This is a genomic window from Nocardioides sp. CCNWLW239 (genome assembly GCF_037137035.1).
Taxonomy (GTDB): Bacteria; Actinomycetota; Actinomycetes; order Propionibacteriales; family Nocardioidaceae; genus Nocardioides.
This window is the reverse complement of the sequence record NZ_JBBBNW010000007.1, coordinates 1-55,714: the sequence shown is the minus strand read 5'-3', so window position 1 is coordinate 55,714 and position 55,714 is coordinate 1. Positions and strand designations below refer to the sequence as shown.

Below are 55,714 nucleotides of genomic sequence, written 5' to 3'. Positions count from 1 at the left end.
CCGCGAGGGCGAGCGCAAGGAGAAGTACAACCCGATGGTGCGCATCGACTCGGTCAACGGCGCCGACCCCGAGGTCGCCAGGCACCGCGTCGAGTTCGACAAGCTCGCTCCGGTCCACCCCGACCAGAGGCTGCGCCTCGAGGGCGGCTCCGACCCGGTCACCGGCCGGGTCATCGACCTGGTCGCGCCGATCGGCAAGGGCCAGCGCGGCCTGATCGCCTCCCCGTCGAAGGCCGGCAAGACCACCGTCCTGCAGGCCATCGCCGCAGCGATCACCGCCAACAACCCGGAGTGCCACCTGATGGTGGTGCTCGTCGACGAGCGCCCGGAGGAGGTCACCGACTTCGAGCGCAGCGTCAAGGGTGAGGTCATCGCCTCGACCTTCGACCGTCAGCCCGCCGACCACACCGTGGTCGCCGAGCTCGCGATCGAGCGGGCCAAGCGTCTGGTCGAGCTCGGCCACGACGTGGTCGTCCTGCTCGACGGTCTGACCCGCCTGGGCAAGGCCTACAACCTCTCCGTCCCGGCGTCGGGCCGGATCCTCGGCGGCGGTGTCGACTCGGCGGCGCTCTACCCGACGAAGCGGTTCTTCGGTGCGGCCCGCAACGTCGAGGACGGCGGCTCGCTGACGATCCTCGCCACGGCCGCGGTCGAGACCGGCTCGAAGACCGACGAGATCATCTTCGAGGCGTTCAAGGACACCGCCAACTCCGAGCTGCGCCTGAACGAGGACTACGCGGAGGCCGGGATCTTCCCTGCCGTCGACGTCAACGCGTCGGGCACCCGCCGCGACGACCTGCTCTTCGCCGGCGGCGAGGGGGACGCGGTGCGCAAGCTGCGCGCCTCCCTGGCCACCCTCGACGGCGCCAAGGCCGCCTCGGTCCTGGTCGAGAAGGTCGCCGGATCCGCGACCAACATGGTGCTGCTCAACGAGGTCGCCAAGAGCTGAGACGACCGGAGTGCGACGAGCGTTCTGGGGCCGCCGGGAATTATTGGCGGCCCCAGGCGTTCACATACACTGAATCCTCGGTGCCGGTTCACGTCCCGCAACCTGCGGCGGCGACCCGGAGCCCACTGTCTTGAGAGGAACCTCATGAAGTCCGACATCCACCCGACGTACGTCGAGACCCAGGTCACCTGCACCTGTGGCAACGCGTTCACCACCCGCAGCACCGTGGCCGAGGGCGCCATCCGCGCCGACGTGTGCTCCAACTGCCACCCGTTCTACACGGGCAAGCAGAAGATCCTCGACACCGGCGGTCGCGTGGCTCGCTTCGAGGCTCGCTTCGGCAAGCGCAACAAGTAGTTGCTTCCCAGCGCCGGCCCCTGCATTCGCAGGTGGCCGGCGCTGGCGTATTTCAGCGGTACACAAGGTTTGAAACACACTCCCGGGCGGAGATGTCCCGCCGGAGCGAAGCGGAGGCGCACATGACGCAGTTTGAAGCAGTCGAAGGGCTCATCGAGGAGCACGAGGGCCTGGAGAAGCGGCTCGCCGAGCCCGAGACCCATGCCGACGCCCGCCTGGCGAAGAAGCTCAACCAGAGGTACGCCGAGCTGAGCTCGATCATCGACGCCTACCGCGCCTGGCAGCAGCTCGGTGACGACATCGAGGCCGCCCGCGAGCTGGCGGGGGAGGACCCCGCGTTCGCCGAGGAGGCCGAGGCGCTGGTCCCGCAGCGCGAGGAGGCCGAGGAGCGGCTGCGTCGCCTGCTCGTGCCCCGCGACCCGACGGACGACAAGGACGCCATCCTCGAGGTGAAGTCGGGGGAGGGCGGCGAGGAGTCGGCGCTGTTCGCCGGCGACCTGCTCCGGATGTATACCCGCTACGCCGAGCGCCAGGGCTGGAAGCTCGAGTTCCTGGACGCCAACGAGTCCGATCTCGGCGGCTACAAGTCGGTCACCGTCGCGGTGAAGGCGAAGGGGACGTCCGAGCCCGGTCGTGCTCCGTATGCACTGCTCAAGTTCGAGGGTGGTGTGCACCGGGTCCAGCGGGTGCCGGTCACCGAGTCGCAGGGCCGCGTCCACACCTCGGCGGCCGGTGTCCTGGTGGTTCCCGAGGCCGAGCCCATCGACGTCGAGATCAACGACAACGACCTCCGCATCGACGTCTACCGCTCGTCGGGCCCCGGCGGCCAGTCGGTCAACACGACCGACTCTGCGGTCCGGATCACCCACGTCCCCACCGGCATCGTCGTCTCCATGCAGAACGAGAAGTCGCAGCTGCAGAACAAGGAGCAGGCCATGCGCGTGCTCCGCTCGCGCCTCCTCCAGGCCGCCCAGGACGCCGCCGACGCGGAGGCCTCCGACGCACGCCGCTCGCAGGTACGCACCGTCGACCGCTCCGAGCGCATCCGGACGTACAACTTCCCGGAGAACCGCATCTCCGACCACCGCACCGGCTACAAGTCCTACAACCTCGACCAGGTCCTGGACGGCGACCTGGAACCGGTGATCGGCAGCGCGGTGGACGCCGACCTGGCAGCCCGCCTGGCCAGCCTGGACTCCTGACCCACCGAGACGTCAGTCCGCGGCGTCCGAGTTCGAACTTTCCCGGGGGAGGGATGCGAAGGGTCGCAGCCGCGGGCGGCTGCGACCCTTCGGGGTGGTCCTCGGACCGATCAGGCGTTGGCCTTCTTCTTGAAGCCCATCACGAAGCCGGCAGCCTCGGCCGACTCCTCGGAGTCGAAGTAGACGGCGGCCTTCGTGCGGCTGTAGTAGGGGCTCGCGGTGGTGTGGTACTTCTTCCCGGCGTTGCCCTTGATCGCGTACGCAGCATCCGAGCTGCTTCCGTCAGCGGCCGGAAGCACGGCGCCGGCGTAGGGAGCCTCGCCGGTCGCGGCGGCCGCCTCGGCGACCGGAGCGGCCCCCGGCTCGGTCTCGACGGGTGCGGCCACGACCTCCTCGGCGGCCGACGCGGTCGGTGCCTCGGTCGTCTCCGTGTCCTCGGCGACGGTCTCGGCAACGGGCTCGGCAACGGGCTCGGTGACCGGCTCGGCGGCCGGCTCCTTGGTCGCATCGGTCTCGGCAGCGGCCGCGATGACGCTCTCGGCCTCAGCGACGACGGCAGCGGTGTCCGCGTCGGTGACGTCGTCCGAGGTGGTCTCCTCGGCAGCGGACTCCTTGTCGGTGGAGACCTCGTCAGAGGCCTCCGCGGTGACGGTGGCAGCAGCGACAGGCGCGCTGGTGGTCTCAGGCGTCGAGCGGTCCGCGTCCGCTCGGTGCGAGGTCTTGGTGTCCTTGCGGACCGGTCGTCCGAAGAAGAACCAGATCAGGACGGCGAGGACGAGGACGAGTGCAAGCAGCAACAGCCACTTCATGGGGTGATGTTTCCTTCCAGGGGGGATCTCGGGTGTGATGGTGGGGCAGCACAGTGCCCGACGAGGGTGCGGCCAATCCCGCGTCCCCCGATCTGACCCGAAGAACTGTCGAAGCGCCCGAACGTTACCCTCAGCCGGGTAGTGCATGACTAACACATTTCAGGAGCAGTTGCCCATGACCGCCCCGCGCATCCTTCTGGCAAGTGCCCGAAAGCAGCTCGCAGAGGCCGGCGTCGACAGTCCGGACGCCGACGCGGCCATCTTGCTGGCCCATGTCCTCGACACCGATCGCAACCGCCTCTTCCTCGTCGACGACGTCGCAGGGGCCGACGAGAAGGCCTACGCGGACCTGCTCGCCCGCCGTGCGGGGCGTGAGCCGTTGCAGCACCTCACCGGGGTGGCGTACTTCCGTCACGTCGAGCTCGCCGTGGGCCCAGGCGTCTTCGTGCCGAGGCCCGAGACCGAGCTGCTCGCCGGCTGGGCGATCGAACGGGCCGCCGCGATCCACACCCCTGTCGTCGTCGATCTGTGCACCGGCTCGGGAGCGATTGCGAAGAGCATCGCCGACGAGGTCCCGGGCGCCGAGGTGCATGCGGTCGAGCTCTCCGAGGACGCCTACCCCTGGGCCGCACGCAACCTGGAAGGCACCGGGGTGGACCTGCGGCAGGGCGACATGGCCGACGCGTTCGCCGACCTGGACGGCAGCGTCGACGTGCTCGTCTGCAACCCGCCCTACATCCCGCTCGAGGCCTGGGAGTCGGTAGCCCGCGAGGCGAGGGACCACGACCCCGACCTCGCCCTCTTCTCCGGGCAGGATGGTCTGGACGCGATCCGCGTCCTGGAACGACGGGCCGCCGAGCTGCTCAGGCCAGGGGGCGTGGTCGGTTTCGAGCATGCCGACGAGCAGGGTCCCGACGGCGCCGACGGTGGCGCACCGGCCGTCTTCGCCGGCACCGGACGATGGCAGGACGTGCGTGATCATCTCGATCTGGCAGGGCGTCCGCGCTTCACGACCGCGCAACTGGCAACATGAGCACTGTGACTGAGCGCTACCCGATCGCGACCGAGGACGAGCAGACCAAGGCGATCGATGCTGCTGTGGCCGCCCTTCAGGCCGGCGAGCTCATCGTTGTGCCGACCGACACGGTCTACGGCATCTCCGCCGACGCGTTCGACAAGGGCGCGGTGGCCGGTCTGCTCGCCGCCAAGGGCCGAGGCCGTTCGATGCCGCCGCCGGTGCTGATCTCCAACGTCGCCACCCTCGACGCCCTCGCGACGCGCATCCCCGAGTGGGCGCGCACCCTCGTCGAGGAGCTGTGGCCCGGTGCGCTGACGATCGTGCTCCACCAGCAGCCGTCGTTGCAGTGGGACCTCGGTGAGGCCCGCCAGACCGTGGCCGTACGCATCCCTGACGACGAGATCCTGCGCCGGATCATCGACCGTGTGGGCCCGCTGGCGACCAGCTCGGCCAACCGCACCACGAAGCCTGCGGCCACCAACGCCGACCAGGCCGAGGAGATGCTCGGCAAGATGGTCAAGGTCATCCTCGACGGGGGCGAGTCGCCCGGCGGCGAGGCCTCGACGATCGTCTCCGCGACCGGCGACGAGCCGAAGGTCCTGCGGGAGGGCGCGATCAGCGTCGAACGGATCAACGAGATCCTCGCCAAGCACGATGTCGCCATCCGGAGACCGGGCGATCCGGATCCCGCTGCCGCCGATACCGATGGGCCCGACACGGACGCCGACGCAGAAGCCTGATGCGCGCCTACGTCCTCCTCTTCCTGGTCGCCGCCGTGGTGACCTACCTGCTCACCGTCGTGGCACGCGAGTTCGCGATGCGCACGGGAGCCGTCGCGAAGGTCCGCGACCGTGACGTACATGCCGTGCCGATCCCCTACATGGGCGGCGTCGCGATGCTGGGCGGACTGATCGCGGCTTACCTGGTCGCTCGCGAGCTGCCGTTCCTGGCCGATGCTCCGGACTTCGTCCTGCAGGACACCGGCGTCGTGATCCTCGCCGGTGCGCTGATCTGCATCGTCGGGGTCGTCGACGACATCTTCGAGCTCGATGCCCTCACCAAACTGGGTGGCCAGGTGCTGGCGACCGCGATCCTGGTGGGCTTCAACCTGCAATACAGCCTGATCACGTTCCCCGACGGCACCCAGTTCTCCATCGACCCCGCCCAGGGTGCGCTGCTCACGGGGCTCGTGGTGATCACCGTGGTCAACGCCGTCAACTTCATCGACGGCCTCGACGGTCTGGCTGCGGGTGTCGTCGGCATCGGCGCGCTGGCCCTGTTCCTGTTCTGCTACCAGTTCACCCGGATCAACGACATCGGCCGCGCCTCGACGGCGGCTCTCCTGACCGTCGCGCTCGCCGGAGCCTGCGTCGGCTTCCTGATCCACAACTGGCATCCCGCCCGGCTGTTCATGGGTGACAGCGGCTCGATGCTGATCGGCCTGATCCTCGCCGCCAGCGCGGTCACCCTCTCGGGCTCCTACAACGCCGGCGGCCTGAACGTGAACGCCTTCGACGCCTCCACGGCGCTCCTGGTGACCTTCCTGCCGCTGCTGCTCCCACTGACCATCCTGGTGGTTCCGCTGGTCGATCTCGTGCTGGCCGTCGTACGCCGCACCCGCGCCGGCCGTTCCCCCTTCGCCGCGGACAAGAAGCACCTCCATCACCGGCTCCTGGAGATCGGTCACTCCCAGCGCCGCGCAGTCCTGATCATGTGGCTGTGGGCCGGTCTGATGTCCTTCGGTTCGGTGTTCGTCACCCTCTACCGCGGCCCGGTCGTCATCATCGGTGTCGCCGTCGCAACCGCGCTGATCGTGCTGCTCACCTTCGTCCTTCCGAAGATCCGCGGTGAGCGCACCGACAAGCTCCTCGAGGTTCCCGAGGAACTCACTCCGCTGGAGGAACAGCCTCGGTAGGGGAGGCTTGATCGATCAATTAGGGCGCCGAAACACGCTTGTGATAGTTTTCACGAGCGTTCGGGATACGCTCCTGAACACGTGAAATGCCCCCAGAGAGAACGGCCGCCGACGATGACGACCGCAACCAGCAAGACCATGGTGCTGCGAGGTTCTGCCGCAGTCTCTGGCGCCGCTGCGCTCGCAGCGCTCGTGGTGGCCTTCTTCGTCGCCGGGACCACCGGCCTGATCGGCGCACTGATCGGCTCGGTCGCCGCCCTGGTCATCCTCGGAGCAGGCACTTGGGCGATGTTCTGGATCGCCGGGAAGTCGCCGGCCCTCTCGCTCCCCGGGTCGTTCGGTGTGTTCACCATCCAGGGGCTGCTGTTGTTCGCCGTCCTGCTGGTGCTCTCGACCCAGGCCGAGGGTGTTGTCGTTCGGTCGGCAGCCCTCTTGATCGTTGTGGTCACCATCGCTTGGACCACGTCGTTTGCGTTCTTGGTACGACGAGAGCGGATCCCGCTCTTCGACCTGCCGGGGGCAGACGCATGACTCGCCAGTAACGCCTGATATCGTCCGGCCCGTCGGGAGGCGGCTGCCGGGATGATACCTGAGCCACAGGGCTCGCCCCCCAGAATCGTAAGTTTCGAAGAAACAGGAGACAGCGTGAAGTCGCTTGCCGCCAGTGTCTTGGCGTCCGCACCGGAGCCCCACATTCCGGGGCCCGCGGACTTCAACCTGCCGCCGATCGTCGGGTCCGGCGACTGGGCCCTGACCAAGGTCTCGCTCCTGGTCATCCTCTCCGCCGTGATCGCGTTCGGCCTGTTCTACGCGATGTCGCGCAAGGCAGCGGTCGTCCCGGGTCGCCTGCAGTTCGTCGGCGAGTACGTCTACGGCTTCGTCCGCAACGGCATCGCGCGCGACACCATCGGCTCGCACGACTTCATGAAGTTCGTGCCGTTCCTGTTCACCATCTTCCTCTTCATCCTGGTGAACAACTTCTACGGGGTCATCCCGTTCATCCAGTTCCCGACGATGTCCCACATCGGCTACACCACGGCGCTCGCGCTGCTCACCTGGCTGATCTACAACATCGTCGGCATCGCCAAGCACGGTTTCTTCGGCTACCTCAAGCACCAGACGGTTCCGTCCGGGATCACCGGTCCGATCCTGATCATGCTGGTGCCGCTGGAGTTCTTCTCCAACATCATCGTCCGGCCGTTCACGCTCGCGCTTCGTCTGTTCGCGACCATGTTCGCCGGCCACCTGCTGCTCGCGCTGTTCTCCATCGGCGGCGCCTACCTGATCCTGCACTACTCGCCGCCTGTCATCGGCGTCACCGCCGGTGTGCTGTCGTTCATCATCGGCATCGCGGTGAGCTTCCTCGACATGCTGGTGATGTTCCTGCAGGCCTACGTCTTCACCCTGCTCTCGGCCATGTACATCGGCCAGGCAATCGCCGACGAGCACTGAGCTCCGAAGCACGCTTTTCCAGACCAACGACGCACAACAACTGACGCATCAGGCGTCAACAACCCCGAAAGGAAAACCCATGGAGATCGCCCTGGGCACCCTCAACATGGTCGGCCTCGGCCTCGCTGCGATCGGCCCGGCCATCGGCGTCGGCCTGATCTTCGCGGCGTACGTCGCCGGCGTTGCCCGCCAGCCGGAGGCTCAGAGCCGCCTGCAGACGATCGCCATCTTCGGCTTCGTTCTGTGTGAGCAGTTCTTCATCATCTCCCTCGCCCTCGCCTTCGTCCTCCAGCCCTGACGCCGGGGAACGACTGAGGTTTCGACATGATCCTTACCCAGGTAATGGCAGCGGAGGATGCGCCTAACCCGCTGATCCCGCACGTTCCGGAGGTCATTCTCGGCTTCATCGTCGTCGCCATCCTCTACGTGGGGATCGCGAAGTTCATCGTCCCGAACTTCGAGAAGGCGTACGCCGATCGAACCGCAGCGATCGAAGGCGGCATCGAGAACGCCCAGGCCAAGCAGGCCGAGGCGGATGCCAAGCTCGCCGAGCTCGAGCAGCAGCTCTCGGAGGCCCGTCACGAGGCGGCCCGCATCCGTGAGGAGGCTCGCGAGCAGGGCGCGGCGATCGTGGCCGAGATGCGTCAGCAGGCTCAGGCCGAGTCGACCCGCATCGTCGAGCACGGCAAGGCACAGATCGAGGCCGAGCGCCAGGCGGCGGTCACCTCGCTTCGCACCGAGGTCGGCTCGCTGGCCACCGGTCTTGCCGGTCGCATCGTCGGGGAGTCCCTCGACGACGACGAGCGCTCCAGCCGTGTGGTCGAGCGGTTCCTCGCCGACCTCGAGGCAGGAGTTCACTGATGGACTTCCGTGGAGCGTCGGCCGACGCAGTTGCCGCCCTGACCGAGGAGCTGAAGACCGCTGTCTCCGCCTCTCCTGAGGCGGCGGCGAAGGCGGCCGACACCCTCTTCGAGGTCTCCCAGACCTTCCGCGCCGAGGCAGCTCTGCGCCGCTTCGTCACCGATGCGTCGGTGCCGAAGGAGGCCAAGACCGGCCTCGTCGCCGAGCTGTTCGGCGGGAAGGTCGACGCGGCGGGCCTCGGCGTGGTCGAGTCGGCGGTCAAGCACCGCTGGACGCACGCCGGTGACCTGAGCGACGCGGTCGAGCGACTGAGCGAGATCGCCGCCGTCCGCAGCGCCGGCGGTGAGGCCAAGCGCCTCGCCGACGAGCTCTTCGCGGTCCAGCAGGCCGTGCAGGAGACGCCCGCGCTTCGCGACGCGCTCTCCGACCCGGCTCGCTCGATCGACGACAAGGTCGCGCTGGTCGACGACCTTCTCGGCGGCAAGGCGCTGGCAGCGACGGTCACCCTGACCAAGCAGGCGCTGGCAGGCACCTACCGCACCGCCACGGCGGCGCTGGGTGAATACCAGAAGGTGGCCGCCGCGGTTGCGGGCGAGAACACCGCGGTCGTCCGCGTGGCAGCCCCGCTCTCGGAGGCGGACAGCACCCGTCTGGCCGCGGCCCTCGCGAAGAAGTACGGCCGCGAGGTCCACCTGAACATCGTGGTCGACCCGGCCATCGTCGGCGGCATCAAGGTCTCGATCGGTGACGACGTCATCGACGGCACCATCTCCAGCCGCCTCGACGGGGCGCAGCGAGCACTCGCCGGCTGATCCGGCATCACGGCCGCGAACTGGCCGTATGACCCCTGTGTGACACAGACTTCGACGTAAGAACGAGAGAGAAGGCAGAGATGACGGAGCTCACCATCCGTCCCGACGAGATCAGGGACGCGCTGGCAAAGTACGTCGCGGACTACAAGCCCGAGGCGGCGAAGACCGAGGAGGTCGGCACTGTCGCGCGGACCGCTGACGGCATCGCCCAGGTCTCGGGCCTGCCCTCGGCCATGGCGAACGAGCTCCTCGAGTTCGAGGACGGGACCCTCGGTCTCGCCCTGAACCTCGAGACCCGCGAGATCGGTGTCGTCGTCCTGGGCGACTTCGACAAGATCGAGGAGGGCCAGTCGGTCCGGCGTACGGGCGAGGTTCTCTCCGTCCCCGTCGGCGACGGCTACCTCGGCCGCGTCGTGGACCCGCTCGGCAACGCGATCGACGGCCTCGGCGACATCGAGACGGTCGGCCGCCGCGCCCTGGAGCTCCAGGCTCCGGGCGTGATGCAGCGCAAGTCGGTTCACGAGCCGCTCGCCACCGGCATCAAGGCGATCGACGCGATGACCCCGATCGGCCGTGGCCAGCGTCAGCTGATCATCGGTGACCGCGCGACCGGTAAGACCACGGTCGCGATCGACACGATCATCAACCAGAAGCAGAACTGGGACTCGGGTGACCCCGACAAGCAGGTCCGCTGCATCTACGTCGCCATCGGCCAGAAGGGCTCGACCATCGCCTCCGTGCGTGGCGCCCTCGAGGAGGCCGGCGCGCTGGAGTACACGACCATCGTGGCCGCTCCCGCCTCCGACTCCGCCGGCTTCAAGTACCTCGCCCCCTACACCGGTTCGGCCATCGGTCAGCACTGGATGTACGAGGGCAAGCACGTCCTGATCGTCTTCGACGACCTGACCAAGCAGGCCGAGGCCTACCGTGCCGTGTCGCTGCTGCTGCGCCGCCCGCCGGGCCGTGAGGCCTACCCGGGTGACGTCTTCTACCTGCACTCCCGTCTGCTGGAGCGCTGCGCGAAGCTGTCCGACGAGATGGGTGCCGGCTCGATGACCGGTCTGCCGATCATCGAGACGAAGGCCAACGACGTCTCGGCGTTCATCCCGACCAACGTCATCTCGATCACCGACGGTCAGATCTTCCTGCAGTCCGACCTGTTCGCGGCCAACCAGCGCCCGGCGATCGACGTCGGTGTCTCGGTCTCCCGCGTCGGTGGCGCGGCGATGACCAAGGCGCTCAAGGGCGTCACCGGCTCGCTCAAGGTCGACCTCGCGCAGTACCGCGCGATGGAGGCCTTCGCGATGTTCGCCTCCGACCTGGACGCGGCCTCGAAGCAGCAGCTGGCCCGCGGTCAGCGCCTGATGGCGCTGCTCAAGCAGCCGGCCTACTCGCCCTACCCGATCGACGAGATGACCGTCTCGCTGTGGCTGGGCACCACCGGCCGCCTGGACATCGTCCCGACCGAGGACGTGCTCAAGTTCGAGCAGGAGTTCCTCGACTACCTGCGCCGTTCGCACGAGGGCATCCTCGCCGCGATCCGCGAGTCGCTGAAGTTCGAGGACTCGACCGAGTCCGCGCTCAGCGGTGCGTACGACAGCTTCCTCGACCAGTTCGAGACCTCGGAGGGCGCCTCGGTCAAGCCGGGTTCCGCCAAGGAAGAGGCCCTCGCTGACGAGGACGTCGAGCAGGAGCAGATCGTCAAGCAGAAGCGGGGCTGACCCATGGCCGTGTCAGTGCGTGAACTCCGCGCGCGGATCAAGTCGACAGAGTCGATGAAGAAGATCACGCGTGCCATGGAGCTCATCGCTGCGTCCAGGATCATCAAGGCGCAGCAGCGGGCCAATGCGGCCGCGCCGTACGCCCGTGAGCTCACCCGCGCCGTCTCGGCGGTGGCGACCTACTCCAACGTGGACCACCCGCTGACCACCGAGCCGGAGGCGCCCACCCGCGCCGCCGTGCTGGTGGTCACCAGCGACCGTGGTCTGGCCGGCTCCTACTCCTCGAGCGTGCTCAAGGAGGCCGAGGGCCTGGTCGAGAAGCTCAAGGCCGAGGGCAAGGAGGTCGACCTCTACGTCACCGGACGTAAGGCGGAGGCCTTCTACAAGTTCCGTGGCCGTTCCGTGGCGCAGGCCTGGACCGGCTTCTCCGACCGTCCGGAGTACGACGCGGCCAAGGAGATCGGCGAGAAGCTGATCGAGGTCTTCGTCGAGGGCACCGAGGCCGAGAAGGCCGCCGCTCCCGGCGTCGACGAGGTCCACGTGGTCTACACGCGGTTCATCACCATGATGACGCAGAAGCCCACGGCCGTACGTCTGCTGCCTCTGGAGGTCGTGGAGGGCACCGAGGCTCCGGCCGAGGGCGATGTCCTGCCGCTCTACGAGTTCGAGCCGTCGGCCGAGGCCGTGCTCGACTCGCTGCTCCCGCAGTACGTCGTGAGCCGGATCTGGTTCGCGCTGCTGCAGGCGGCCGCCTCCGAGCTGGCCCAGCGTCAGAAGGCGATGAAGTCGGCCACCGACAACGCCGACGAGCTCATCAAGAAGTTCACCCGGGTTGCCAACCAGGCTCGCCAGGCCGGCATCACCCAGGAGATCAGCGAGATCGTCGGTGGCGTGAACGCGCTGGCCGACGCCCAGGCTGCGAACGACTGAGAACCCACAGAAAGACTGACTAGAAAATGACCGCACAGGTTGACGAGAAGACCACGACGGGCCGCATCGCCCGCGTGATCGGCCCGGTCGTCGACGTGGAGTTCCCCGTCGACGCCATGCCGGACATCTACAACAAGCTCGAGGTCGAGGTCACCGTCAACGGTGAGACCTCCGTCCTGCCGCTCGAGGTGGCCCAGCACATCGGTGACGGCATGGTCCGCGCGATCTCGCTGAAGCCGACCGACGGCGTCGTCCGCGGTGCCACCGTGACCGACACCGGCGCCCCGATCACCGTGCCGGTGGGTGACGTCACCCTCGGCCACGTGTTCAACGCGACCGGTGACATCCTCGACGTCGACCCGTCGACGGTCGAGGTCAAGGAGCGCTGGGGCATCCACCGCAAGGCTCCGGCCTTCGACCAGCTCGAGTCCAAGACCCAGATGTTCGAGACGGGCATCAAGGTCATCGACCTCCTCACCCCCTACGTGACCGGTGGAAAGATCGGCCTCTTCGGTGGTGCGGGCGTCGGCAAGACCGTCCTCATCCAGGAGATGATCGCCCGAGTCGCCAAGAACCACGGTGGTGTCTCCGTGTTCGCCGGTGTCGGCGAGCGCACCCGTGAGGGCAACGACCTCATCCACGAGATGCAGGAGGCCGGCGTCTACGACAAGGTCGCCCTGACCTTCGGTCAGATGGACGAGCCGCCGGGCACGCGTCTGCGCGTGGCTCTCTCGGCGCTGACGATGGCGGAGTACTTCCGTGACGTCCAGGGCCAGGACGTGCTGCTGTTCATCGACAACATCTTCCGGTTCACCCAGGCGGGCTCGGAGGTCTCCACCCTGCTGGGTCGGATGCCGTCCGCGGTGGGCTACCAGCCCAACCTCGCCGACGAGATGGGTCTGCTGCAGGAGCGGATCACCTCGACGCGTGGTCACTCGATCACCTCGATGCAGGCGATCTACGTGCCGGCCGACGACTACACCGACCCGGCTCCGGCTACCACGTTCGCCCACCTGGACGCGACCACCGAGCTCTCCCGCGAGATCGCGTCGCTGGGTATCTACCCGGCCGTGGACCCGCTGACCTCGACGTCGCGGATCCTGGACCCGCAGTACATCGGTCGGGACCACTACGACTGCGCCGTCCGCGTGAAGCAGATCCTGCAGCGCAACAAGGAGCTCCAGGACATCATCGCGATTCTGGGTGTCGACGAGCTCTCCGAGGAAGACAAGATCATCGTCTCCCGCGCTCGCCGGATCCAGCGGTTCCTCTCGCAGAACACCTACGTTGCCAAGCAGTTCACCGGCATCGAGGGCTCGACGGTTCCGGTCAAGGACACCATCGAGGCGTTCAACAAGATCGCCGATGGTGAGTACGACCACGTCGCCGAGCAGGCGTTCTTCATGTGCGGTGGCCTCGACGACGTCGAGGCGAAGTGGGCCGAGATCCAGAAGAGCCTCTGATGGCGGACGCACTTCAGGTGGAGCTCGTCGCTGCAGACCGTGTGGTCTGGAGCGGCGGGGCCACCATGGTCATCGCCCGAACGGTCGACGGTGATGTCGGTGTCCTGCGCGGTCACGCGCCGGTGCTGTCGGCACTCACCGAAGCGGTCGTGGAGATCACCCCGGAGGAGGGCACCGAGGTCATCGCGACCGTCGACGGTGGCTTCCTCTCGGTGGCCAACGACCGCGTCTCGATCCTGTCCGAGTACGTGCTGCTGGCCAACGAGATCGACCTCGACCAGGCTCAGGTCGACCTCGAGGAAGCCCGTCGCCTGCTCGGCACCAACAACGACGCCGAGAAGCGCATCCGTCACGCCGAGGCACGCATCCGCGCTGTCGAGAAGGCCTCATAGGGGAAGAGGGGCGATACCCGGATGGCATGGTGGGAGCTGCTCTTGGCCGTTGTGGCCGCGTTGCTTCTGCTTGTCCTCGCCTATGGCATCGGGATCGCCGTACGCCGCCGTCTGCTCGAGCGCAACGGCGGCGTCTTCGAACTGAGCCACCGCGTCCGGGACACCAAGCCCGGGCGCGGTTGGATCATCGGTATCGGCCGCTACTCCGGGGATGCGCAGCTGGAGTGGTTCCGGATCTTCTCGCTCTCGCCCAAGCCCAAACGGGTCTGGCGCCGGGTCGAGCTCAGCTACGTCTCCAGCCGTTCCCCTGAGGGGATCGAGGAGCTGGTCCTCTACCCCGAGAGCCTGATCGTGACCTGCGAGGTCAACGGTGAACTGATCGACCTGGCGATGGACCAGCAGACTCTCATCGGCTTCCAGGCCTGGCTCGAGTCCCGCCCGATCCGGTCCAACTGGACCGTCTTCTGAGCCTCTGCGCTCTCCCTCCGACCGGCTCCGGCACAACACCGGGGTCGGTCGGTTCGCTTTCGGGGGATTCCCTGATTGTCCGGAGGCCCGCGGAGGCGGATGGTTGAGGTATGTCCTCAACCGCTCCCACTCCCATGAATCCCACCCCGTCGGCGTCGCCGGCCGGCGACGAGCTTCGATGCACCGACGCCGATCGCGACCGGGTGATCGACGTCCTGAAGTCCGCTTACGCCGACGGCCGGCTCGATCAGGCCGAGTTCGACGTCCGGTTCGACCTGACCATGAGGTCGAAGACGTACGCCGCCCTCGAGCCGATCACCCGCGACCTGGTCGCGCAGCCGGCCCCGGCACCGTCGATGGCGAAGCCCGCCCGTGATCTGCTGCCGCCGCCGACCACCGAGGAGCGGCTGCTGGCCGCTCTCGCCCAGGCCACGACCTGGGTGCCCGTCGTCGTCGGACCCGCGATCCTCTACTACACCGTCGGCAAGCGTTCCGAGTTCGTGAAGCACCACGCTGCCGGTGCGCTCAACCTGCAGCTGACCCTGCTCGCCGTCACGATCGTGACCTTCGGTCTCGGTGGCGCGCTCTACGGGATCGCCTGGGTCCTGGCGACCGCCTTCGCCGTCATCGCGCTCGCCGGCGCCCCGCTGCGCCAGCCGTGGGTGCTGCCGATCTTCGGCCGCGGCGGTCCGTACGAGAAGAAGCGCGACTGATCCGCCGGTGCGGAGCCCGCCCCGGGAGGGCATCGAGGGGCCACTAGCCTGTGCGCGTGACACCTCTTTACCGTGCCCAAGCCGGATCGGTGGTGGCGTTCGCCACCAACGGGCTGTTGTCGGCGACCTTCATCTCCCGCATCCCGGCACTGCGCGAGAGCCTCGACCTGAACAACTCGGCCATAGGCCTGATGCTGTTGGCGATGGGCATCGGCTCGGTCACCGCGCTGCCGCTGGCCGGTGGCCTGGTTATGCGCTGGGGCGCCGCCCGCGTCGTACGCAGCTGCGCGATCCTCTGCACGGCCGCTCTCACCCTGGTGGCGATCTCGGGCAGCTGGCTGGAACAGGTCTGGCTCGTCGGGCTGTTCCTGGTGGCGTACGGCGTCGGCTATGGCATCTGGGACGTCGCCATGAACGTCGAGGGGGCTGCGGTCGAGCGGCTCGGTGGCAAGACGCTGATGCCGCAGCTGCACGCGATGTGGAGCGTCGGCACCGTGCTGGGTGGAGTGCTCGGGATCGCGCTGGTCGGCACGTTGCCGACGGTGTGGCACATCGCCGCGGTCGCCGCCGTCGTGCTGGCGATCTGCTGGTGGGGCACCGCCGGCTTCCTGCCGGCCGAGCCGCCCCGAGAGGGGCACTCACCGCGCCGCGAGCTGCTCGCCGCGTGGCGCTCGCCCCACACGCTGCTGCTGGGGCTGATGGTCCTCGCGTTCGGTGCTGCCGAGGGGAGCGCGAACGACTGGGTCGCCCTGGCGATGATCGACGGGTACGACGTGAGCCAGCGGCTGGGAGTGGCCTGCTACGCGGTGTTCGTCTTCTGCATGAGCCTCGCCCGTTTCGCGGGAGCCAAGATCATCGACCGGGTGGGTCGCCAGCCGGTCCTGATCACCTCCGCAGCGCTCGCCGGCACGGGGATCGTGCTGGCGGTGTTCGCAGGCTCCTTCGGCGTCGCGCTGGTGGGCGTCGTCCTGTGGGGCTTCGGCGCCGCCCTCGGCTTTCCGCTGGGGATCAGCATCGCTGCCGACGACGAGACCCGGGCCGCTGCTCGCGTCTCGGTGGTCTCCACGCTGGCCTACGGTGCCTTCCTGGGCTTCCCGCCGATCCTGGGGGCTGTAGGAGACCAGATCGGCACCCTCAGGTCACTCCTGCTCGTCGCGGTCCTCATGCTGCCCGCGGCAGCGCTGGCGGCGACGGTGGCGCGGCGGCGGGACGTGTAACACGCTGTTCGTAGCACTATCCGGTCGGTCATTTTAGGGCGAGTAGTACTACGAACAGCGTGTTACAGGGGAGCGGCGCGCCCAGTCCGCGCGTTGGAACGAGCCGACTCGGCTACCGCGCGACGGGCTGCCCGCTCTAGTCGAAGAGGGCGCGGATGTCGTCGGCGCCGATGGTGGAGCCCATCGCACCTTCACCGTCGACGACCTTCGCGAAGAGCTCGGCCTTGCGCTCCTTGAGCTCCATGACCTTCTCCTCGATCGTGTCGGTCGAGACGAGGCGGTAGACCATGACGTGCTGGGTCTGACCGATGCGGTGGGCACGGTCGACGGCCTGGGCCTCGGCAGCGGGGTTCCACCACGGGTCGAGCACGAAGACGTAGTCGGCCTCGGTCAGGGTCAGGCCGACACCTCCCGCCTTCAACGAGATCAGGAAGACCGGGGCGTCACCGTCGCGGAAGCTCTCGATCACCGCGCCCCGGTCGCGGGTCGAGCCGTCGAGGTAGGCGGCGTCGATGCCGGCCTCGGCGAGCCGGGTGCGCGCACGGCCGAGGAACGAGGTGAACTGGCTGAACACGAGTGCCTTGTGGCCTTCGGCGGCGAGCTCCTCGATGTGGTCGACGAGCGTCTCGAGCTTGGCCGAGCCCACGTGGTCGTCCTCGGGGTCGACCAGACCGGGGTCGAGCGAGAGCTGGCGCAGCCTGGTCAGCGCGCTGAGGATCGCGACCCGGTTGTCGTTGAAGTCGTCGAGCAGGTGCAGGATCCGCTGCCGCTCCCTGGCCAGGTGGGCGTCGTAGATCTTGCGGTGGGCCGGGTTGAGGTCGACGCCGAGCACCTGCTCCTGCTTGGGCGGCAGGTCGTCGGCGACGAGCTCCTTCGTACGCCGCAGCAGGAACGGGCGCAACCGGGTGCGGAACCGGCGCAGGGCGGCGTCATCACCCGACTTCTCCACGGGCGAGACCACCGTGTCGCGGAACATCCGCGGGCTGGGGTAGAGGCCCGGCGCCGTGATCGAGAGCAGCGCCCACAGCTCCATCAGCCGGTTCTCGAACGGTGTGCCGGTCACCGCGAGGCGCCAGCGGGCGTCGATGCGGCGGGCCGCAGCGTACGTCTTGGACTGGTGGTTCTTGACCTGCTGCGCCTCGTCGAGGACGAGGCCGGCCCAGGGACGCCCGGCGAAGGCGTCCTGCTCGAGACGCAGGATGGCATAGGTCGTGACGACGACGTCGGCATCCTCGCGGGCCTCGGCCACGGAGTCGACCCGCTTGCTCACCGTGTTCACCCGGAGGCCGGGAGTGTGGCGGCGGGCCTCCTGGACCCAGGCCGGTACGACCGAGGTGGGCGCCACCACGAGATACGGCGCGCGCGGGCCCGGCTGCGCGTGCACGGCGTGGGAGATCGTGGCCAGCACCTGGAGCGTCTTGCCCAGACCCATGTCGTCGGCGAGGATCCCGCCGAGACCTTGGTCGTGCAGGAACGCCAGCCAGTGGAAGCCGTCGAGCTGGTAGTGCCGCAGCTCGGTCGCCAGCCCCGTGGGCGAGGGACGCGGGATCTCGCGCAGGTCGCGCAGCGCCTGCGCCCGCTGGACCCACTCGGCAGCCTGCTGGTCGACGACGCCCAGCTCGGCGAGCTCGGCCCAGATGCCGAGGTCGTGCTTGCCGACCGCGAGCCCGTCACCGCTGCGTTCATGGAGCTGTCCGGCGGCCTCGACGACGTTGCGCAGCCGATCCAGCTCCGGGCGGTCGGTGGTGATGTAGGTGCCGCTGGGGAGGATGAGGTGGTCGTCGCCGCGGGTCAGTGCCGAGAGTACGTCGGGCAGCGGGACGGCCTCGCCGCCGATCCGGATCACGACCTGCAGGTCGAGCCAGTCCTGGCCGCCTGCGACGGCGTCGTCGGGCGAGGTGACCTCGAAGGAGATCTCCGGGTCCTCGTCGGTCTCGCGGAAGTCGGGCCGTTCCACCTCGGTGACCTCGACCCCGTCGATCTCGCGCAGCGCGGGAAGGTCGTGGATGGCGAGCGCGAGCGCATCGCCGTCACGCACCTCCTGCTTGCGGAGCAGCTCGGCGGAGACGAGTCCACGAAGCGTTGCCTCCGCCGCAGGGTCGCGGACCAGACCGAGGTCCTCGCGGGAGTCCACCGGGTAGTGACGTACGCCGTAGGCCCATGTCCAGCCGAGCGTGGCATGCGTCGAGCTGCGCCAGGTGACCGTGAGGCTCAGTCGCGGTGCAGGCGGTTCGGGGATGTCGAGCGAGCCGTCGGCGGACCGCAGCGGAACCAGGCGGGCCAAGGGGCCCAGCAGGGCGCTCAGCGTGCCGATCTCGGGTTCGGGGACGACGAGCGGTTCTCGGGCGGTCACCAGCCGGTGTGCGTGCGTCGACAGTGGCCCCGACAGCTCGCCGAGGTGCAGCACCCCGGCATCGAGCACGCCCACGGCGCGGGGTGGGCGCCCGATCGGGAGCACCGTCGGACCGGCGTAGACCCGCTCGCCCTGGGCCAGGCCGAAACGGAGGACGGCTTCGCCGTCCTCGCGCCGCAGCTCGCCGGCGAGCGAGAGCGGCTCGTCGAAGATCACCACGCCACGCACGTTCTCGCCGGGCAGGATGGTCACCCCGCCACGGACCGCGTCGCGGAGCAGGCTGATCGCGTGCTCGCCGAAGTCGGCGAGGCCGAGCGAGGAGCCGCGGGCGTAGAGCAGCCGGTCCGGCCGCAGCTGGCGGGCGAGCTCCTGCAGCGGGAGCAGCTGGCTGCGCGGGAAGTCCTTGCCGGGCTGTGCGTTGGGGATGTTGGCCCAGTCGGCGCCGGTCTTCGCCCAGCGCTCCCGGTTGCCCATCCGCATCGGCCGGAGCTCGACGGTGGGGGAGCCCGCCACCGCCGACCGCGGGCTGTGCACGTCGATCTCGAGCGCCAGCGCGGGCAGGTCGTCCTCGGGCTTGTTGTCCTCGGCGAGCTGGCCCAGCAGCGTACGCAGCTCCGTCTCCCACGACGGGCCGGTCGCCGTCGCCTTCGTGCCGGAGCCGGCGAGGACGAGGCACAGGGCGACCCCGTGCTTGCAGTTGTTGCGCACCGGGCAGGTGCACGAGGTCGTCAGCCTGGTGACGCCGTTCGTGGACTGCAGGTGGAGGGTGACGCGGTAGGGGGCCGGGCTGGTGCCGCTGACCTCAGCGGCCGCTCGCAGCGTGCCGTTGCCGTCCTCGGTGACCCGGGGCTCACTGACCCGGCCATCGGCCGCGTAGCCCTCGCCGCGCTGGATCGTCGGGGGGTCGAAGGTCTCGCGGAGGAGGTCGTTCGTGAGAGCTTCGAGCGAGGGCACCCGATCTATTCTTCCAGCATGAGGGCGGTTCTGCGACTTCGTGGACGCTCGTGGTGAGGCGCCTCTCGTTCGTTGCGGTCGCACTGGTCTAGACCACCAGGGTGTGACGACGCCCGTTCAGTGCATTCATCGGGTTGCATAGCCGGACGCCCCTCGCGGGCGCCGCGCAACCGAATCCGAACCCGCCGCGGGCGATTCCTCGCGTAAAAGAAAAGCCACCTCGATCCGAGCGGGGGGATCCGGACCGAGGTGGCGATGAATACTTTCGGCCAAGTTGCCGGTGAATGCAAGTCGAACCGCTATGGCGGGAATATGACGTGTCGTATATCTGCCATGATGTCCCTCGTTCTTCCCCTGCCAAGAAAGGCATCTCGGATGCTCGATGCGCTCGGTCTCGACAACCTCGAGGAGTCCGTCTACCGCCATCTGGTCGGAGCTCCGTCGGCGAATCTCGAGGAGCTGGCCCAGGCGGCCGAGCTGGACACCTACGCAGTCGCCGCAGTGCTGGCCACGCTGGAAGGGAAAGGTCTGGTCGCCCGGGCCTCGGCGGGCCAGGACCGCTACGTCGCCTCTCCGCCGGCGGTTGCGCTCGGGGCGCTGCTCGTCCAGCGCCAGGACGAGCTGCGCCGCGCGCAGGTCGAGATGACCGAGCTCGCGGGCCTCTATCGCGGCTCGGTCGCTCGTCGTGACGTCGCCGACGTCGTCGACGTCGTGCACGGCACCGAGGCGATCGCCCAGCGGTTCGCCCAGCTGCAGTACTCGGCCAAGAAGTGCATCCAGGCCCTGCAGAAGCCACAGGCCGCCGTCGTCACCCGGGAGGACGCCGACGAGGCCGAGCGGGCCGCGCTCGAGCGCGGGGTCCGCCACGACATCGTGCTCGAGCGCTCCGTCTTCGACACCCCCGGCATCTACGAGACCATCGACTCCGGGCTCGAGATCGGGATCGAGCTGCGGGTCGTGCCGACCGTGCCGCTGCGCGCCTTCATCGTCGACCGCGAGATCGCCCTGATCCCGCTGATGCAGAGTTCGTCGGAATCAGGCGATCGCCAGACCGTCCAGGACGCGTTGCTCCTCCACCCCAGCGGTCTGCTCGACGCGATCCTCGCCCTCTTCGACCTGATCTGGGCCTCGGCGCCCAAGCTGGTCGCCACCCCGGAGGGCACGGTCGCGACGGCGCCCGATCGTCTCGAGCCGCTGGACACCAAGGTGCTCTCGCTGCTGCTCGCCGGCCTGACCGACGCCTCCATCGGTGCGCAGCTCGGGCTGTCGCTGCGTACGGTCCAACGGCGGGTGCGCCAGATGATGGACCGCGCGCAGGTCGACACCCGCCTCCAGCTCGGCTACGAGGCGGGACGCCGCGGCTGGCTGTGACGCGCGCCCTGCGCGTCGCCTAGCCGCGCTCGCCGCCCGGCACCCACAGCACGTCGCCCTGCTCGCGGTTGGCGTGCCGGGCGAGGATGAAGAGCAGGTCGCTGAGGCGGTTGAGGTAGGTCAGCGCGAGCTTGTTCATGGTCTCGCCGTGGACCGCGTACGCAGCCCAGGCCGCCCGCTCGGCACGACGCGCGACGGTGCGGGCCACGTGCAGGTGGGCAGCGGCGACGGTGCCGCCGGAGAGGATGAACGAGCGGAGCTTCTCGAGGGGCTCGTTGTAGGCGTCGCACCACGCCTCGAGCCGGTCGATGTAGGCCTGCTCGACGCGCAGCGGCGGATACTCGGGGTCGGGGACCACCGGGGTCGAGAGGTCGGCACCGACGTCGAAGAGGTCGTTCTGGATCGTCGTCAGGACCTTGACGACGTCCTCGTCGATGCCGCCGTGGGCCAGGGCGACACCGATCGCGGCCCCGGCCTCGTCGGTGGTCGCGTACGCCTCCAGCCGCGGGTCGGTCTTGGCGGTCAGGCTCATGTCGCCGAGCCGGGTCTCACCGGCGTCGCCGGTGCGGGTGTAGATACGCGTCAGGTTGACCATGCGCTGAGCCTATGCGGGCGGGCCACCTCTGCGCGCATGGTCAAATGACAGAAAATTGTGACAAAAGTGACTAATGAGGCGGTTGAGGTGCAACCAATCCGATCAGCCGCGCGTCATAGTGGGCGAGAGGGAGCGTCATCTTCTGTGTAGGGCAACCCACTTCCGGGGATGGAGGCAGGCATGGAGATCGTGATCGACGGGCCGACGCTGGTACTGAGTGGAGACTTCGACGTACGCAGCACCTGGATGGCACGCAGTGTCATCTACGACCACCTCGACTCGGTGGAGGGTGATGTCGTTCTCGATGTCTCCGGCGTGGGCAGTGCCGACGTGACCGCGCTGAAGCTGCTCGCCGTCGCGACCCGGCAGGCGCACTCCGAGGGTCGCCACCTCACCCTGCACGGCTGCACTCCCGCGGTGCGCCGCATGCTGCATCTGTCCAGGCTCTATCGTGTCCTCGAGGTGGAGAACTCCCCGCTCATCGCGTAGTCGGTAAAGAGCGGGGCGATGAGTGACATCTTCCACACCGGAGCCGGTTACTGAGCGGTAACCGAGGGGCTAGCATGCCTCTTATGACGGACACCACGCCTTCCGAGCAGAGCCGCCCGGCGAAGGATCGCTCCTGGCTGATGCGCACGTACGCCGGCCACTCGACCGCCGAGGCGTCCAACCAGCTCTATCGCAACAACCTCGCCAAGGGCCAGACCGGCCTCTCGGTCGCCTTCGACCTGCCCACGCAGACCGGCTACGACCCCGACAGCGTTCTCGCGCGCGGCGAGGTCGGCAAGGTGGGTGTGCCGATCATGCACATGGGGGAGATGCGCAAGCTCTTCGACCAGATCCCCCTCACCGAGTTGAACACCTCGATGACGATCAATGCGACCGCCATGTGGCTGCTCGCGATGTATCAGGTCGCCGCCGAGGAGCAGAACCCCGGGATGGACCCGGCCGAGGTGGCCGCCAAGCTGGCCGGCACCACGCAGAACGACATCATCAAGGAATACCTCTCCCGGGGGACGTACGTCTTCCCTCCGGAGCACTCCCTGCGGCTGATCAGCGACATGATCGCCTACACCGTCCACCAGATCCCGAAGTGGAACCCGATCAACATCTGCAGCTACCACCTGCAGGAGGCCGGGGCAACGCCGGTGCAGGAGATCGCCTACTCGATGTGCACCGCCATCTCGGTGCTCGACGCGGTCAAGGCCTCCGGCCAGGTCTCCGAGGAGGACTTCGGCAAGGTCGTCGGCCGGATCTCGTTCTTCGTCAACGCCGGCGTCCGGTTCGTCGAGGAGATGTGCAAGATGCGCGCCTTCGTCGAGCTGTGGGACGAGATCACCCGCGAGCGCTACGGCGTCGAGGACCCGAAGATGCGCCGGTTCCGCTACGGCGTACAGGTCAACTCCCTCGGCCTGACCGAGGCGCAGCCCGAGAACAACGTCCAGCGCATCGTGCTGGAGATGCTCGCGGTGACGCTGTCCAAGAACGCGCGTGCCCGCGCGGTGCAGCTGCCCGCCTGGAACGAGGCGCTCGGCCTGCCGCGCCCGTGGGACCAGCAGTGGTCGCTGCGCCTGCAGCAGGTGCTGGCCTACGAGTCCGATCTGCTCGAGTACGACGACCTCTTCGACGGCTCACCGGTCGTCGAGGCCAAGGTGGCCGAGCTCGTCGCGGGTGCCAAGGAGGAGATCGACCGGGTCCAGGCCATGGGCGGCGCGATCGCCGCGGTGGACAGCGGCTACATGAAGTCCGAGCTGGTCTCCTCGCACGCGCGCCGCCGTGCCGCCATCGAGTCCGGCGAGGAGATCATCGTCGGGGTCAACAAGTTCACCACGACCGAGCCGAGCCCGCTGACCGCCGACCTGGACGCCGCGATCATGGTGGCCGACCCCCGCGCCGAGGAGGCCGCCAAGGCCTCGCTCGAGGCGTGGAAGGCATCCCGGGACGAGGCCGCGGTCACCGAGGCGCTGGCCGCGCTGGCCGCCGCGGCGAAGACCGACGCCAACCTGATGGAGGCCACCCTCGCCGCCGCCCGTGCGGGCGCGACCACGGGGGAGTGGGCCGGCACCCTGCGCGAGGTCTTCGGCGAGTTCCGGGCACCGACCGGCGTCTCCGGCGCCGTCGGTGCCGCGGAGGCCGGTGCCGAGCTGTCGGCCGTACGCGACCGGGTCAAGGCCACCGGCGAGGAGCTCGGCGTCAAGCTGCGCATGCTCGTCGGTAAGCCTGGTCTGGACGGTCACTCCAACGGCGCCGAGCAGGTCGCCGTCCGGGCCCGTGACGCCGGCTTCGAGGTCATCTACCAGGGCATCCGACTCACCCCGGAGCAGATCGTCGCCGCGGCGGTCGCCGAGGACGTCCACGTGGTCGGGCTGTCCATCCTCTCCGGATCGCACATGTCGCTGGTGCCGTCGGTGGTCGACGGGCTGCGCGAGGCGGGTCTGGGTGACGTACCCGTCATCGTCGGCGGCATCGTGCCCGAGTCCGACGCCAGGACCCTGATCGAGTCGGGGGTCGCGGCGGTCTACACGCCCAAGGACTTCAGTCTCACCGAGATCATGGCCGACATCGTCGAGGTCATCCGCAAGGCCAACGACCTGGCCTGAACCGGCGATCGACACGGCTCCCGAAAAAACTTCGGGAGCCGTGTCGATCCGGGGGCATGGTCATTCGTGGAGTGGGCAGAGGGAGGCGGACAGCGCCTCCCGCCAGTCCACAGGAGAACGAGATGTCCACGATCACCACCACCCAGCAGAGCGCCCTTTCCTCCGGCTCCACCCGCAGGTCGGTCTGGCTCCACGGCCTCGGCGCCACGGCAGCGGCGAGTGTCGTCGTCACCGCCCTGGCCGCGGTCGCCCTCGGGTTCGGGGTGACCTTCGAAGACCCGCACGGCGCGATCCCGATCGCCGGCTTCGCCCAGCTGACCGCCGTCTTCTCGCTCATCGGCGTCGCGATGGCCGCGGGGATGGCCCGTGTCGCCCGCCGCCCGCGACGTACGTTCGTGGTGACCACTGTCGTGCTCACCGTCGCCTCGCTCGTCCCCGACGTCACCTTCGGCTTCGACGCTGCCAGCGCGGTCGTGCTGATGGCTCTGCACCTCGTCGCCGCTGCCATCGTCATCCCCGTCCTGGCTCGTCGCCTGGCCGAGGAGCGATGAGCCGCAGCGGCGGCATCAGGGGGTGCGGCGGGCCGGTTCCAGGAACTAAGGCTCGCCTAACCCTGCTGTTAGCCTTCGGGCGTGGGTAAGAAGAGGAAGCCTCCCAAGACGGAGTGCTGCGTGTCGAAGTCGCGCTGCAAGCGGTGCCCGATCCGCATGCTCAAGGAAGGCACCCTGCCCGAGGGGATGACGGTCAAGAAGCGCCGCCTGGTGACCCTCGACGGCAAGCCGGTCAAGAAGAAGCATCTGGCCGCCTAGGCATCGTGCGTAAAAGGCGCCGCCAAGTTGCGCCCGAGGTGGTAGGAATTGCCTTGCAGTTGTTTACCTACTCGTGCAAGGACGTTACCGATGCCTCACGCCACCCGCCGCTCTGTCCTGTCCGGTGCTGTCACCGGCGCCGCGGCGCTGAGCGCTGCCGGCTACACCGCAGCCCCGGCGTACGCAGCCAAGCCCGACACCGCACGGCTGACCGTGCTCGGCACCACCGACCTGCACGGCAACGTCTTCAACTGGGACTACTACAAGAACGCCGAGTTCTCGAACAGTGCCGGCAACGAGATCGGCGTCGCCAAGGTGAAGACGCTGATCGATGCCGTCCGCGCGGAGCGGCGCGGCGAGCCGATCCTCACCATCGACGCCGGCGACACCATCCAGGGCACGCCGTTGGCCTACTACTACGCCCGGATCGACCCGATCACCCAGGGTGCGGTCCACCCGATGGCGCGGGCGATGAACCTGGTCGGCTACGACGCCGCCGCGCTGGGCAACCACGAGTTCAACTACGGCATCGACACCATCCGGAAGTTCGAGGAGCAGGTGAACTTCCCGATGCTCGGCGCCAACGCCGTCGACCCGTCGACCAAGCTGCCGGTCTTCCCGCCCTACATCATCAAGGACTACGACCTCGGCCGCGGCCGGCGCCTCCGGGTCGGTGTGCTCGGCCTGACCAACCCGGGCATCGCGATCTGGGACAAGGCCATCGTCGAGGGCAAGATGGAGTTCCCGGGACTGGTCGAGCAGGCCAAGATCTACGTGCCCGAGCTCAAGAAGGCCGGCTGCGACCTGGTCATCATCAGCGCCCACTCGGGAGCCGACACCTCCAGCTCCTACGGTGACGAGCTGCCTCCGGAGAACGCCGCCACCCTGGTCGCCGAGCAGGTGCCGGACGTCGACGCGATCCTCGTCGGCCACGCCCACCGGGAGATCACCCAGCGCTACGTCACCAACACCGCGACCGGCAAGCAGGTGCTGCTCACCGAGCCGCTCTACTGGGGCATGCGCGTCTCCGTGATGGATCTGGTCGTACGCCGGGAGAAGGGCCACGGCCGACCGCGCTGGGTCCTGGAGTCGGCGACCTCGCAGACGCTCAACTCCAACACCGTCGACGCGGATCCGGAGGTCTCGGCCGCGGTGCGTGAGCAGCACGACGTCGTGGTCTCCTACGTCAACTCCGTGGTCGGCACCTCCGCCGTGGAGATGCTCGCCGCACGGGCGGTCGTCGAGGACGTACCCATCATCGACTTCGTCAACTTCGTCCAGGCCGACGCGGTCAAGGCGGCCCTGACCGGCTCCGACGCGGAGCTGCCGGTGATCTCCATCGCGGCCCCGTTCAGCCGTGCCGCCGCGTTCCCGGCGGGGGAGGTGACCGTACGCGACGTGGCCGGTCTCTACATCTACGACAACACCCTGATGGCGGTGCGCATCACCGGCGCCCAGCTGCGCGACTACCTCGAGTTCACCGCCCGCTACTTCAAGCAGGTCAGCGGCACCGGCCCGTTCCCGATCGCGGACGTGACCAACGCGCCGACCGACACCGCACCCAACGGCACCCCGGACTACAACTACGACACGATCGCCGGGCTGGACGCGGCGCTCACCTACGACATCGACATCTCGAAGCCGGTGGGCTCGAGGATCACCGACCTCGCCTACGACGGGGTCGCGGTCGCCGAGACGCAGGAGTTCGTGCTAGCGGTCAACAACTACCGTCAGTCCGGCGGCGGAGGCTTCCCACACGTCTCGGCTGCGCCTGTCGTCTACAACCAGCAGGTCGAGATCCGGCAGCTGCTCATCGACTGGGTCACCGCCAACCAGGTCATCGACCCCGCGGCGTTCGCCTCGGTCGACTGGCGCCTGGTCTCGGGCGGCGAGCCGGTCACCATCAGCTCCTGAGCGCCGAGTCGCCTCGGCGATCAGCGTGGGTTGATCCAGTTGAGCAGCTGGCTCATCGAGATCAGCAGGTCGTCGAGGCGACGCTCCATGCTGTCCAGGCGGGCGTTGATGTTGTCCAGCGAGGCGTCGGTGCGCTCCGACCGGCTCTTGATCGCGTGAAACTCTGCCGTGTGCATCTGCTGCATCGTGAGGAGGTCGATCATGATCGCCTCGACGTCGCTCACGGACAGGCGGCCCCCAACGCCATGCCCCGAGTAATTGATGGACATGGTGTGAATCTTGTCACGCTATTTCACGCGAAACGTAAGGAAAGATGTTTCATCGACGTGAACTTGCCTGGACGTGCACCAACTGTTGATCAGAAGAGTCTCTGGGTCGGGTCGTCGAGGCCGCGGAGCGCGTCGTAGTCGACGATCGCGCAGGTGATCCCGCGGTCCTCGGCGAGAACCCGCGCCTGCGGCTTGATCGCCTGAGCGGCGAAGATGCCGCGCACGGGAGCCAGCAGCGGGTCGCGGTTGAGCAGCTCGAGATAGCGGGTCAGCTGCTCGACGCCGTCGATCTCGCCGCGCCGCTTGATCTCGACGGCGACCGACTTGCCGTCGGCGTCGCGGCACATCAGGTCGACGGGGCCGATCGCGGTCGGGTACTCGCGGCGTACGAGGGTCAGGCCCTCGCCCAGTGTCGCCGGGTGGTCGGCGAGGAGCTCCTGGAGGTGCTTCTCGACGCCGTCCTTCTGCAGGCCGGGGTCGACGCCGAGGTCGTGGGAGGACTCGTGGTGGATCTCCTCGATCAGGATGCGCAAGGTGTCATCCGTCTTGGAGGTGACCGTCCACTCGGTACGGCCGTCGTCGGACTTGCCCTCCGAGAGGGTGCAGGGCGGCGACATCCAGTTGAGGGGCTTGTAGGAGCCCCCGTCGGAGTGGACCAGCACCGATCCGTCGGCCTTGAGCATCAGCACCCTGGTGGCCATCGGGAGGTGGGCGGTGAGCCGCCCCGCGTAGTCGACCTGGCAGGTGGCAACGACGAGTCTCACCGGGAGAACGTATCGCATGGCCTCGTGTGAGCAGCGTCACGCCACCAGGGGTTACTCACGGGTAATAAATTTGGCAGTCTTCCGTCGCATGACGGTTTCGACCCAGGGTTCCATCCACGACGTGCTCGTACTGCCCTACCTCAACCATGCGATTCGCATGCTCGAGTCGGGCTACGCCACCGCCACCGACATCGACAACGCCATGCGCTTCGGCTGCGGCTATCCGCAGGGGCCGCTGGCCACCGTCGACGAGATCGGCGCGTCCGCCGTACGCGACACGCTGCTCACCCGCTTCGAGGAGACCGGCGACAACCTGCACAAGCCGGCTGACCTGCTCGTTCAGGTCGCCGACGAGTCCGGCGTGTTCGCCACGGCCGCCGGGGACCACGTGAAGGCTCCGGAGCTGCGCCACACGATCGAGAAGATCGGCGTGGTCGGCACCGGCACGATGGCCTCGGGCATCGTCCAGGTCTTCGCCCAGGCCGGGTACGACGTCGTCTTCGTCGGCCGCTCCCAGGAGAAGCTCGACGGCGTCGTCGCCGGGATCACCACGTCGCTCGACAAGGCCATCGCCAAGGGCCGCTCGGACGAGGAGACCAAGACCGCCGTGCTCGGCCGCCTGACCGGTAGCACGTCGCGTGAGGACCTCGCCGAGGCAGACCTGATCATCGAGGGCATCGCCGAGGACCTCGACATCAAGACCGAGCTCTTCCGTGACCTCGACCGGATCGCGCAGCGTGGAAATGATGGCCGCGGCGCCATCCTGGCCACGACCACCAGCTCGATGCCGATCACGGAGCTGGCCAAGGTCACCTCGCGCCCCGGCGACGTCATCGGGATGCACTTCTTCAACCCCGCGCCGGTCATGAAGCTCGTCGAGGTGGTCACCACCGACCTGACCTCGCCCGAGGTCGACGAGACCGTGCGCGCGCTGTCCGCGGCGGTCAAGAAGGTCCCGGTGTCCTGCGGCGACCGATCCGGCTTCATCGTCAACGCGCTGCTGTTCCCCTACCTCAACGACGCCGTCAAGCTGCACGAGTCCGGCGTCGCGATGGACGAGATCGACGCCGCGATCAAGGAGTCCGCCGGATTCCCGATGGGCCCCTTCGAGCTCCTCGACGTCGTCGGCAACGACGTCTCCCTGGCCATCCAGTCCGAGCTCCGCAACGAGTTCGGCGAGCCCGGCTTCGACCCCGCCGCCCTGCTGGTCCAGAAGGTCCAGGAGGGCAAGCTCGGCCGCAAGACCGGCGAGGGCTTCCACACCTACTGATCCAGCCCCAACCCAGCCCAGCCGAGGCGTCACGTACGTCGGCCGAGGCGTCACCTACGCGAATCGAGTCGGCACTCTGGTGCCGACTCGATTCGCGCGCGTGACGCCTCGGCCTGCGGGGGTGACGGCTCGGTCAGGGGCGGGGGTAGCCGCGGCGTACCGCTCGTTCCAGGACTCCGAGGGTGGCCCGGATCGACTTCTGGTCGATCACCGGGAAGATCGGCTTCCACTCGGGGAGGGCGGTGGACCAGTCGCAGTAGGAGGTGACGCGGGTGTCTCCGGAGTCGAGCTGCTCGAGCTGGTAGCCGAAACGGTGGCCGATCGGCGGCTTGATGGTGCCGTCGATGGTCCACTCGATCGCCTGGTCGGGCTCCAGCCTCGTGATGATCACGGTGACGTCGTACCTGCCCATCGGGTAGTCCCCGAGGGCCTCACGGTCCATGTGGACGACGAACCGGTCGCCGACCTCGGCCACGGGGGACCCCTCCGCGGACTGGAGCATGCCGGAGGCGTCGATGGCGACATGGCCGTCGGGGTCGACGAGAACCGCGAAGATGTCGCCGGGGGAGGCGGCGATGATCCGCTCGGCGTCGATGCGCTCGGCCTGGTTCGGTGCGGCGTCCTGAGTCTGTTCGGTCACGGGAGCTGAATCTAGCGGCGTCCTGGCGTGCCGGGCATCACGCCGTGGCAGGATGCTGGCCATGAGTGAGCGCACGATCGAGACAGTCGGAATCGTCGGCCTGGGCACCATGGGTGCCGGGATCGCCGAGGTGTTCGCCCGCAACGGGTTCACCGTGGTCGGGGTGGAGCGGGACGAGGAGGGTCTCGAGCGCGGCAAGGAGCACCTCGCCCACTCGACGGGTCGCGCGGTCAAGCGCGGAAAGCTCAGCGAGGAGGAGCAGCAGGAGCTGCTCGGACGGATCTCCTTCGCCACCGACGCGACGGCTCTCAAGGACGTCGACATGGTCGTCGAGGCGGTCGTGGAGTCGCTGGAGCTGAAGAAGTCGATCCTCGCCACTCTCGACGAGATCGTCGCTCCCGACACGATCCTCGCGACGAACACCTCGTCGCTGTCGGTGACCGAGATCTCGACCGCGTCCAAGCACCCCGGCCGGGTCGTCGGCGTGCACTTCTTCAACCCGGCGCCGGTGCAGAAGTTCGTCGAGATCGTACGCACCGTGGTGACCGAGCCGGACGTGCTCGACGACGCCCGCGAGGTCGTCGGCAAGCTCGGCAAGTCGCCGGTGGTCTGCGGCGACCGGGCCGGGTTCATCGCCAACGCGCTGCTCTTCGGCTACCTGAACCACGCGGTCTCGATGTTCGAGGGCCACTACGCCACCCGCGAGGACATCGACACCGCGATGCGGCTGGGCTGCGGCTACCCGATGGGTCCGCTGGCGCTGCTCGACCTGATCGGTCTGGACACCTCCTACGAGATCCTCGACACGATGTACCGCCAGGGTCGCGACCGCCTCCACGCCCCCGCGCCGATCCTCAAGCAGATGGTCACCGCCGGGATGCTCGGCCGGAAGTCGGGCCGCGGCTTCTACACCTACGAAGGCGCCGACTCGCCGATCGTGGTCCCGGACGCGCTCACCCCGAGCACCGACGCGACCCACGAGCTGCGCCGAGAGATCACCAAGGTGGGCGTCGTCGGCACCGGGACGATGGCGTCGGGGATCGTCGAGGTCTTCGCCAAGGGCGGCTACGACGTGACGTACGTCGGGCGTAGCCAGGACAAGGTGGACGGCGTCGCCGCGCGCATCACCAAGAGCCTCGACAAGGCCATCGGGCGGGGCAAGCTGGAGGAGTCGGCGAAGCCGGAGATCCTCGGCCGGCTGACCGGCACGACCTCGCTGGACGACCTGGCCGACGTCGACATCGTCGTCGAGGCGATCGCCGAGGACCTCGCCATCAAGACCACGCTCTTCGAGAACCTCGACGACATCTGCAAGCCCGGCGCGATCCTGGCGACGACGACCTCGAGCCTGCCGGTCATCGAGCTGGCGAGGGTCACGAAGCGGCCGGCCGACGTCGTCGGGATGCACTTCTTCAACCCGGCACCGGTGATGAAGCTGGTCGAGGTCGTCTCCACCGTCACCACGTCCGAAGAGGTCTCCGAGACCGTCCGGGCGCTGTGTGCGAAGGTCGGCAAGTCGCCGGTCTCGTGCGGCGACCGGGCCGGCTTCATCGTCAACGCGCTCCTGTTCCCCTACCTCAACGACGCGGTCAAGATGCTCGAGGCCCACTACGCCACCGCCGACGACATCGACACCGCGATGAAGCTCGGCTGCGCGCTCCCGATGGGGCCCTTCGAGCTGCTCGACGTGGTCGGCAACGACGTCTCCCTGGCCATCGAGCGCGAGCTCTACCTCGAGTTCCGCGAGCCGGGCTTCGCGCCCGCGCCGCTGCTCGAGCACCTCGTCACGGCCGGCTACCTCGGCCGCAAGACCGGCAAGGGTTTCCGCGACTACAGCTGAAGCGGAGCCCGAAGCAACCTGCACAGCTGAGCCGCGCCGGCGGCGTCGGTTCGTCTAGGTATGCAGCCGGGTGGCCACATCCCACGTGGAACTCCGCTTGGGATGTGCTGGTTCACCTGCATACCTAGACGAACCGCGCCGCCGACCACCGTGGCAGTACGCTGATTGACGTGGGACTTCTGATCGCACTTCTCATCGTCGTCGCGGTGATCGGGACCGTGGTAGTGACCAACAAGCGTTCGCAGGCGCGAGCGCTGGAAAAGCAGCGCGCTGATCTCGAGCCGGTCAAGCAGCTCGCCTTCGAGGACGTCACCGCCTTCGGTGAGGAGCTGCAGAAGCTCGACCTCGACATGGCCGGCAAGGAGCTCGACGAGGGCGCCAACGCCGACTACCAGCGGGCGCTGGACGAATACGAGACGGCCAAGCGCACCGTCGACAAGATGACCGTGCCCGAGGACGTCAAGAAGATCACGACGATCGTCGAGGACGGTCGCTACGCGATCGCGTGCGTCGAGGCTCGGGTCGCGGGCGAGCCGCTGCCGAAGCGCCGTCCGCCGTGCTTCTTCGACCCTCGCCACGGGCTCTCCGTCGAGGACGTCGCCTGGGCGCCGCCGGGTGGGACCACCCGCGACGTACCCGCCTGCGCGCTCGACGCCGAGCGCGTCAAGGCCGGTGCCGAGCCCGACACCCGCAAGGTGATGGTGGGCAACGAGCGCGTTCCCTACTGGCAGGGTGGTCCGGCCTACCGGCCCTACGCTGCCGGCTACTTCGGCGCCTTCTCGCCGATGGACTGGATGTTCGCCGGGCTGATGTTCAGTGCGTTCGGCGGCTTCGACGCCTTCGGTGAGATCGGCGAGGGCATGGGCGATGCCATCGGCGGCATCGGCGAGGGTATGGGTGACATGTTCGGCGGGATCGGCGACGGCATCGGGGACATGTTCGACGGCTTCGACTTCTGAGTTTGTACGCTTCCCCGGTGCCACCACTTCATACGCTCGAGCTCGGCGACGCCGGAAGTCGTGTCGTCTTCCTGCACGGGCTCTTCGGCCAGGGACGCAACTGGAACACGCTCGGCAAGCAGCTCGCCGACACGCATCGGGTGACGCTGGTCGACCTGCCTCACCACGGTCGCTCGCCGCAGCCGGAGACCTTCGACTACCTCGACGTGACCGCGGCTGTCGCCGAGCTGCTCTCGGCCGACGATCCGGTGACCGTGGTCGGCCATTCCATGGGCGGCAAGGTGGCGATGCTGCTCGCGATCACTCGCCCCGAGCTGGTCGCGAAGCTTGTCGTCGCCGACATGTCGCCCGTGGTCTACGAGCGGGTCGGCGGATTCAGCACGTACGTCGAGGCCATGCAGGGCCTCGACCTCGACCGCATCACCCGGCGCGAGGAGGCGGACGCGGCGATGCGCGAGGCGGTCCCGGACCCGACGGTCCGTGGCTTCCTGCTCCAGAACCTGCGCCGTGATGGCGACGGCTGGCGGTGGGCGATGAACCTGGACGTCCTCGGCCGCGACCTGGAGCGCATCGGCGCCTGGCCCACCGAGGAGCTGAAGGCGTACGAGCCGTACGACGGGCCGGTGCTGTGGGTGGCGGGGGAGCTGTCGAACTACGTCAGCGACGAGTACGCGCCGGCGATGAAGGCGTGGTTCCCGCGCTACCGGAAGGTGACCGTCAAGGGCGCCGGGCACTGGGTCCACTCCGAGAAGCCGGAGACCTTCCTCGCGGCCCTGCGTCAGTTCCTGGGGGACTGAGGATCCCGAGCGCAGGGCCCGGCGAAGACGCCCGCCATCCGGTCGGCGATTGCGTCTCTCGCCCGGGTCGGGAGGACGTCGTCGGGATCGATGAGGAGGCGGACGGCGAGTCCTTGGGTCAGGGCGAACGCCGCCTCGCTCTCGAGAAGGGCGTCCGTCTCGGCGGTGACCTCACCGCACTCCGCGCCGTTTCTCACCGCTTGGGCGATGCGGTCGCGTAGACGCCGGTCGAAGGCCAGCTGGTGCTCGGCCAGGGTCGGGTTGTCGAGCGCGAGCCCGGCGAAGGCGTGGCGGAGGTAGGTCTCGTCCCGTCGTGCCGAGGTCAACGGAAGCAGCTCCAGCAGCCCTGCCCCGAGCATGTGCTCGATGCGGGCATGGTCGCGTTCCGCGACGGCGATGGCCTGGTCCACCCGCCCCTCGATGTCGTGCAGCAGGCGACTGAGGGTATCGGCGAGCAGGGCCTCCTTGGAGTCGTAGTAGTGCTGCACGAGGCCGACGGAGATGCCGGCGGCCTTGGCTGTCCCAGCGACGGTCACGGCGCCGAGCCCGGAGGCGAGCGCGAGGTCGCGGACACCCGCGGTGATCTGGGCGCGACGGCTGTCGTGGTCTGCGGTTCTGGCCATGAGCCCATGATAACAATATGGCCGTATGGTTATTGTTGTCGGCATGACTTCCTCCCGATTTCTTGCCATCGCTGCCGTGGTGGCCGCGATCTCACTGACTGCCGCGCCGACCTCCGCGGCGACCGCCGCGGATGCGGACGATCCCGTCCAGGCGTACGTCGAGCGCTGGCGTGAGGCCAACGGCGTCCCTGGCGCGGCCGTGGCGGTCATCGACGACGACGAGGTCCGGACGTACGTCTCCGGGACGGACGGCGCCGGGCGACCGGTCTCTCGGACGACTCCGTTCCTGGTGGGTTCGGTCGCGAAGACGTTCACCAGCGCCCTGGTCCTGGGACTCGTCGAGGACGGTCGGATCCGGCTGGACGATCCGGTGGACCGCTATCTGGACGGGCCGGCGACGCCTCGGGCGACCGTGCGTCAGCTTCTCACCCATACCGCCGGCTACACGGCAGGTGACGGGCTCGCCGTCTCGGAGCGGTTCGACAACGAGCCGGGTGCGCTGCGCCGGGCGGCCGAGGACCTCGAGCGCAGCGGCGTGCCGGGGGAGTACGCCTACACGAGTGCCGACTACCTCGTCCTGGGCGCGCTGATCGAGGAGGTGACGGGGCGCTCCTTCGCCGCGGTGGCCGAGGAGTCGCTGTTCGAGCCGGCTGGGATGACCGCCACCGCCGCCGACGCGCGCGGCGCGGAGTCGCTCCCGCCCGGACACCGACACTGGTGGGCTTGGACCCGCGCCTACGACCCGGGCTTCGACGAGTCCGGTGCCTCCTACGGGTACGTGGTCTCCACGGCGGAGGACCTGGCGACGTACGCACGGGCCCTCCTGGCCGGGGAGGTGCTGCCGCGCACCCTCGAGGACGAGGCGTGGAGCATCCAGGAGGTCACCGGCCAGGACCGTGGCTACGGTTTCGGCTGGAGCATCGACGGCGGCGACGAGCGCCGTCGCATCCATCACACGGGTGCCACTCCCGGCTACTTCGCCCACGTCTCCCTGCTGCCGGACGACGACCGGGCCGTGGTCGTCCTGGCCAACGCCTACGCGGAGAAGCGTGCCCCGAGCCTCGCGGCGGCGGCCGCCGACATCGACGAGGTGGCCCGCGGCGGTTCGGCGAACGTGGCGGCCGGCGACCCGCTGCTGACCTGGGCGCCCTGGGTGCTGGCGGTGCTGATCCCGGCCGGGCTGGGGCTCGCGCTGCTCGCGCGTCGCGCGCCGGCCTCGACCCGGAGCAGGTGGGCGTGTGCGGTGGTGGCCGGGGCGGCCGCGGTCGGCCTGGCACTCCTTCCGAGCCTGATGGGTGTTTCGCTGGACTTCGCGATCACCTGGGTGCCGGATATGGCGATCGGCGTCGTGGCGGGAAGCGTGAGCCTGGGACTCCTGGCGCTCTCCTGCGCGCTTCCGCCCGCAGTCCCTCACCGGCGACCGGTCAAGGCTCGATGAGCCCCGCTCTGATGGCGTACCGGGTCACCTGGGTCCGATCCCGCAGGCCGAGCTTCGCGAGGATGTTCTCCCGATGCCGCTCGACGGTCTTGTAGGAGATCGTCAGCTCGCGCGCGATCTCGCGGGTGGAGTGGCCCTCGGCGATGAGCTTGAGGACCTCGTCCTCGCGCTCGGTCAGGACGGTGCGGGGCAGGCTCTCGCCGCGGTTGAGGCGGTCGAGGTAGTCGCGGACGAGCGCGCTCATCGCTCCGGGGTAGACGAACGCCTGACCCCGGATGGCGGTGCGGCACGCCTTGACCAGGTCCTCGTCGGCGACCGACTTGAGGACGTACCCGCTGGCACCCACCTTGAGCGCCTCGAAGAAGTACTGCTCGTTGTCGTGCATCGAGAGCATGAGCATCTTCGGAGGGGTACGCATCCGGGCGATCGTGCGTGCGGCCTGCAGCCCGGTCATCCGAGGCATCGCGACGTCGAGGATCACCAGGTCGACCTCGACATCGCGGAGGGCTGCGACCGCCTCGGCCCCGTCGGCCGCCTCGGCGACGACCTCCAGATCGGGCTCGGCGTCGAGGATGAGGCGGACCCCGCGGCGTACGAGGGTGTGGTCGTCGGCGAGCAGGATCCGGATCTTTGCGGGCGTGGGAGTCACAGCGGCACCTCCAGGAGGACGGTCGTGCCGCGGCCGGGGGCGCTGGTCACACGGAGCTCCGCGCCGACGAGCAGGGCGCGTTCTCGCATGCCGCTGATCCCGGCGCCCGCGACGAGGTCGGCGCTGCCTCGGCCGTCATCGGTGACGGTGAGGACGACCTTGTCGCCGACCTTGCACAGCGAGAGCTCCGCGGTCGCGGCGTGGGCGTGGCGGGCGACGTTGGTGAGCGCCTCCTGGGCGACCCGGTAGATCACCAGCTCGCGGTCCTGGGGCAGGTCCGGCAGGCCGGGGGCGATGGTGCGGCGTACGGTGGTGCGGCCGAGCGCGCCGACGTCGGTGGCCAGCGAGGCCAGCGCGGAGTGCAGGCCGAGGTCCTCGAGCACCCCGGGCCGCAGCTGCCGGGCCACGCGGCGTACGTCATCGATGCCGGTGCGCGCGGACTCGCGGACCGCGGCGAGCTCGGGTCGAACCTCGTCGGGCACCTGTCGCTCCAGCCTCTTGAGCCCCAGGAGCACGACGGTGAGCGACTGGCCGACCTCGTCGTGGAGCTCTTGGGCGATCCGGTGCCGCTCGGCCTCCTGTGCCGCGAGCGCCTTGGCGTTGCTGGTGCTCCGCTCGGTCTCCAGCCGCTCGAGCATCGCGTTGTAGCTGGCCACCAGACGTGCGCCCGCACCCTTTCCCTGAGCCGTCAGGCGCTGGTCCGGGGAGAGGTGGTCGACCGAGTCCATGGTGCGGATGACCCGGTCGATCGGCGCCAGGCTGCGCAGCAGCAGGAGCGCGTTGAGGGTCGCCATCGCTGCCAGCCCGACTGCCAGCACGACCGCCTCCGAGGCCAGGACGCGCTCGGATACCCGGGCCGGGGACAGTGCCAGGACCAGGGTGCCGACGCAGAAGACCGCCCAGTTCGTCAGGCAGACCCGCCAGTAGAGGGGCAAGTGGCTCATACCGCCACCTCCGTAGCGCAAGCGCAATCGTACGGAGGTGGCGGCCTGAGGCCTATGGTCGCTCGCTGGCGCTCGCTCATACCGCCACCTCCGTAGCGCAAGCGCAATCGTACGGAAGTGGCGGCCTGAGGCCTATGGTCGCTCGCTGGCGCTCGCTCATGCCCCAACCCTGACATGCTCTCTGGCCAGGACTTATGGGTGGCAGCACCCATTCGGATCCGGCGCGCGGTCGCGGAGAGTCGAGGGCATGGAGCTCAACGCATGATCGTGTACGCCGCGGTGGCGATCTTCATCGTCACCTACGCCCTCATCGCCACCGAGCGTGTCCACCGCGTCGCCGCCGCCCTGGGTGGCGTCGCCGCGATGGTCGTGATCGGGGTCGTCAGTGCCGAGTCGGCCTTCTTCAGTCATGAGACGGGGGTCGACTGGGACGTCATCTTCCTGCTCTTCGGGATGATGGTGATCGTCGGCGTCCTCAAGCAGACGGGCCTGTTCGAGTTCCTCGCGCTGTGGGCGGTGAAGCACTCCGGCGGCCGTCCGGCACGCCTGGCGACGCTGCTGATCCTGGTCACCGCCGTGCTCTCGCCGATCCTCGACAACGTGACCACGGTGCTGCTGGTGACGCCGGTGACGCTGTCGGTCTGCGAGCGGCTGGGCCTGCGGCCGATGCCGTACCTGATCTCGCTCATCCTGGCCGCCAACGTCGGCGGCACCTCGACCCTGATAGCGGACCCGCCCAACATCATCGTGGCCAGCCGGGCCAACCTGACCTTCGACGACTTCCTGATCCACTCGCTGCCGCTGTGCCTGATCCTGCTGGTCGTGCTGATCGGTCTGGTGCGGGTGCTCTTCCGGAAGGACCTTCGCGGCCACGTCGACCTCGACGGGCTGATCGAGCCGCCCTCTTCGGCGATCCATGATCGCGGGCTGCTCTACCGCTGCCTGGCCGTCCTGGCTCTGGTGATGCTCGCCTTCGGCCTGCACACCGAGCTCCACCTGGATCCGTCGCTGGTCGCGATGCTCGGCGCCGGGGCGATGGTGGTCGTCTCCCGGACGGAGACCGAGGCGTTCCTGGAGGAGGTCGAGTGGTCGACCCTGGCCTTCTTCATGGCGCTGTTCGTGCTGGTCGGCGGCCTGGTCGAGGTCGGCGTGATCGGCTCGCTCGGGACGTACGCCGCCGAGCTGATGGGCGACAACGAGCTCGCCGGGGTGACCGGGCTGATGATCGGCTCGGCCGTCGTGGGCGGGTTCGTCGACAACATCCCCTACACCGCCGCGATGGTGCCGATCGTCGAGGAGATGGTCGCCGCGACGCCGTCCTCGGGCGCGGACAGCCCTCTGTGGTGGGCCCTCGTCTTCGGCGCGGACCTCGGCGGCAACACCACCGCCGTCGCGGCCGGTGCCAACGTGGTCGTGCTCGGCCTCGCCGCCAAGGCCGGCCACCCGATCAGCTTCTGGACGTTCACCAGGTACGGCATCGTGGTGACGATCGTGACCCTCGCCGTCGCCTGGGTCTACGTTGCGCTCCGCTACTTCGCGCTCGCCTGACGCTCTCGATAGGCGGCCACGGCGTTGCGGTTGGTGCAGGTCGGTGAGCAGTAGCGCTTCGAACGGTTGCGGGAGAGGTCGATGACCACCCCCTGGCAGCTCTCGTCGGCGCAGATGGAGAGCCGGGACAGCTCGTCGGCCCGGATGACGTCGACCATGGCCATCGCGGTCTCGACGGCGATCCTCGTGGCCAGCGGAGCGTCGGGCTCGGTGGCGTGGATGTGCCAGTCGTAGTTCGTGTGGCGGACGAGCTGAGGGGTGGCGCGGTGCTCGGCGAGCATCGCGTTGGTCAGCCGCACCGCCTCGTCGCGCTCAGCGGTGAGCAGGTCGCGCAGCGAGGCGCGCAGGGCACGGACCTCGTCGAGCTCGGCGCGGTCGCGGTCGTGCCGCCCCGTGTATTCGTACGTCACGAAGAACTCGTCGAGCGCCGCCACGGTCACCAGCTCGTCGACCGAGCCGGGGGAGAGGGCGAGGGTGTTCGCCAGCGCCGCGGCCGCCTGCAGGCCTACCTCGGTGTCATGGGTGAAAACCATGTTGACACATTACCGCGTCGCTGGGATCGTCATGTGTCATGACGACTTTGACCAATGACGAGGCGGTGCCGCAGAGCACGCAGAAGACGCCGCTGGTGGCTGCCGGACTGCTGATGGCAGTCGTCTCAGCGGTCACGTTCAGTCTCTCCGGGCCGCTGGGACGCGGCCTCTTCGACACCGGCTGGTCGACGGGTGGCGTGCTGATCTTCCGCGTCGGCATCGGTGCCCTCGTGCTCGCCCCCTTCGCGCTGCGCGCGCTCGCCGGCCGGTGGCGGGGCGTCCTGGCGAGCTGGCGGGTCGTGGTGGCGTACGCACTGCTGGCGATCGTGGTGCCGCAGTTCGCCTTCTTCTCGGCCGTGCAGTGGATGGCGGTCGGGCCGGCGCTGCTGTTGGAATACATGGGGGTCGTGCTGGTCGTCGCGTGGATGTGGCTGCGTCACGGCGAGCGGCCCTCGGCGCTGACGATGGTGGGGGCGCTGGTCGCCATCGCCGGCTTGGTGCTGGTCCTCGACCTGGTCAGTGGGGCGAACGTGCACCCGCTGGGCGTCCTGTGGGGCTCCGCGGCGGCCGTCGGACTGGCCGGCTACTACGTGCTCAACGCCCACTCCAGCACCACGCTCCCGCCGCTCGCGCTGGCCTGGCTCGGTCTGACGGGCGCGACGATCCTGCTCGCGCTGCTCTGCCTGGTCGGGGCCATCCCGTTCGCGATGGAGACCGTTCCGGTGACCCTGGCGGGCCTCGAGCTGGCATGGTGGATGCCGCTGATCGGCCTGGGCGTGCTGACCTGCTCCGTCGCGTACGCCACCGGCATCATGGCCACGCGCACCCTCGGGTCGCGGCTCTCCTCCTTCGTCGGGCTCCTCGAGGTCGTCTCGGCCGTCGTCTTCGCCTGGTTGCTGCTCGGCGAGGCTCCCGGGCTCGTGCAGCTCATCGGCGGGCTGGTCGTCCTGGCCGGCATCATCGCGGTGCAGCAGGGGGAGCAGTCGACGACCGTGTCCTGAACGCGAAGCGCCGCCCGCACCCAGGTGCGGACGGCGCTTCTTCGTTCGTGTCAGGAAGCTAGCGCTCGTCCTGAGCCCGGACGTAGACCTCGCGGATCAGCATCAAGACGGCGGCCGCCGTCGGGATCGCCAGCAGCGCACCGACGACACCGAGGAGCGAGGCTCCGATCAGTGCCGCGATCACGGTGACGACCCCGGGGATGTCGACGGAGCGGGACATCACTCGGGGGTAGATGACGTAGTTCTCGAACTGCTGGTAGGCGATGTAGAAGATGACGGCGATGAGCCCCGTCTTCAGGTCGGTCGTCGCGAAGGTGATCGAGCAGACGATGACCGCACCGATCGTCGCGCCGATCATCGGGATCACGTCGGTGATCATGACCACGAAGGCCAGCGCGACGGCGTATTCGCCCATCCCGAGGGCGAAGAGCAGCACCAGCGTCGACAGGCCTGCGCAGAGCGCGACGATGAACGCCCCGGAGACATAGCCGCCGATGCCCTCGAAGACCCGGTCGCCGAGCTTGCTGACCCGGTCGCGACGCGAGGCGGGCGCGAGCCGGTAGAGCGCGTTCTTCGTCTGGTCGTAGGCGGCGATGAAGTAGAGCGTCAGGACGATGACGATGAAGCCCGTGACGAGCACGTTGATCACCGCCAGGCCCACGCCGAGGGCGCCGCCGAAGGCGCTGCTGACGAAGTCGCCGCTGGCGACGTACTCCTGCACCTTGTCGAGGAGGCGGTATTTCTCGTTGAGCTGCTGGATGCGCTCGTTGCGCTGGAGCTCCTCGATCCAGTCGGGGACGTTGGCCGAGATCTTGGCGACCTGGTCGCTGATCACCGGCACGAGCGCCACGAAGAAGAGCGCAAGAGCGCCCAGCACGCCGAGGATGACGGTCAGGACCGCCCACGGTCGCCGGAACCCGAGCCTCTGCAGGAACACCACCATCGGGTTGATCCCCGCGGCGATGAAGAGCGAGACCACCACCTGGAGGATCACGCTCCCCATCGTGGTGAGGAGGTTGCCCGCTGCGTACGCGGCCAGCAGACCGAGCCCGAGGAGCAGCCCGAACAGGAAGGGGGACTTCCGGTCGAACGGCGGCCCGGGCTTGCCGTAGCGCTTGTCGCGCTCGCTCTCCTCCTCCGGTGCGTCCTCGACGTCGATGGCGCTGTCGCTGTCGACCGTCGGGTCCTCGGTGGAGTCGGTCACGGCAGACGTCGTCTCCGGACCGTCCGCTGGACGGTCGGCAGCGGCGGCGTTCACCGGCTCTCGGACTTAACGGTCTCAGGCTCGCGGATCGCGGTCTTCTCCGAGGGCTCGTCGTAGTCGTCGTAGTCCTCGTCGAGGTCCTCGTCGGCGGAGTCGACCAGGGTGACGCTCTCGTCGACCTGGTCGACGAGCTCGCCGTCGACGATGTCCTCGTCGTCGGTGATCGGCTTCGGCGCCTCGAGCTCGGCCGGGTCCTCGGTCTTGCCGAACCCGGAGACCAGGTCGGTGAGCGAGGAGAGCTGAGCGGCGATGGCGTCGCGGCGCTTGGTGAGGCGGTCGACCTCGGCCTTGATGATCGCGTGACCCTTCTCGGCCTCGACGGTCGCGGTGGAGGCGAGGTGGTCGGCCTCGGCACGAGCCTTGGACAGGATCGCCTCGGCGTCGCGGCGAGCCCGGGAGATGATCCCCTCGGACTCCTTGGCCAGCTCGGCGCGCTGGTCGGCGACGTGCTGGGCGGCGATCCGGGCGCGCTCCTCGGCGTCGGCCGCGCGGGCCTCACCCTCGGTCACGATGCGAGCGGTCTCGGCCATCGCCTGGTCGTGGTGGTCGGCTGCCTCACGGGCCAGACGCTCACGCTCGACGGCGAGCATCCGCCGGGCCTCCTGGACCTCACGGTCCGCCCCGGCGCGGGCCTTCTCGACCTCGCGCTGCGTCGACGTGCGCAGCTGGGTGACCTCCTGCTGCACGGCGAGCCGGATCTGGTCGGCCTCGCGCTTGGCGGCGGCGAGCAGCTCGTCGCTCTCGGCCTGCACCATCTTGCGGGCCTGCTGGACCTCCGAGGTCACCTTCTCCCGATGGTCGTCGATCTCCTTGTAGTGAGTCGTACGCAGCGCCTCGATGTCCCGCTGGGCGGACGCCTTCGTCGCGGCGGCCTCGCGCTGGGCGGCCTCGCGGATGACCGCGGCCTCCTTCTCGGCGGCCTCCTTGACGGCTGCGGCCTCTTCCTCGGCCAGCCGGAGCATCGCGCTCGCGCGACCACCGAGGGAGGCGTAGGACGGAGCCTCGTTGCCCTGGGCGGCGGCAGCCTTGAGGTCGGCGACCTTGCGCTCGAGCTCGGCGATGCGGCGCTGCGCGTTGCGCAGAGCCGACTGGCCCTGGCCGTTGGCCTGGAGGAGCTGCTGGACGCGCGCGTTGACCGTGCCGGGGTCGTAGCCGCCGCGTCGCACGACCGGGAAGGCTGGGAGCGAGCCTGGAGCCGGTGGTGGGGAGCTGTGGCCGGAGGTGGGCGACCCGGAGGCGCCGGGGACCCGGGGGAGGACCTGTGTCTCGGTCGAGTCTTGCTCAGGGTTCTTCCGAGGCTCTGAAGCCTCGTTGAAGATGGACAGTCCCTCATTCGTCATTTGTGGCGGATTCCTCACCTGTAGGTCGTCTACGAGCTGCCTCTGCTCCCAAAGGGCAAGACTACGGCCGGTCTCCCCTCACGCAAGGGGAGACCGGCCGTGAATCGAGTCTCAACCGCTATCTATTTACCGAGACTCCGCGTCTCAGATTCCGCGGAAGAGGTTGATCTTGTCGATGTGCGCCGCACGCTTCTCCTCGTCGAGGACGCCGAGGCCCTCCTCGGGAGCCAGGCAGAGCACGCCGACCTTGCCCTGGTGCTTGTTGTGGTGCACGTCGAGCGAGGCCTGGCCGACCTCTTCGAGGGTGTAGGTCCGCGACAGGGTCGGGTGGATCTTGCCCTGGGCGATGAGGCGGTTGGCCTCCCACGACTCGCGGTAGTTCGCGAAGTGGCTGGAGATGATCCGCTTGAGGTTCATCCACAGGTAGCGGTTGTCGTATTCGTGCATGTAGCCCGAGGTCGACGCGCAGGTGGTGATGGTGCCGCCCTTGCGGGTGACGTAGACGCTCGCGCCGAAGGTCTCGCGGCCCGGGTGCTCGAAGACGATGTCGATGTCCTCGCCGCCGGTCAGCTCGCGGATGGCCTTGCCCAGGCGCTTCCACTCCCGCGGGTTCTGCTCGGTGCCGTCCTCGTTCCAGAACTTGAAGTCCATCTCGGAGCGGTTGATGACCATCTCGGCGCCCATGTTGCGCACGATCTTGGCCTTCTCCTCGTTGGACACCACGCAGACCGGGTTGGCGCCACCGTTGAGGGCGTACTGCGTCGCGAAGCCGCCGAGGCCGCCCGAGGCGCCCCAGATCAGGACGTTGTCGCCCTGCTTCATGTTGCCGCCGTTGGCGGAGACGAGCTGGCGGTAGGCGGTGCAGTTGACCAGGCCGGGGGAGGCAGCCTCCTCCCAGGTCAGGTGCTCGGGCTTCGGCATCAGCTGGTTGGCCTTGACCATCGCGACGTCGGCGAGGCCGCCGAAGTTGGTCTCGAAGCCCCAGATCCGCTGGGAGGGGTCCATCATCGTGTCGTCGTGGCCGTCGGGGGCCTCGAGCTCGACGCTCAGGCAGTGGGCCACGACGCGGTCGCCGGGCTTCCACTTGGTCACGCCGGCGCCCACGGCCAGCACGACGCCGGACAGGTCGGAGCCGACGATGTGGTAGTCGAGGTTGTGCCGGGCGCCGAGCTCGGACTCCTTGCCGTAGCGCTCCAGGAACCCGAAGGTGGAGACCGGCTCGAAGATCGAGGTCCACACGGTGTTGTAGTTGATCGCCGAGGCCATCACCGCGACGAAGGCCTCGCCCGGGCCGAGCTCGGGGAGGGCGACGTCCTCGACGTGGAGGGACTTGCGCGGGTCCTTCTCCTTGGTCGCGACGCCCTCGAACATGTCGACCTCGTCCTTGTGGACGGTTGCGGCACGGTAGTGGTCGGGGATCTCGAGGTTCGCGAACTCCTCGCTCGGCGTATCGCCGGCGAGGATCGCGTCGAGGATGTTCTGCATTGGTCGGCTCCTGCGTCGTCGTAGGGGTCGCGGTTGGGCTATTTCGCTGGACATTACTGGTGAGTAACCGTTAACGCCAGCCTGATGTGACGCATGACTCTTGGATCGTTCACGCGCCGTGGCGGGTCGTCAGTGGGCGGGGTTCGCGGCCGGCTCGACGAGCTCGACCAGGACGCCGCCGGCGTCCTTGGGGTGGATGAAGTTGATCCGGGAGTCGGCGGTGCCGCGTCGCGGTGCGTCGTAGAGGAGGCGTACGCCGCGCTCCTTCAGGATCGCGGAGACCTGCTCCACGTCGGTGACCCGGTAGGCCAGCTGCTGCATGCCCGGGCCGTTGCGGTCGAGGAACTTGGCGATGGTGCTGTTCTCGTTGAGCGGCGCGAGCAGCTGGAGCTTGTTGTCGGAGTCGCCGATGGCGATCATCGCCTCCTCGACGCCCTGCTCCTCGTTGGTCTCCCGGTGGGCGAGCCTCATGCCGAAGGTCTTCTCGTAGAACTCGATCGCCGCGTCCAGGTCGGCGACGGCGAGACCGACGTGGTCGATCTGGGTGAACAGGTGCGGAGGGATCTCGACTGATGTCATGGGCCTACTCTCCTTGAGCTCGGGTCCAACGGGCACAATGTGTGATGACAGCCACACCACGCTGCCGTCAACACTCTTCCCACGGAGGTTACTAATAAGTAACCTCAGGGGCGGATCAGCACCAGCAAACTTTCTTGGAGGACCCATGTCCAACGTCATCGTCGCCGGGGCACGTACGCCGATCGGCCGCCTCCTCGGCGGGCTCAAGAGCCTGTCCGCGGCCGACCTGGGTGGCGTCGCCATCAAGGGCGCCCTGGAGAAGGCGGGCGTCTCGCCGGAGCAGGTCGACTACCTGATCATGGGTCAGGTGATCCTGGCCGGTGCCGGCCAGAACCCGGCTCGCGCGGCGGGCATCGCCGGCGGACTGCCGATGAACATCCCCTCGATCACCATCAACAAGGTGTGCCTCTCCGGCCTCAACGCCATCGCCATGGCCGACCAGCTGATCCGTGCCGGCGAGGCGGAGGTCATCGTCGCGGGCGGCATGGAGTCGATGACCAACGCGCCGCACCTGCTGCCGAAGTCCCGCGAGGGCTTCAAGTACGGCGACACCGCGCTGGTGGACTCGATGGCCTACGACGCGCTCTACGACCAGCTCACCCAGCAGGCGATGGGCGGGCTCACCGAGCAGGTCAACGCCGAGGGCGTGAAGCTCACCCGTGAGGAGCAGGACGCGTTCGCCGCGACCTCCCACCAGCGTGCCGCCGCGGCCCAGAAGAACGGCGTCTTCGACGACGAGATCGTTCCGGTCTCGATCCCGCAGCGCAAGGGTGACCCCGTCGTCATCAGCGCCGACGAGGGCGTACGCGGCGACACCACCGTCGAGTCGCTCGCCAAGCTCCGCCCGGCGTTCTCCAAGGAGGGCACCATCACCGCAGGCTCCGCCTCGCAGATCTCCGACGGTGCCGCTGCCGTCGTGGTCATGTCGAAGGAGAAGGCCGAGGAGCTCGGCCTGGAGTGGCTGGCCGAGATCGGTGCCCACGGCATGGTCGCCGGCCCCGACTCCTCGCTGCAGCTGCAGCCGGCCAACGCCACCGCCAAGGCGCTGGAGAAGGAGGGCATCACCGCCGCCGACCTCGACCTGGTCGAGTTCAACGAGGCCTTCGCCGCCGTCGGCATCGAGTCCACCAAGAAGCTCGGCCTCGACCCGGAGATCGTCAACGTCAACGGTGGCGCGATCGCGCTCGGTCACCCGGTCGGCATGTCCGGCACCCGCGTGGTGCTCCACCTGGCCCACGAGCTCAAGCGCCGCGGCGGCGGCACCGGCGCGGCGGCGCTGTGCGGCGGTGGCGGTCAGGGTGACGCCCTGATCGTGCGTGTGCCCAAGGCGTGAGCCATCGCTGATGTGAGCGACCTGGTCGCGCGCGCCCGGGGCGGTGAGCCCCGGGCGGTCGCGCGGCTGGTGTCGTACGTCGAGAACGCCCCGGTCGGTGGGGGAGAGCGGCTCCGCGAGGTGATGGCTGCGCTCGCGCCGCACGGTGGGCGTGCCCACATCGTGGGCCTCACCGGCGCGCCCGGGGTGGGGAAGTCGACCACCACCTCCGCGCTGGTCCGTGAGCTGCGCTCCGCGGGGCGCACCGTGGCCGTGCTGGCCGTCGACCCCTCCTCGCCGTTCTCCGGTGGTGCGCTGCTGGGTGACCGGATCCGGATGACCGACCACGCCACCGACCCGGGTGTCTTCATCCGCTCGATGGCCTCCCGGGGCCACCTCGGCGGGCTGGCCTGGTCGGCGCCGCAGGCTCTTCGTGTGCTCGATGCCGCCGGGTTCGACGTGGTGCTGGTCGAGACCGTCGGGGTCGGCCAGTCGGAGGTCGAGATCGCCGGGCTCGCCGACACCACCGTGGTCCTGCTCGCGCCCGGGATGGGCGACGGGATCCAGGCCGCCAAGGCCGGGATCCTGGAGATCGGCGACCTCTACGTCGTCAACAAGGCCGACCGCGACGGCGCGACCAAGGTCCAGCGCGACCTGCGCGGGATGTTGCGCCTGTCCGACCGCCCGGAGAACGCCTGGGCCCCACCGGTCCTCACCGCGGTCGCTCAGTCCGGCAAGGGCCTCGCCGAGGTCGTCAGCGCGCTCGACGAGCACCACGCCTGGCTGCGCTCCAGCGGGACGCTCGATCTGCGGCGTACGCGCCGGGCCCGGGCAGAGGTCGAAGCCATCGCCGTAGAGACCCTGCGGGCGAGATGGTCGACGGTCGGTTCGACCAGCGACCTGGACGCCCTGGCGGCCGATGTGGTCACAGGCGTACGAGACCCCTACGCCGCCGCCGACACCCTCCTAGCCGAGAAGTCGGTTTCTGACGCCGAGTAGTCGATTTTCGGCGTCGAGAGGTCGATTGTCGGCGCCGAGTGGGCAGGGTGTGCGTCGAGGATCGACCTTTCGCCCTCAACAACTGCCGTCTCGGCGTCGATAACTGACCTTTCGCGCTCAGAAACCGACTTCTCGGGGGAGGTTGTCCCGGCGTACGGCTTGTTCTGTCGACTCCCGCCTCGAGAACTCACTATCGTTGACTCCGTGAACCTCTTCGGTGTCGACATCTCCAAGCACCTTCTGCGTGACGAAGGTGAGGTCGTCGTCGACGAGGTGACCCATCACTGGGTCTCCTACATCCGGCCGGTGGCGGAGGTGATCCTCGGGCTGGCGCTGATGATCGTGGCGGCCACGATCGACATGAACGTCGCCTGGATCATCGTGCTGCTCGCCTTCGGGCTGGTCGGGCACGCGTTCTGGCGGGCGCTGGTGGTCAGCCGGGACCGGTTCGTGGTCACCAACATGCGCATCTTCCGTGTCCACGGTGTGCTCTCCAGCGAGCTGGCGACCATGCCGCTGGCGCGAGTCCTCGACATCACCGTGAAGCAGTCGTTCACCGGCCAGATCTTCAACTACGGCCACTTCGTCTTCGAGTCGGCCGCCCAGGAGCAGGGCCTCAACAACATCTACTTCGTCGGCCGGCCGAACGAGCGTGACCTGACCATCCAGCGCGTCGTCCAGCGTGCGGGCCTCCGCGGCAGCGTCGGTTAGACCGTCCTCATAGGATTGGGGACATGACGCAGCAGCCGTTCTCCCGCCCCGGAGCCGTCGACCTCTCCGGGCTCGCCAGCACCACTCCCGCCCAGGACGCCGCCTTCGGCGGTCCGGCCGACGCGGCTCCCGCCCAGGCGCGGAGCGCCGGCTCTTACACCGTCGAGGTCGACGAGCAGATCTTCCAGTCGGTCCTCGAGGCTTCGATGACCGCTCCGGTCGTCCTGGTCTTCTACTCCGCCTCCCGCGCCCCTGAGAGCGTCACCTACGCGCGCGACGTATCGACGGTCGTGGAGGAATACGACGGCCGTTTCCTGGTCGGCCTGGTCGACATCGACAAGAACCCGCAGATCGCGCAGGCGCTGCAGGTGCCGCAGGTCCCGCTGCTCTACATCCTGCTCGACGGCCGTCCGGTCACCCAGCCGATCCCGGGCGCGCTCAACCTCGAGGAGCTGCGCACGGTCTTCCAGCAGCTCGGCCAGCAGCTCACCACCCAGGGGATCGGGGGGCGGCACAAGCCCAACGCCATCGGTGGTGCCGCGGCGACCGAGGACGGCGAGGAGCCGGCGATGGACCCGCGCTACGCCCCGGCGCAGGACGCGCTGGAGCGCGGTGACATCGACGCCGCGGTGGCCGAGTACGAGAAGCTGATCGCCTCCAACCCTGCCGACTCCGAGGCCGCCGCCGGGCTGGCGATGGCCAAGGTCCTGCAGCGTACGCAGGGGGTCGACCTCAACGCCGCCCGTGCCGCCGCCGCGGCTGCGCCCGACGACGTCGACGCGCAGACCCTTGTCGCCGACCTGGATCTGCTCGGCGGCCACGTCGAGGACTCGTTCCTCCGGCTGGTCGAGCTGGTGCGGCGTACGTCGGGCGACGAGCGCAACAAGGCGCGCGAGCACCTGCTGGGCCTCTTCGCCGCGGTCGGCAACGACGACGAGCGGGTGCTCAAGGGACGTCAGTCGCTGGCCTCCGCGCTGTTCTGATCGGTGCTGTTCTGAGCCACCAACGCCGCTAGCACCGCGGTGACCGCCGGCGAGGCGGCCATGGTGCGTCGGTGCAGCGCGAGGATCTCACGGGTGGGGACCGGGTCGACGACACGTACGGCGACCAGGTCCTCACCCAGCTCCGCCCGCCCCAGGCGGGGGACGAGGGCGATCCCGAGCCCTGCCCGCACCAGCGCCAGATGGCTGTCGAACTCCATCGAGACGTGCGCGATCCGCGGCAGCCGGCCGGTGCCGGCGTACATCCGGTTGAGCCACTGTCGGCAGATCGTGCCCTCCGGAGTTGCGATCCAGTCCTCGGCGACCAGGTCGTGCGGGGTCACCTTGGCGAGCTGAGCGAGCGGGTGGTCGCGATGGGCGATCACGTCCGCGATGTCGCGATGGACCTCGGTGGTGACGAGATGGTCGGGGATGGAGAGCGGTACGTCGCCCCAGGAGTGCACGACGCCGATCTCGCTGTGACCGGTGGCGACCAGATCGATGGTGTCCCACGGCTCCCGCTCGGAGAGGGTGAGGGCCAGGTCGGGATGGACGGTGCGGAGGTTGCCGGCGACCGGCGCGATCAGCCCGCGCATCGCGGTCGAGAAGGCGGTCAGCCGCAGCCGGCCGGCCACGGTCGTGGCCTGCGCGTGCAGCCCGGACTCCAGCGACTCCATATCGGCGAGCAGACGCGAACCCTCCTCGACCAGGTGTCGGCCGGCGTGGGTGAGCATGACGCCGCGACCGACCCGCTCCAGCAGAGGGATGCCGACCTGCCGCTCGAGCCGCTTGACCTGCTGCGACACCGCGCTGGGGGTGAAGCCCAGGGCGTCCGCGGCCGCCACCACCGAACCGTGGGTGTCGACGGCACGGAGAGCAACGAGCGCGGCGAGATCGATCATGAAGTGATGCTACGTCATTCGGTGAAGATTCATTCGCTGGTGCTTCATGATCGATGCCTTCATCCTGGTGGATGTGAATCGTCGTGACTCGCTGCTGGCCGTCCTCGTCGCCGTCCTGTGGGGCTTCAACTTCGTCGTCATCGACTGGGGCCTGCAGCCGCGCGACGGACAGGCCGTGCCCCCGTTGCTGCTGGTCGCGGTGCGGTTCTTCCTGGTCGCGTTCCCGGCGGTCTTCCTGCTGCCGCGTCCGAAGGCGTCCTGGCGGGTGGTCGCGGCGGTCGGGGTCTTCATGAGCCTGGGCCAGTTCGGACTGCTCTACTCCGGCATGGCCGCCGGGATGCCGCCCGGTCTCGCCGGGCTCGTGCTCCAGGCGCAGGTCGTGCTCACCATCGTCATCGCCGCAGGTGTGCTGCGTGAGCGGCCGACGGTGCTGCAGGTGGTCGGGGTCGTCGCCGGCGCGCTCGGGCTGGTCGTCGTGGCGCTGGGCCGGGGCGGTCACGTACCCGTCGTCGCGCTCCTGCTGTGCCTGCTCGCCGCGCTGTCGTGGGCGATCGGCAACGTGATCTCCCGAGCGGCCAAGGTCCCCGGCGGGCTCTCGCTGACGGTCTGGTCGGCCCTGGTCGTGCCGCTCCCGCTGCTGGCGCTCTCACTGGTTCTCGACGGGCCGGAGAGTGTGCGCGAGGGAGTCGCCGCCTTCGGCTGGGAGGCGCTCGTCTCCACGGCCTATACCGTGGTGCTCGCCTCGTTCGTCGGCTACGGGATCTTCAACTCTTTGCTCGCGAGGAACCCCGCCTCGTCGGTGGTCCCATGGATCCTGCTGGTCCCGCCGGTCGCGATCGGCTCCGCCTGGTTGCTCCTGGGCGAGGTGCCGAGCGCCGGCGAGCTCGCCGGCGGCGCCCTCCTGGTGCTCGGGGCGCTGGTCGCCCAGGGAGTGCTACGCGCGCCCCGACTCGGTGTAACCCGGACCGCCCCGCAGCGCGGCGAGGGCGGCCTCGACGCGGCGGGCGGTGAAGTCGGCGGCCCGGTCGCGGACCTCGTCGAGGGTGCAGAACGCCACTGAGCGGATCTCGCGCGGCTGCAGGGTGGTCTGCTCGACGATCGAGGACGGCCGGATGCCACCGTCGAAGACGAGGCAGACGGCGTCGTCCCAACCGCCCCATGGGGGCAGCCAGTCGGTGAGCAGCAGGTCGCCGGCGGGGATGAGGAGAGCGAGCTCCTCCTCGATCTCGCGGGTGGTCGCCAGCTTCGGTGACTCGCCGACCTCCACGATGCCCCCGGGCAGATCCCAGTCCTTCTTATAGGTCAGCTGGCACATCAGGACCCGGTCCTCGGGATCCCGCACGAGCATCTGACCGATGGCTCGCTTGCGGGGAAGGAACGAGTTGAGCAGCGCCCGGAAGCCTTCCGGAGCCTCCACCGGGGCGTCGCTCGCGACCCGCGCGTAGAGCATCCGGTCCTGTCCCGCCGCAACGCCACGGAGCAGGCCTTCGCGATGGAGGCCAGACCACGTCGCGGTCCGTTGGCCCACGACGTCGGCCGGGTCCACCAAGGCTTCGACCCGGTGGTGGGTGAGCAGCGCGGCGGCCACCTCGCGGCGTACGACATCGATCGCCTCGCCCGCGGCCCACTCGATCCGGGCCACGCCCTCCGCCACCGTCGTCGTCTCTGGCTCGCTCACGCGACCACCTCCGTAGCGCGAGCGCCAGGATACGAAGGTGGTCGCGTGTTGTTCTGATGGTTCACTCGCTGCCGCTCGCTCACGAATGCCACCCTAGCGAGCCGAGTTGTCACAACCTGATGGTTGTCGGTGTCTGGATGGGGACGAGATGCTCGACCCAGAAAGAGGAGGGCGACGATGCCCAGTACGTTCAGGATCCCCAAGGCTGATCTCACCGGTCTCTACGGCGCCGTGGTGCGGCGGGTGAGCAAGAAGATGTACGGCGAGGTCCCCGACGTCGGCTACGTGTTGTTCCACCACAAGCCGGTGCTGCGCGCGGTGATGGGGTTCGAGACCAAGGCAGGGAAGTGGAAGGCGCTCGACCCGACGTACAAGTCGCTGGCCGAGATGGCCGCGGCGAGCACGATCGGCTGCAGCTGGTGCCTGGACTTCGGCTACTACCTGGCCCGCAACGGCAACCTCGACCTGGAGAAGATCAGTCAGGTGCAGGTGTGGCGGACCTCCGACGTGTTCGACGAGACCGAGAGGAAGGTCATCGAGTACGCCGAGGCGATGACGACCACGCCGATGACCGTCACCGACGAGATGGTCGCGGCCCTGCTGGCCGAGCTGGGCACCGAGGCGATGGTGGAGCTGACCCAGATGATCGCGCTGGAGAACATGCGCTCGAGGTTCAACTCGGCCGCAGGGCTGCAGAGTCAGGGATACTCCGACGTCTGCGAGATCCCGCTGGCGCCGGCCCCGGCATCGGCAGCCGCACCGGGATCGGCGTCGGTAGGGTCGGACGCATGACTGAGCCCGACCGAACGAGCACGGAGGACGCGACGGAGGCCTTCGTCGCTCACCGCAACCTGCTCTTCACGGTCGCCTACGAGATGCTCGGCTCGGCCGCCGACGCCGAGGACGTGCTCCAGGAGACCTGGCTGCGCTGGGCCGACGTACCTCTCGAGGAAGTACGCGACCACCGCGCCTACCTGGTGCGGATCACGACCCGGCTCGCGCTCAACCGCATCCGCACGCTGTCGCGCCGCAAGGAGACGTACGTCGGTCCCTGGCTGCCCGAGCCGCTGCTGACCGCGCCGGACGTCGCCGAGGACGCCGAGCTCGCCGACTCGCTCTCGACCGCGGTGCTGCTGGTGCTGGAGACGCTCACGCCGACCGAGCGGGCGGTCTTCGTGCTGCGCGAGGTCTTCGCGCTGGGCTACGACGAGATCGCGGCGGCCGTCGACAAGTCGCCTGCCGCGGTGCGGCAGATCGCTCATCGGGCACGCGACCACGTGGCTGAGCGACGGCCGCGGGAGGCGGTCTCGGCGACCGAGGCGCGCCGTGCGTTGGAGCGGTTCCGTGACGCGGCGACCGGTGGCGACCTGCAGTCGCTGCTGGATGTGCTGGCGCCGGACGTCGTGCTCTACTCCGACGGCGGCGGTGTGGTGCAGGCGGCCCGCAACCCGATCCACGGCGCCGAGAAGGTGCTGCGGTTCTTCGCGGGGCTGGCGACGAAGTACGGCATCCCCAGGTTCGAGCTGACCAGTGTCAACAGCGCGCCGGGCATGCTGATCTACTTCGGCGAGGAGGTCGACGGTGTCGTCACCCTGCACGTCGAGGACGGCATGGTCACCGGCCTCTACTACGTACGCAACCCGTCCAAGCTCAGCGGCGTCGCCGAACAGATCCATCTGGAACGCTGAACGGCGACGCGCCGAGACGGCTCAGGGCACGACGACAGCGCGCCCGAGAAGCGTGCCCTCGTGCAGTCGCCGGTACGCCTCGGGCGCTTCGTCCAGCGAGAAGCGCTCGGTCGTCACGTGCACGAGTCCGGCGCGGGCCAGGTCGAAGACCTCCATCAGCTCTGAACGGGAGCCCCAGTAGGGTGCCCGGATCGCTGCGTCGTAGGGCTTGGCCAGCGCTCCGACCTGGGCGTTCGCCGATCCGATCCCGACGATGACCAGGTCGCTCTCCACGCCGATCACGGAGGCGGCCAGGTCGACGGTCGGCTGGGCGCCGACGAAGTCGAAGACGGCCGTCACGCCGCGGGAGCCGGCGACCTTGCGGATGTTGTCGGCGGCCGAGGCGTCGGAGAGGAAGACGTACTGGGCGCCGACCTCCGTGGCCAGCTGCAGCTTGTCCTCATTCAGGTCGAGCGCGATCACGGTGGCGGGGGAGAGGGCCCGCAGCAGCTGGATGGCGACGTGGCCGAGGCCGCCTGCGCCGATGACGACGGCGGTCGAGCCGGGGACCAGCTTCGGCAGCGAGCCCTTGATGGCGTGGTAGGGCGTCAGGCCGGCGTCGGTGAGTGCCACGTTCGCGACCGGGTCCAGGTCGCCGATCGGCAGCAGGTGACGGGCGTCGGGGACGAGGACGTACTCCGCCATCGTCCCGTCGGTGCCGAGCCCTGGCGGGCTGATGCGGAGCTCGGCCGCGCGCTCGCAGTAGTTCTCCTTGCCCTGCGCGCAGGGATAGCAGCGGCCGCAGCCCTGCGGACCGTAGATCGCCACCGGCTCACCCGGCTCGATGCCGTGTACGCCCTCGCCGAGCGTGTCGACGACGCCCACGCCCTCGTGACCGAGCGTCATCGGCAGCGGGTAGCCGAACGTCTGCCAGGCATCCTCCGGCAGACCCATCAGGAACGAGTCGGAGTGGCAGGCGCCGGCGGCGGTGATCTTCACCCGCACCTGGCCCGGTCCCGGCTCCGGTTGCGGAACCTCGCTGATCTCCGGTGCGGAGCCGATCGTGACGTACCTCAAAGCCTTCATCGCACGGTCTCCAGTCCGGCGGGACCCCCGCCCGCCGCTGGTTCAGTTCTATCCCGGGCGCATGCGTGGTCACCAGGGTCTTGAGTACGCCCGCCGTGTGTGCGCCCCCTTTCGGCCCAGGTCGAGGAGGGCCTGGCGCGTGTGCGAGGGTGACGCACGCAGGTGATGCCTGGAGGGCCGGTCATGGAACAACGGGTCGATGGTCGGCCACTGCTCGCGGTGCTCGTCACGCTCTGCGTGACGGTCACGGCGGCGTACGGCGTGCTCTACTACGCCTTCACCGTCCTGCAGCCGCGGATCATCGACTCGACCGGGTGGTCGGCGGCGGCGATCACCAGCGCCTTCTCCGCCGGAACGCTCGTGGGTGCGGTGGCGGGCATCCCCGTCGGGCGGGTCATCCAGCGTTACGGGCCGCGGTGGGTGATGGCCGGGGCCAGCCTGCTGGGAGCGGCGGCGCTGCTCGTCGTCGCTGCGGCGCCGTCGTACGGGGTCTTCGCGCTCGGCTGGCTGCTCGTCGGTCTCTCGACCGCGGGGACCTTCTACCCGCCGGCCTTCGCGGCGCTCACGCACTGGTTCGGCGCGCGGCGCGTTGATGCGATCACCACGCTCACGCTCGCCGGGGGCTTCGCCTCGACGATCTTCGCGCCGCTCACCGACGCGTTGGCCGGCTGGGTGGATTGGCGGTGGACGTACGTGATCCTGGCCGGCGCCTTCGTCGTGCTGACCTTCGTCCCGAGCGTCGTCGTGCTCGATCTCGCCTGGGAGACGACCGGGGCGAGGTCGAACGAGGGAGTGACCGCACGCAGCGCGGAGCCAGCTGGGCCGAGCCACGACAGTCGACCCGTCCGGGACCGGGACGTGCTGCGGAGCCGCCCGTTCGTGCTGCTCACGATCGCGGGCACGCTGGTCTCGCTGGTCGTGTTCGCCTCGATCGTCCATCTGGTGCCGTTCCTCGTCGAGCACGGCCTGAGTCCCACCACCGCCGCATGGGCGCTCGGGCTCAGCGGCGCCGGTCAGGTCGCGGGGCGGGCGTTCTACCCGATGCTGGCGCGGCGGTTCGGTGTCCGGGCGCGGATGATCGGGGGAGTGCTGTGGTTCGCAGTCTCGGTCGCGTTGCTTCCGCTCCTGCCCGCGGTCGGTTGGGTGATGATCGTCGTCTCGGTGCTCACCGGGACCGCTCGGGGGCTCTACACGCTCATCTCCGCGACCGTCGTCAGCGATGTGTGGGGTCCCGATCGGTACGCCGCGCTCAACGGGGTCTACTCGGCGCCTGCTGGGGTTGCTGGTGCGCTCGCTCCTGCTGTGGGGGCTTCGCTGGCTTCTGTGATGGGTGGGTACGACGCGCTCTACTGGGTTCTTGCTGGGACTGCGCTGGTTGCTGCGGGGTTGTCGTGGGTTGGGTTGCGGTCGTCTTCTGAGGTGTCGTGATGCTGGTGGCTTGGTGGGGTTGTCTGGGTCTCCCTGCCGGGGAGTTTCTTGTGGGCTGGGGTGGGCCGCCGACCCTTCTTTGAGGGTCTTCTCGACGGCACCCGGAGTAAAGGACGGCCTTCGGCCGCCGGCT

Annotated in this window: 56 protein-coding genes and 1 pseudogene (1 of these 57 cut by a window edge); 39 read left to right on the top strand and 18 right to left on the bottom strand. The window is 68.9% G+C overall.

Annotated features, from left to right (window positions below):
- The 3 genes from rho to prfA form a co-directional block, all read left to right on the top strand.
- On the top strand, positions 1-949 hold the 3' portion of the coding sequence (rho, locus tag WBG06_RS22555; protein WP_336739458.1) for a transcription termination factor Rho. It extends 833 nt beyond the left edge of the window; the window shows 949 of its 1,782 coding nt (coding positions 834-1,782); the start codon falls outside the window, past its left edge; the stop codon is at positions 947-949.
- A 144-nt stretch (positions 950-1,093) separates the two neighbouring features.
- Complete coding sequence (gene rpmE, locus WBG06_RS22550) at positions 1,094-1,306, top strand: 50S ribosomal protein L31 (protein ID WP_336739457.1); 213 nt, start codon at positions 1,094-1,096, stop codon at positions 1,304-1,306.
- A gap of 122 nt (positions 1,307-1,428) precedes the next feature.
- Positions 1,429-2,508: a peptide chain release factor 1 gene (gene prfA, locus WBG06_RS22545; RefSeq protein WP_336739455.1), complete on the top strand. Its 1,080-nt coding sequence runs from the start codon at positions 1,429-1,431 to the stop codon at positions 2,506-2,508.
- A 110-nt stretch (positions 2,509-2,618) separates the two neighbouring features.
- Here the strand turns inward: prfA and WBG06_RS22540 are convergent, their stop codons facing one another.
- Entirely contained in the window at positions 2,619-3,317 is a 699-nt protein-coding gene (locus tag WBG06_RS22540) for a sunset domain-containing protein (protein ID WP_336739453.1), read from the bottom strand.
- A 175-nt stretch (positions 3,318-3,492) separates the two neighbouring features.
- On the opposite strand from WBG06_RS22540, the gene prmC reads away from it, so the two are divergent.
- The 15 genes from prmC (at position 3,493) to WBG06_RS22465 (ending at position 16,279) form a co-directional block, all read left to right on the top strand.
- Complete coding sequence (gene prmC, locus WBG06_RS22535) at positions 3,493-4,350, top strand: peptide chain release factor N(5)-glutamine methyltransferase (protein ID WP_336739452.1); 858 nt, start codon at positions 3,493-3,495, stop codon at positions 4,348-4,350.
- On the top strand, positions 4,347-5,075 hold the full coding sequence (locus tag WBG06_RS22530; protein WP_336739451.1) for an L-threonylcarbamoyladenylate synthase: 729 nt from the start codon (positions 4,347-4,349) through the stop codon (positions 5,073-5,075). Before prmC ends, WBG06_RS22530 begins: the two co-directional genes overlap by 4 nt.
- Positions 5,075-6,250 carry a glycosyltransferase family 4 protein gene (locus tag WBG06_RS22525; protein WP_336739449.1) on the top strand — a complete coding sequence of 392 codons (1,176 nt, stop codon included), beginning with the start codon at positions 5,075-5,077 and terminating at the stop codon, positions 6,248-6,250. Before WBG06_RS22530 ends, WBG06_RS22525 begins: the two co-directional genes overlap by 1 nt.
- A 114-nt stretch (positions 6,251-6,364) precedes the next feature.
- Positions 6,365-6,781: a hypothetical protein gene (locus WBG06_RS22520; protein ID WP_336739447.1), complete on the top strand. Its 417-nt coding sequence runs from the start codon at positions 6,365-6,367 to the stop codon at positions 6,779-6,781.
- 114 nt (positions 6,782-6,895) lie between these two features.
- Positions 6,896-7,702: a F0F1 ATP synthase subunit A gene (gene atpB / locus WBG06_RS22515; protein WP_336739445.1), complete on the top strand. Its 807-nt coding sequence runs from the start codon at positions 6,896-6,898 to the stop codon at positions 7,700-7,702.
- Positions 7,703-7,781: 79 nt separating this feature from the next.
- The gene (locus WBG06_RS22510; RefSeq protein WP_292650670.1) at positions 7,782-8,000 is read left to right on the top strand and encodes an ATP synthase F0 subunit C; all 219 of its coding nucleotides are present in this window, start codon (positions 7,782-7,784) and stop codon (positions 7,998-8,000) included.
- Positions 8,001-8,026: 26 nt separating this feature from the next.
- Positions 8,027-8,563 (top strand): F0F1 ATP synthase subunit B, encoded by a 537-nt coding sequence (locus WBG06_RS22505; RefSeq protein ID WP_336739442.1) that lies wholly within the window; start codon positions 8,027-8,029, stop codon positions 8,561-8,563.
- Entirely contained in the window at positions 8,563-9,375 is an 813-nt protein-coding gene (locus tag WBG06_RS22500) for a F0F1 ATP synthase subunit delta (protein WP_336739440.1), read from the top strand. Before WBG06_RS22505 ends, WBG06_RS22500 begins: the two co-directional genes overlap by 1 nt.
- An 80-nt stretch (positions 9,376-9,455) precedes the next feature.
- On the top strand, positions 9,456-11,096 hold the full coding sequence (gene atpA / locus WBG06_RS22495; protein WP_336739438.1) for a F0F1 ATP synthase subunit alpha: 1,641 nt from the start codon (positions 9,456-9,458) through the stop codon (positions 11,094-11,096).
- Positions 11,097-11,099: 3 nt separating this feature from the next.
- A complete protein-coding gene (locus WBG06_RS22490; RefSeq protein ID WP_160027750.1) occupies positions 11,100-12,026 on the top strand; it encodes a F0F1 ATP synthase subunit gamma in 927 nt (308 codons plus the stop codon).
- A gap of 26 nt (positions 12,027-12,052) precedes the next feature.
- Complete coding sequence (gene atpD / locus WBG06_RS22485) at positions 12,053-13,489, top strand: F0F1 ATP synthase subunit beta (RefSeq protein WP_336739435.1); 1,437 nt, start codon at positions 12,053-12,055, stop codon at positions 13,487-13,489.
- The gene (locus WBG06_RS22480; protein WP_336739433.1) at positions 13,489-13,881 is read left to right on the top strand and encodes a F0F1 ATP synthase subunit epsilon; all 393 of its coding nucleotides are present in this window, start codon (positions 13,489-13,491) and stop codon (positions 13,879-13,881) included. The genes atpD and WBG06_RS22480 overlap by 1 nt, the downstream gene beginning before the upstream one ends.
- A gap of 51 nt (positions 13,882-13,932) precedes the next feature.
- Entirely contained in the window at positions 13,933-14,349 is a 417-nt protein-coding gene (locus WBG06_RS22475; protein WP_336739783.1) for a DUF2550 domain-containing protein, read from the top strand.
- Between the two features lie 134 nt (positions 14,350-14,483).
- Complete coding sequence (locus tag WBG06_RS22470) at positions 14,484-15,062, top strand: DUF1707 and DUF4870 domain-containing protein (RefSeq protein ID WP_336739431.1); 579 nt, start codon at positions 14,484-14,486, stop codon at positions 15,060-15,062.
- Positions 15,063-15,118: 56 nt separating this feature from the next.
- A complete protein-coding gene (locus WBG06_RS22465; RefSeq protein ID WP_336739429.1) occupies positions 15,119-16,279 on the top strand; it encodes an MFS transporter in 1,161 nt (386 codons plus the stop codon).
- Positions 16,280-16,415: 136 nt separating this feature from the next.
- Here the strand turns inward: WBG06_RS22465 and WBG06_RS22460 are convergent, their stop codons facing one another.
- Positions 16,416-19,586, bottom strand: coding sequence for a DEAD/DEAH box helicase (locus WBG06_RS22460; RefSeq protein WP_336739427.1), 3,171 nt, complete (start codon positions 19,584-19,586; stop codon positions 16,416-16,418).
- Positions 19,587-19,961: 375 nt separating this feature from the next.
- Between WBG06_RS22460 and WBG06_RS22455 the strand changes: the two genes are divergently transcribed.
- Positions 19,962-20,957: a helix-turn-helix domain-containing protein gene (locus WBG06_RS22455; protein WP_336739425.1), complete on the top strand. Its 996-nt coding sequence runs from the start codon at positions 19,962-19,964 to the stop codon at positions 20,955-20,957.
- A 19-nt stretch (positions 20,958-20,976) separates the two neighbouring features.
- Here the strand turns inward: WBG06_RS22455 and WBG06_RS22450 are convergent, their stop codons facing one another.
- Positions 20,977-21,552 (bottom strand): cob(I)yrinic acid a,c-diamide adenosyltransferase, encoded by a 576-nt coding sequence (locus WBG06_RS22450; RefSeq protein WP_336739423.1) that lies wholly within the window; start codon positions 21,550-21,552, stop codon positions 20,977-20,979.
- Positions 21,553-21,732: 180 nt separating this feature from the next.
- Between WBG06_RS22450 and WBG06_RS22445 the strand changes: the two genes are divergently transcribed.
- The 5 genes from WBG06_RS22445 to WBG06_RS22425 all read left to right on the top strand — a co-directional run bounded on the left by WBG06_RS22445 (position 21,733) and on the right by WBG06_RS22425 (position 26,875).
- The gene (locus WBG06_RS22445) at positions 21,733-22,041 is read left to right on the top strand and encodes an STAS domain-containing protein (RefSeq protein ID WP_336739422.1); all 309 of its coding nucleotides are present in this window, start codon (positions 21,733-21,735) and stop codon (positions 22,039-22,041) included.
- Between the two features lie 83 nt (positions 22,042-22,124).
- Positions 22,125-24,152: a protein meaA gene (locus WBG06_RS22440; protein ID WP_336739420.1), complete on the top strand. Its 2,028-nt coding sequence runs from the start codon at positions 22,125-22,127 to the stop codon at positions 24,150-24,152.
- A gap of 122 nt (positions 24,153-24,274) precedes the next feature.
- Positions 24,275-24,703, top strand: a complete 429-nt coding sequence (locus WBG06_RS22435; RefSeq protein ID WP_336739419.1) for a DUF6069 family protein — start codon at positions 24,275-24,277, stop codon at positions 24,701-24,703.
- A gap of 81 nt (positions 24,704-24,784) precedes the next feature.
- Complete coding sequence (locus WBG06_RS22430) at positions 24,785-24,961, top strand: hypothetical protein (RefSeq protein WP_008362162.1); 177 nt, start codon at positions 24,785-24,787, stop codon at positions 24,959-24,961.
- Positions 24,962-25,051: 90 nt separating this feature from the next.
- The gene (locus WBG06_RS22425) at positions 25,052-26,875 is read left to right on the top strand and encodes a bifunctional metallophosphatase/5'-nucleotidase (protein WP_336739416.1); all 1,824 of its coding nucleotides are present in this window, start codon (positions 25,052-25,054) and stop codon (positions 26,873-26,875) included.
- Positions 26,876-26,895: 20 nt separating this feature from the next.
- On the opposite strand, the gene WBG06_RS22420 is transcribed toward WBG06_RS22425, so the two are convergent.
- Positions 26,896-27,144, bottom strand: coding sequence for a hypothetical protein (locus WBG06_RS22420; RefSeq protein WP_336739414.1), 249 nt, complete (start codon positions 27,142-27,144; stop codon positions 26,896-26,898).
- Positions 27,145-27,233: 89 nt separating this feature from the next.
- Complete coding sequence (gene nucS / locus WBG06_RS22415) at positions 27,234-27,908, bottom strand: endonuclease NucS (protein ID WP_336739412.1); 675 nt, start codon at positions 27,906-27,908, stop codon at positions 27,234-27,236.
- An 88-nt stretch (positions 27,909-27,996) separates the two neighbouring features.
- Here nucS and WBG06_RS22410 point away from each other — a divergent pair, with 88 nt between their 5' ends.
- On the top strand, positions 27,997-29,178 hold the full coding sequence (locus tag WBG06_RS22410; RefSeq protein WP_336739411.1) for a 3-hydroxyacyl-CoA dehydrogenase family protein: 1,182 nt from the start codon (positions 27,997-27,999) through the stop codon (positions 29,176-29,178).
- Between the two features lie 133 nt (positions 29,179-29,311).
- On the opposite strand, the gene WBG06_RS22405 is transcribed toward WBG06_RS22410, so the two are convergent.
- Positions 29,312-29,818 carry a polyketide cyclase gene (locus WBG06_RS22405; protein ID WP_336739409.1) on the bottom strand — a complete coding sequence of 169 codons (507 nt, stop codon included), beginning with the start codon at positions 29,816-29,818 and terminating at the stop codon, positions 29,312-29,314.
- Between the two features lie 61 nt (positions 29,819-29,879).
- Between WBG06_RS22405 and WBG06_RS22400 the strand changes: the two genes are divergently transcribed.
- From WBG06_RS22400 to WBG06_RS22390, 3 genes are all read left to right on the top strand, one after another.
- Complete coding sequence (locus WBG06_RS22400) at positions 29,880-31,658, top strand: 3-hydroxyacyl-CoA dehydrogenase family protein (RefSeq protein WP_336739408.1); 1,779 nt, start codon at positions 29,880-29,882, stop codon at positions 31,656-31,658.
- 170 nt (positions 31,659-31,828) lie between these two features.
- Positions 31,829-32,617, top strand: a complete 789-nt coding sequence (locus WBG06_RS22395) for a hypothetical protein (RefSeq protein WP_336739406.1) — start codon at positions 31,829-31,831, stop codon at positions 32,615-32,617.
- 17 nt (positions 32,618-32,634) lie between these two features.
- Positions 32,635-33,414: an alpha/beta fold hydrolase gene (locus WBG06_RS22390; protein WP_336739405.1), complete on the top strand. Its 780-nt coding sequence runs from the start codon at positions 32,635-32,637 to the stop codon at positions 33,412-33,414.
- Here the strand turns inward: WBG06_RS22390 and WBG06_RS22385 are convergent.
- Positions 33,396-34,037: a TetR/AcrR family transcriptional regulator gene (locus tag WBG06_RS22385; protein WP_336739403.1), complete on the bottom strand. Its 642-nt coding sequence runs from the start codon at positions 34,035-34,037 to the stop codon at positions 33,396-33,398. The genes WBG06_RS22390 and WBG06_RS22385 overlap by 19 nt on opposite strands.
- Positions 34,038-34,080: 43 nt before the next feature.
- Between WBG06_RS22385 and WBG06_RS22380 the strand changes: the two genes are divergently transcribed.
- Complete coding sequence (locus WBG06_RS22380) at positions 34,081-35,475, top strand: serine hydrolase domain-containing protein (protein WP_336739401.1); 1,395 nt, start codon at positions 34,081-34,083, stop codon at positions 35,473-35,475.
- On the opposite strand, the gene WBG06_RS22375 is transcribed toward WBG06_RS22380, so the two are convergent.
- Both WBG06_RS22375 and WBG06_RS22370 read right to left on the bottom strand, forming a co-directional pair.
- Entirely contained in the window at positions 35,462-36,124 is a 663-nt protein-coding gene (locus WBG06_RS22375; protein ID WP_141803142.1) for a response regulator, read from the bottom strand. The two genes, WBG06_RS22380 and WBG06_RS22375, sit on opposite strands and share 14 nt — an antisense overlap.
- Positions 36,121-37,068 carry a sensor histidine kinase gene (locus tag WBG06_RS22370; RefSeq protein WP_336739396.1) on the bottom strand — a complete coding sequence of 316 codons (948 nt, stop codon included), beginning with the start codon at positions 37,066-37,068 and terminating at the stop codon, positions 36,121-36,123. The genes WBG06_RS22375 and WBG06_RS22370 overlap by 4 nt, the downstream gene beginning before the upstream one ends.
- Before the next feature lie 261 nt (positions 37,069-37,329).
- Between WBG06_RS22370 and WBG06_RS22365 the strand changes: the two genes are divergently transcribed.
- Positions 37,330-38,616 carry an ArsB/NhaD family transporter gene (locus tag WBG06_RS22365; protein WP_336739394.1) on the top strand — a complete coding sequence of 429 codons (1,287 nt, stop codon included), beginning with the start codon at positions 37,330-37,332 and terminating at the stop codon, positions 38,614-38,616.
- Here WBG06_RS22365 and WBG06_RS22360 read toward each other — a convergent pair.
- Positions 38,598-39,149 (bottom strand): CGNR zinc finger domain-containing protein, encoded by a 552-nt coding sequence (locus WBG06_RS22360; RefSeq protein ID WP_336739392.1) that lies wholly within the window; start codon positions 39,147-39,149, stop codon positions 38,598-38,600. The genes WBG06_RS22365 and WBG06_RS22360 overlap by 19 nt on opposite strands.
- 38 nt (positions 39,150-39,187) lie before the next feature.
- On the opposite strand from WBG06_RS22360, the gene WBG06_RS22355 reads away from it, so the two are divergent.
- Entirely contained in the window at positions 39,188-40,150 is a 963-nt protein-coding gene (locus WBG06_RS22355; RefSeq protein WP_336739390.1) for an EamA family transporter, read from the top strand.
- A 58-nt stretch (positions 40,151-40,208) separates the two neighbouring features.
- On the opposite strand, the gene WBG06_RS22350 is transcribed toward WBG06_RS22355, so the two are convergent.
- From WBG06_RS22350 to mce, 4 genes are all read right to left on the bottom strand, one after another.
- Positions 40,209-41,354, bottom strand: a complete 1,146-nt coding sequence (locus WBG06_RS22350) for an AI-2E family transporter (protein ID WP_336739389.1) — start codon at positions 41,352-41,354, stop codon at positions 40,209-40,211.
- 50 nt (positions 41,355-41,404) lie between these two features.
- On the bottom strand, positions 41,405-42,580 hold the full coding sequence (locus WBG06_RS22345; RefSeq protein WP_336739387.1) for a hypothetical protein: 1,176 nt from the start codon (positions 42,578-42,580) through the stop codon (positions 41,405-41,407).
- Positions 42,581-42,898: 318 nt separating this feature from the next.
- Positions 42,899-44,239, bottom strand: a complete 1,341-nt coding sequence (gene ccrA / locus WBG06_RS22340) for a crotonyl-CoA carboxylase/reductase (protein WP_336739385.1) — start codon at positions 44,237-44,239, stop codon at positions 42,899-42,901.
- Between the two features lie 129 nt (positions 44,240-44,368).
- Positions 44,369-44,818, bottom strand: a complete 450-nt coding sequence (gene mce, locus WBG06_RS22335; RefSeq protein WP_336739383.1) for a methylmalonyl-CoA epimerase — start codon at positions 44,816-44,818, stop codon at positions 44,369-44,371.
- A 145-nt stretch (positions 44,819-44,963) separates the two neighbouring features.
- On the opposite strand from mce, the gene WBG06_RS22330 reads away from it, so the two are divergent.
- Both WBG06_RS22330 and meaB read left to right on the top strand, forming a co-directional pair.
- Entirely contained in the window at positions 44,964-46,151 is a 1,188-nt protein-coding gene (locus WBG06_RS22330) for an acetyl-CoA C-acetyltransferase (protein WP_336739382.1), read from the top strand.
- A gap of 12 nt (positions 46,152-46,163) precedes the next feature.
- Positions 46,164-47,129, top strand: a complete 966-nt coding sequence (gene meaB / locus WBG06_RS22325; RefSeq protein ID WP_336739380.1) for a methylmalonyl Co-A mutase-associated GTPase MeaB — start codon at positions 46,164-46,166, stop codon at positions 47,127-47,129.
- Here the strand turns inward: meaB and WBG06_RS22320 are convergent.
- Entirely contained in the window at positions 47,075-47,356 is a 282-nt protein-coding gene (locus WBG06_RS22320; RefSeq protein WP_336739377.1) for a hypothetical protein, read from the bottom strand. The two genes, meaB and WBG06_RS22320, sit on opposite strands and share 55 nt — an antisense overlap.
- On the opposite strand from WBG06_RS22320, the gene WBG06_RS22315 reads away from it, so the two are divergent.
- Both WBG06_RS22315 and WBG06_RS22310 read left to right on the top strand, forming a co-directional pair.
- On the top strand, positions 47,334-47,840 hold the full coding sequence (locus tag WBG06_RS22315) for a PH domain-containing protein (RefSeq protein WP_336739375.1): 507 nt from the start codon (positions 47,334-47,336) through the stop codon (positions 47,838-47,840). The genes WBG06_RS22320 and WBG06_RS22315 overlap by 23 nt on opposite strands.
- A gap of 23 nt (positions 47,841-47,863) precedes the next feature.
- A complete protein-coding gene (locus tag WBG06_RS22310) occupies positions 47,864-48,823 on the top strand; it encodes a co-chaperone YbbN (RefSeq protein ID WP_336739373.1) in 960 nt (319 codons plus the stop codon).
- On the opposite strand, the gene WBG06_RS22305 is transcribed toward WBG06_RS22310, so the two are convergent.
- Complete coding sequence (locus WBG06_RS22305) at positions 48,796-49,722, bottom strand: LysR family transcriptional regulator (protein WP_336739371.1); 927 nt, start codon at positions 49,720-49,722, stop codon at positions 48,796-48,798. The genes WBG06_RS22310 and WBG06_RS22305 overlap by 28 nt on opposite strands.
- A 46-nt stretch (positions 49,723-49,768) precedes the next feature.
- Between WBG06_RS22305 and WBG06_RS22300 the strand changes: the two are divergent.
- Positions 49,769-50,632 (top strand): annotated as a pseudogene (locus WBG06_RS22300) (EamA family transporter); the annotation flags it as partial.
- Between the two features lie 24 nt (positions 50,633-50,656).
- Here WBG06_RS22300 and WBG06_RS22295 read toward each other — a convergent pair.
- A complete protein-coding gene (locus WBG06_RS22295) occupies positions 50,657-51,400 on the bottom strand; it encodes an NUDIX hydrolase (RefSeq protein WP_336739369.1) in 744 nt (247 codons plus the stop codon).
- Between the two features lie 177 nt (positions 51,401-51,577).
- Between WBG06_RS22295 and WBG06_RS22290 the strand changes: the two genes are divergently transcribed.
- Both WBG06_RS22290 and WBG06_RS22285 read left to right on the top strand, forming a co-directional pair.
- Positions 51,578-52,192: a carboxymuconolactone decarboxylase family protein gene (locus tag WBG06_RS22290; RefSeq protein WP_336739367.1), complete on the top strand. Its 615-nt coding sequence runs from the start codon at positions 51,578-51,580 to the stop codon at positions 52,190-52,192.
- Entirely contained in the window at positions 52,189-53,088 is a 900-nt protein-coding gene (locus tag WBG06_RS22285; protein ID WP_336739365.1) for an RNA polymerase sigma-70 factor, read from the top strand. The genes WBG06_RS22290 and WBG06_RS22285 overlap by 4 nt, the downstream gene beginning before the upstream one ends.
- Positions 53,089-53,109: 21 nt before the next feature.
- Here WBG06_RS22285 and WBG06_RS22280 read toward each other — a convergent pair whose 3' ends face one another.
- Complete coding sequence (locus tag WBG06_RS22280; RefSeq protein WP_336739363.1) at positions 53,110-54,153, bottom strand: NAD(P)-dependent alcohol dehydrogenase; 1,044 nt, start codon at positions 54,151-54,153, stop codon at positions 53,110-53,112.
- A 183-nt stretch (positions 54,154-54,336) separates the two neighbouring features.
- On the opposite strand from WBG06_RS22280, the gene WBG06_RS22275 reads away from it, so the two are divergent.
- Complete coding sequence (locus WBG06_RS22275) at positions 54,337-55,581, top strand: MFS transporter (RefSeq protein ID WP_336739361.1); 1,245 nt, start codon at positions 54,337-54,339, stop codon at positions 55,579-55,581.
- The last annotated feature ends 133 nt before the right edge of the window (positions 55,582-55,714 follow it).

Bases quoted from the DNA above. Each gene is read 5' to 3' on its own strand.
- WBG06_RS22425 (WP_336739416.1), top strand. From the start codon at position 25,052: ATGCCTCACGCCACCCGCCGCTCTGTCCTGTCCGGTGCTGTCACCGGC.
- atpD (WP_336739435.1), top strand. From the start codon at position 12,053: ATGACCGCACAGGTTGACGAGAAGACCACGACGGGCCGCATCGCCCGC.
- WBG06_RS22305 (WP_336739371.1), bottom strand. From the start codon at position 49,722: ATGATCGATCTCGCCGCGCTCGTTGCTCTCCGTGCCGTCGACACCCAC.
- WBG06_RS22530 (WP_336739451.1), top strand. From the start codon at position 4,347: ATGAGCACTGTGACTGAGCGCTACCCGATCGCGACCGAGGACGAGCAG.
- WBG06_RS22420 (WP_336739414.1), bottom strand. From the start codon at position 27,144: ATGTCCATCAATTACTCGGGGCATGGCGTTGGGGGCCGCCTGTCCGTG.
- WBG06_RS22480 (WP_336739433.1), top strand. From the start codon at position 13,489: ATGGCGGACGCACTTCAGGTGGAGCTCGTCGCTGCAGACCGTGTGGTC.
- WBG06_RS22510 (WP_292650670.1), top strand. From the start codon at position 7,782: ATGGAGATCGCCCTGGGCACCCTCAACATGGTCGGCCTCGGCCTCGCT.
- WBG06_RS22365 (WP_336739394.1), top strand. From the start codon at position 37,330: ATGATCGTGTACGCCGCGGTGGCGATCTTCATCGTCACCTACGCCCTC.
- prfA (WP_336739455.1), top strand. From the start codon at position 1,429: ATGACGCAGTTTGAAGCAGTCGAAGGGCTCATCGAGGAGCACGAGGGC.
- WBG06_RS22455 (WP_336739425.1), top strand. From the start codon at position 19,962: ATGCTCGATGCGCTCGGTCTCGACAACCTCGAGGAGTCCGTCTACCGC.
- WBG06_RS22490 (WP_160027750.1), top strand. From the start codon at position 11,100: ATGGCCGTGTCAGTGCGTGAACTCCGCGCGCGGATCAAGTCGACAGAG.
- WBG06_RS22445 (WP_336739422.1), top strand. From the start codon at position 21,733: ATGGAGATCGTGATCGACGGGCCGACGCTGGTACTGAGTGGAGACTTC.
- WBG06_RS22540 (WP_336739453.1), bottom strand. From the start codon at position 3,317: ATGAAGTGGCTGTTGCTGCTTGCACTCGTCCTCGTCCTCGCCGTCCTG.
- WBG06_RS22400 (WP_336739408.1), top strand. From the start codon at position 29,880: ATGAGTGAGCGCACGATCGAGACAGTCGGAATCGTCGGCCTGGGCACC.
- WBG06_RS22355 (WP_336739390.1), top strand. From the start codon at position 39,188: ATGACGACTTTGACCAATGACGAGGCGGTGCCGCAGAGCACGCAGAAG.
- WBG06_RS22520 (WP_336739447.1), top strand. From the start codon at position 6,365: ATGACGACCGCAACCAGCAAGACCATGGTGCTGCGAGGTTCTGCCGCA.
- WBG06_RS22410 (WP_336739411.1), top strand. From the start codon at position 27,997: ATGACGGTTTCGACCCAGGGTTCCATCCACGACGTGCTCGTACTGCCC.
- WBG06_RS22385 (WP_336739403.1), bottom strand. From the start codon at position 34,037: ATGGCCAGAACCGCAGACCACGACAGCCGTCGCGCCCAGATCACCGCG.
- WBG06_RS22500 (WP_336739440.1), top strand. From the start codon at position 8,563: ATGGACTTCCGTGGAGCGTCGGCCGACGCAGTTGCCGCCCTGACCGAG.
- WBG06_RS22285 (WP_336739365.1), top strand. From the start codon at position 52,189: ATGACTGAGCCCGACCGAACGAGCACGGAGGACGCGACGGAGGCCTTC.
- ccrA (WP_336739385.1), bottom strand. From the start codon at position 44,239: ATGCAGAACATCCTCGACGCGATCCTCGCCGGCGATACGCCGAGCGAG.
- rpmE (WP_336739457.1), top strand. From the start codon at position 1,094: ATGAAGTCCGACATCCACCCGACGTACGTCGAGACCCAGGTCACCTGC.
- WBG06_RS22290 (WP_336739367.1), top strand. From the start codon at position 51,578: ATGCCCAGTACGTTCAGGATCCCCAAGGCTGATCTCACCGGTCTCTAC.
- WBG06_RS22275 (WP_336739361.1), top strand. From the start codon at position 54,337: ATGGAACAACGGGTCGATGGTCGGCCACTGCTCGCGGTGCTCGTCACG.
- prmC (WP_336739452.1), top strand. From the start codon at position 3,493: ATGACCGCCCCGCGCATCCTTCTGGCAAGTGCCCGAAAGCAGCTCGCA.
- WBG06_RS22505 (WP_336739442.1), top strand. From the start codon at position 8,027: ATGATCCTTACCCAGGTAATGGCAGCGGAGGATGCGCCTAACCCGCTG.
- WBG06_RS22310 (WP_336739373.1), top strand. From the start codon at position 47,864: ATGACGCAGCAGCCGTTCTCCCGCCCCGGAGCCGTCGACCTCTCCGGG.
- WBG06_RS22450 (WP_336739423.1), bottom strand. From the start codon at position 21,552: ATGGTCAACCTGACGCGTATCTACACCCGCACCGGCGACGCCGGTGAG.
- WBG06_RS22320 (WP_336739377.1), bottom strand. From the start codon at position 47,356: ATGTCGACACCGAAGAGGTTCACGGAGTCAACGATAGTGAGTTCTCGA.
- WBG06_RS22360 (WP_336739392.1), bottom strand. From the start codon at position 39,149: ATGGTTTTCACCCATGACACCGAGGTAGGCCTGCAGGCGGCCGCGGCG.
- WBG06_RS22280 (WP_336739363.1), bottom strand. From the start codon at position 54,153: ATGAAGGCTTTGAGGTACGTCACGATCGGCTCCGCACCGGAGATCAGC.
- WBG06_RS22440 (WP_336739420.1), top strand. From the start codon at position 22,125: ATGACGGACACCACGCCTTCCGAGCAGAGCCGCCCGGCGAAGGATCGC.
- WBG06_RS22370 (WP_336739396.1), bottom strand. From the start codon at position 37,068: ATGAGCCACTTGCCCCTCTACTGGCGGGTCTGCCTGACGAACTGGGCG.
- atpA (WP_336739438.1), top strand. From the start codon at position 9,456: ATGACGGAGCTCACCATCCGTCCCGACGAGATCAGGGACGCGCTGGCA.
- WBG06_RS22380 (WP_336739401.1), top strand. From the start codon at position 34,081: ATGACTTCCTCCCGATTTCTTGCCATCGCTGCCGTGGTGGCCGCGATC.
- WBG06_RS22525 (WP_336739449.1), top strand. From the start codon at position 5,075: ATGCGCGCCTACGTCCTCCTCTTCCTGGTCGCCGCCGTGGTGACCTAC.
- mce (WP_336739383.1), bottom strand. From the start codon at position 44,818: ATGACATCAGTCGAGATCCCTCCGCACCTGTTCACCCAGATCGACCAC.
- WBG06_RS22330 (WP_336739382.1), top strand. From the start codon at position 44,964: ATGTCCAACGTCATCGTCGCCGGGGCACGTACGCCGATCGGCCGCCTC.
- WBG06_RS22470 (WP_336739431.1), top strand. From the start codon at position 14,484: ATGAATCCCACCCCGTCGGCGTCGCCGGCCGGCGACGAGCTTCGATGC.
- WBG06_RS22435 (WP_336739419.1), top strand. From the start codon at position 24,275: ATGTCCACGATCACCACCACCCAGCAGAGCGCCCTTTCCTCCGGCTCC.